The organism is Bradyrhizobium sp. (assembly GCF_050014615.1).
Classification (GTDB): Bacteria; Pseudomonadota; Alphaproteobacteria; order Rhizobiales; family Xanthobacteraceae; genus Bradyrhizobium.
This window is the reverse complement of record NZ_JBEKCZ010000006.1, coordinates 1-55,570: the sequence shown is the minus strand read 5'-3', so window position 1 is coordinate 55,570 and position 55,570 is coordinate 1. Positions and strand designations below refer to the sequence as shown.

Here is a 55,570-nt window from a genome sequence, read left to right as displayed (position 1 = left end):
ATGGCGGCATGGTCTGAGGGTTATGACGCACCGTTCAGCCAATTGAGGATCACCGGGTTGATCTCGCGCGGATAGCAATGGCTGAGATCGTCGAGCTCCCGGTAGGTCACGTCGGCGCCGGCCGCCGACAACGCCGCCTGGGTCTGCCGCGCCACCTCTACCGGAAACATCCAGTCGAGCTGGCCGTGCACGAGATAGACCGGCAAGTCCCGTAACCTCTGCGCGTCGGCCATCTCGGCCATCAGCGGATGGAAGGTGGCGGAAACGGGCGCGAGGTGGGTGAACCGGGAGGCGCTTTCGAGCCCGGTGACATAGCAGAAGGTGCCGCCGTCGCTCATCCCGGTCAGCAATAGCCTGTTGGGATTGACGTTGCAGCGGCTTCGCACGGAATCGAGAATGCGGGCGAGGTTCGGGCTGTCGGTGTCCTCGCCCATCAAGGCCCAGGTGCTCCCGGTCGCGGTGGGCGCGACCAGGATGGCGCCGTGGCTGCGCGCATCGCGCAGCCAGCTCCACAGAAAGCCGCGGCCATTGCCGCTGCCGCCATGCAGCGCCATCACCAGCGGCCAGGCGCGGTCGGGCGTGTAATATTCCGGTACGTAGAGCGAGAAACCGCCGCGGCTGCCGGGTTCGTTGTGATCGTGAAAGATTCCGGTGTTGGGTTGGCCCGGCTCCGCGAGGCGTGCCAGCAGACCGGCGTCCTCGCGCAAAGCGGGATCGGTGAAGAAGCTGCTGACCGGGGGCAGTTTCGCGGCGAGGGGGTACAGCGCCTCCTGCGCGCGCGGGGCGTAACGCAGCGCGCGAAATACGGCCACGAGGTCACCCTGGCCCGACTGTACCGCGCGCAATCCCGCGAAAGCCGCCAGCGCCGCATCACCAGCGGTCTGTAACGGCAGGCGCAAATGCGCGAATTGCTCCGGCCAGCCGGCCAGCCGGGGAAGCTCGGCCCGTAATGCCTGATCCGGCGTTCCGGCGGCGTGCATGACCCGCCCGAAATCCGGCGGGTTGAGATGGCGCGCGATAAAGCCGAGTGCTTCCAGCGATTGCAGCAGCGGCGGCAGCATGGCCACGATGTCGTCGACCACGGCCTCACTCATCGCGCGGTTTCCTGTTGCTGATCGCGCTTTTGCGCTCGAAAACGCTCTATCAGTGCAGCTGCGGCGCCTTGAGTAGTTTGGCACGGTCGATCGAGGTCAACACCACGTCGAAGGTGACGCCCTCATGATAGACGGTGAGCGGCACGTCGACGCCGGCAGGGCCGAGCGACCACAGCTTTCGATAAAAGCCGGTTTGACTCGATATCTTCTCGCCATTCACGGCGAGGATGACATCGCCGGCCTTGAGTTCGGCGCGCGCCGCGGGACCCTTGGCGGAGATGCCGACCACGACGACCTTGTTGTCGATCTCGGTCGAATACATCCCGAGCCACGGCCGCGCCGGCTTGTTGACGCGGCCGAATTTCCGCAAGTCGTCGAGCACCGGCTTGAGCAGATCGATCGGCACCACCATGTTGACGCGCTCGGCCTTGCCGTCGCGCTCGCGCTCGAGCTGCAGCGAGCCGATGCCGATCAATTCGCCGCGGGTCGAGATCAGTCCGGTGCCGCCCCAGTTGGGATGCGCCGGATAGGTGAAGATCGCCTCGTCCAGCAGATACTCCCAGTAACCTGCGAACTCCTGCTTGGCGGTGATTTGGCTGGCGACCGATCGCGTGCGTCCCCCGGCGCCGCCTAGCACCACGCGGTCGCCGATCTCGGCGGCGGCGGAAGACCCCAGCGGCAGCGGATCCAGATCGATATGGCCAAGCGCCTGCACCAGGCCGAAGCCGGTCACCGCATCGAAGCCGAGCGCGTGGCCTGGCACCACACGGCCGTCGCCGATATGCAGCCAGACGGTTTCGGCCTCGGTGATCAGATAGCCGATGGTCAATACCAGCCCGTCATCGATCAGTACGCCATTGCCGGCGCGCTCGGTACCCAGGGTGTCGGCGCTAGAGGCATCGCTGGGGACGATCGAATGCAGGCCGACAACCGAGGACAATACCCGGTCGAGATCGAAACTGTAGTCGGCCGCGCGGGGTTGACTCGCCGGCGGCACCTTCCATTCAGTCAACGAGGCCATCAAGTTTCTCCTGGCCAGCCGGCGCGTGCGGGTTGCGCAGATTTCGGCGAACCAGCGCGCGCGAAATCGGGAGCGATCTTATGCCGCAAATGACCGTCTTGAAAGTCCGCCGTAACGGGAGTGGCGACCCCGCCGATCGCGAATTATGGATCGAGTTCGGTGTCCCAGTATAAATAATCCAGCCAGCTGTCGTGCAGATAGTTCGGCGGGAACAGCCGGCCGTTGCGATGCAGCTGGTGCACCGTCGGCGCGAATGGCGGCTGCCGCGGAAACATCCGTGCCTGCTGCGGCGTCAAATTGCCCTTGCGCAGATTGCATGGCGAACACGCGGCGACCACATTCTCCCACGTGGTCTGGCCGCCCTTGCTGCGCGGGATGATGTGATCGAAGGTGAGATCGTCGTCGGCCGAGCAGTATTGGCAGACGAAGCGGTCGCGCAGGAATACGTTGAACCGGGTAAAGGCAGGATGCGTGGTCGGCTTGACGAAGGATTTGAGCGACACCACGCTCGGCAGCTGAATCTCGAACGAGGGACTGCGCACCGCGCGGTCGTAGTGCTCGACGATATTGACGCGGTCGAGGAACACCGCCTTGATCGCGTCCTGCCACGACCAAAGAGACAGCGGATAATAACTGAGCGGCCGGAAGTCCGCGTTCAGTACCAGTACCGGCCAACCACCTTGCGAGACATGTGCGTTCAAGTAACGCTCCTGGCCCCCTATAAGCTGCGAAGCAGCATGAGTTGACATACTACAGGCAGCGTGACGGGATTGTGAAGAGCGTTGGCGGCCTTATCCGCCATGGCCAGGGGGCGCTACCGATTGCAGGAGCGGCATTAACACCGCTAAACGAGGCGGCCGGCCCCATTTCGGCCGCACACGGACACGGCAAAATGATCACCAAACCCCGCTATCTGGAGGCGCCACGCCGGCTGCGGGCATTCGTTCGCGCCCATGAAACCAGCCTGGTGGTTCTGGCGGCCCTGGTCGGGACGACAGCGGGACTGGTGGTCGCGGCCATGGGGGCCGCGGTCGAACTGCTCCATGTGGCGCTGTTCAACCTTGCAATGGGGGATCGTCTTTCCAGCCAGGTCAGGATCGATCCGCTGCGCGCCCTCCTGGTTCCAAGTCTCGGCGGGCTGCTGCTGGGGGTGGCTTTCCTGCTGCTGCTGCGCTGGCGGCCGGCGCGTGAAATCGATCCGATCGAGGCCAATGCCCTGCATGGCGGGCGAATGTCGTTTCGCGGCAGTGTGATCGTGGCGTTGCAGACGATCTGGTCCAGCGGCGTCGGCGCCTCGGTCGGACTTGAAGCGGGATATACCCAGCTGGCCAGCGGCCTTGCCGCCTCGCTGGGTCGCGGATTTCATCTGCGCCGTGCCGATCAGCGTCTGATGGTCGGCTGCGGCGCCGCCGCCGCGATCGCGGGCGCGTTCGGGGCGCCGCTGGCCGGCGCCTTCTACGCCTTTGAACTGGTGATCGGAGGATACACGCCCTCCAGTCTGACGCCGGTCGGCGTCGCCGCGGTGGCGGGCTATTTCGTCGCCCATGCGTTTACGGTGCTGACACTCGGCGTCGGCGTCGGGCCGGTCGGCGATGTGCTCGGGCGCGACCTGGCCATCGCCGCGGTGCTCGGGATTCTGGCGGCGCTGTTTGGCATCGGAATCATGCGCGGCGTCGCGTTCTGCGAGGCGCTGCTGTCGAAGACCGGGATCTGGTCGCCGCTGCGCCCGGCGCTGGGCGGTCTCGCGGTGGGCCTGCTCGCCTTGCAGACGCCGCAAGTGATGTCGTCGGGGCATGGTGCGCTGCACTTTGCCGGACTTGTTTCAATGCCGCTCGCGGCCATGGCGACAGTGTTCGTCCTGAAAGCGATCGCGTCGGTGATTTCGCTGGGCAGCGGTTTTCGTGGTGGATTGTTTTTCGCCACGCTTTTTCTCGGCGCGCTCGGTGGCCGCCTGTTCGCCGCCGGCTTCGATGTGATCTGGCCGGGCCTCAATCTCGATCCCAACGTCTATGCGGTTGTCGGCATGAGCGCGCTGTCGGCGTCCGTGATCGGCGGCCCGCTGACGATGACGTTCATCGCGCTGGAGTCGACCGGCGATCTCTGGCTGACCACGATCGTGCTGGTCGCGGTCATCATCTCGACCCAGATCACCCGCGAATGGTTCGGTTACTCGTTCGCGACCTGGCGATTGCATTTGCGCGGCGAGACCATCCGTAGCGCCGCCGATATCGGCTGGATCCGCGATCTCACGGTGCGGCGGCTGATGCGGCCGGACGTGGCCACCGTGAATGCCGAGATGCCGATCGAAGAATTCCGAGCCAAGTTTCCGCTGGGATCGAAGAACCGGGTGGTCGCAGTCGACGCCGCCGGCCACTACGTCGGGCTGGTGCTGGTGGCGGATGCGCACGCACACACGTCTGATATCGAGATGACCAAGGGCCTTCATGGTATCCTTCATCACCGGGGCATCGTGTTGCATCCCGCCATGAACATCCAGGAAGCGATCGCCATTTTTGATGCCGCGGAAGCCGAATCGCTGGCCGTGGTCGAAGCCGGCGGCGAACACCGGCCGATTGGAATTCTGACTGAAGCCCACGCGATGCGACGCTACGCGGAGGAATCCGAACGGCAGCGGCGCGAGGTGATCGGCGATAACTGATCGGTGCTGCATGCGCCGATTTCGGAGGAGGCCCATGGGTAGATTGCCGACGGCAATGGCCGCGATCCTGTTTGGTCTGGGATGGATCGGCGGCGCGATGGCACAGGACTATCCTGCGCGTCCGCTGACCATGATCGTGCCGTTCCCCGCCGGAGGCGCCACCGACACGCTGGCTCGCACCCTGGCCGAGCAGATGCGGGGCATCCTCGGTCAATCCGTCATCATCGAGAATGTCGCGGGCGCCGCCGGCAGCATCGGCGTCGGCCGCGCCGTTCGTTCGCCGGCCGATGGCTACACGCTGAGTATCGGCACTTCGACCACGCATATGCTGACCGGTGGCCTTTACGTCCTTCCGTTCGATCTGTTGAAGGATCTGGAGCCGGTGATCCAGATCGGCAGCGAGCCGTTGTTGATTGCTGGCCGCAAGAGCCTGCCGGCGGACGATCTGAAGGGGCTGATCGCCTATCTCAAGGCCAATCCCGACAAGACGTCGGTGGGCATTGCCGGCGTCGGCGCGGCGGGTCATCTCGCCGGCATCTCGTTTCAAAAGGAGACCGCGACCAGGTTTCAATTCGTGCCCTATCGCGGCAACGCGCCGGCCATGCAGGATCTTCTGGCCGGACAAATCGATCTCATGATCGAGCCGGCGTCGAATTTCAGAGCGCTGATATCCACCGGCAGCATCAGGCCTTATGCCGTCACCGGCCGGACGCGGCTGCCTTCGTCGCCGGAAATTCCGACGGCGGATGAGGCGGGGCTGCCCGGTTTCTTTGCTTCGCTCTGGTATGGGCTTTGGGTGCCGAAGGATACGCCCGGCGATATCATCGCGAAGTTGAATGCCACCATGGTGCGGATCCTTGCCGATCCATCGGTGCAAAAGCGTTTCGAGCAACTCGGCATTCAAATATCGCCGCGCGACCAGCAATCGCCGGAGGCGTTGCGGGCCTTTCAGAAAGCCGAGATGGAACGGTGGTGGCCGATCATCAAGGCGTCCAACGTCAGGGCGGAATGAAGGGTGCGCCAGGGCATTTCCTGCTAGCTAGCCCTCGATTTCCTCCGCTGCGATGATCCGCTGGCGAAGCGCAAGGCGGACAAGCTCGATGTCGGACGCCACGCCGAGTTTGGCGCGAATGAGATAGCGCGTATTGGCCACAGTCTTGACGCTGACATGCAGCGTCTCGGCGATGTCATCGACGGATTTCTCCGCCAGCAACATGCGCAGGATTTCGAATTCCCGTGGGCTCAGCGCGTCAACGGCCGAAGGTTCGTCGGCGAGGCGGTTGATGGCGAGCTCATGGTCGATGTCAGAGCTGAGCGCGATGCGCCCGGCCATGACGTCGGCGATCGCGCGCAGCAACGTCTCCGGCGGGTTGCTTTTCGTTACAAAGCCGCGTGCGCCCGCCTTGATCGCCTGGACCGCATAAGCGGCGCTCTGGTGCATGGTGAATACCAGGATACGCGCGGAGTTATCCCACTGCCGGATGCGGCGGATCGCCTCGACCCCGCCAATCCCCGGCATCGACAGGTCCATGATGACGAGGTCGGGCTTGACCTCCTTGTAGACACGATAGGCCTCGGCCCCGTCGCCGGCTTCGGCGACGACCCGAAGGCGATCCTGCTTCTGCAGCAGCGAGCGATAACCCTCGCGCACGATGGCATGGTCGTCCGCCAGCATCACCCGCGTGAAGCTCCTGGCATCGGGCGTGCTCAAGGTTCCGACCCCATATCGGGAATGGTCGCGACAAGCCGGGCGCCGCCCGCCGCGCGCCGCTCGAAACGCAGCGTTCCGCCGAGGGAAACGACCCGCTCCTGCATGCCGAGAAGTCCCATGCCGGGTTTTGCCGGCAGACCGCCGCCCGTCGCCTCGCCATCGTCCTCGACGCTCAAGACGATATCGGCATGTCCTGCCTCGAGACGTAATTGCACGTGCCGGGCCTGGGCGTGCTTCGCTGCATTGGTGATCGCCTCCTGCGCGATGCGATAAAGACTGGCGCAGACGCTTGGCGGCAAATCGTCGACCCTGCCAATGATGGCAATTTCGAATCGGGTGCGCCCCTTCTCGACGCCGTTCCAGCTCGCAACCAGGCTTTCGAGGCTGAGGGTCAGGCCGAGTTCCTCGATGTCGGGCGGGCGCAGGCGCACCAGCGCGCCGCGCAGCGTTTCCATCATGCCCGCGGTCGTGCGCGAGATGCCCCGGCATTCCTCGACCAGCGGTGGACATTCGCGCTCCGCCGTATGGGCAGCGGCGGCGGCCTGCGCCGCGATGGCGGTGAGCGACTGGCCGAATTCGTCATGCAATTCGCGAGCAAGGTGGCGCCGCTCCTCGTCCTGCACGGCGATGAGCTTTCTCGTCAAATTGTTGCGTTCGGCAAGGGTGGCTTCCAGTTTTTGCGCGAGCGTGTTGAAGACGTCGGAAATCGCCGAGAGCTCCGCAAGGTCGAAACTGGGCAGCCGCGTGGAGAGATTGTTCGCCGCGAGCTGCCTTAGCCCGGCGTGAATGACGTGCGTCGGCCGCAGGGCCCGCGCGAGCGCGGCATAGACCGCGAGGCAAAGCCCGGCCAAGGCGAAAGCCATGATGGAGAGAAGGCGGCTCGCCTCGCGCCAGCTCTGGCCTATCTGTGTGGCGGGGTCGACGGTCGCGATCGCCACACCCTGGGTCCTGCCCTCAACAAGCAGCGGCATCGAGATCGGTTCGCCGGGATGGAAGAAGGCGCGATAGAGTGCCGCGAAACTTTCGGGCGCGGCAATTTCGTCGGCGAGCGCTCCGCTACAGATACCCTGTCGAAAATCTCCCGCCTTGTCCCGATAGGCGATGCAGAGGCCCGGCTCCATCAAAGGCGCCGCGACCCGTTGCAAATCCGGAGTTAGGCTGGGGGACAAGGAATACCATTGCGCCTGCGCTTGCTGCAGTGAGATATCCTTGGCGACGATCGCGGCGATGCGGCCCGCCCTGTCTCTGGTGGCGCGGTCGCTGTCAACCAAGGCATAGGCCGCGACAGCGAGGAAGCAAATCGCCGCGAGCGCCGCGACGCGTAGCGCCAGCCGCAGCTTCAGATCGATGGCGCGCGCGTGGCCCGCCACGGAATGAGGGGCCTGTTGCAAGCTCTCTCCCTTTCCCCCGCATTTAGAAGCAAATTTCGCCGGGAAGAAAGAGGGGCGAGGCAAGATCGGGCATTTCACCCGGTCAATTCAGGGAAAGTCTCCATTTCGCCAAGGCAGCGGATCGGGCGATATGGCCGCGATGTGGCAACTCGAAAGGTTCATCGATGCGCCGGATGGCTTTCATCCTCACTCCGGTCATGATTGCTGCGGGGTTCGCCGTCGCCACGGCGGCCGAACCCGCCGCACCGCGTCCAATCAAACTCGCGGTGTTTCCGTTTGAATTGGAGGATTTCAGCGCCGCTGCGGCGTACACTCCCCCCGACGATGTCGACCGCGAGCAATTGCGGCTTTCGACGGAAGAGGCGCGGCGGCTGATCGCGGAATCGGGACGCTATCAATTGGTCGACGTCGGCGCGGCGCGCGACGAAGCCGCCAAAACAGGTAAACTGCATAATTGCGAGGGTTGCGAAGCCAGGATCGCCGCTGCTCTTGACGCGGACCAGTCCATGCTCGGGATCGTCACGCGCATCAGCCGAACAGACTACGCGGTGACCTATAAAATTCGCGACGCTCAATCCGGGGCGCTCGTCGATGTCGAGCAGACCGACCTGCGCGCGGGCGCCAACTCGGCCTGGAGTCGTGGGGCGCGCTGGCTGATTCAGCGCCGTCTTCTGGAACCGCCCAACTAGGGCCGAGGCAGATCACCAACAGGAAAGCCATCCCATGGATAAGTCGACAAAACGACGATCAGCCGGCCTCGCTTTGATTGCCGCCGCGCTTTTTTCCGCCAGCACCGTTCGGCAAAGCCAGGCGCAAGGCGAGGCACCCGCCCTCGCGATCGCGGAGATCCAGTATATCGACACCTCGGGTGAGGTCATCGATCAGAGCGCCGACCATTTCCGGCGCTTGCGCGAATTCGAAGTCTCAATGCGCGCCGATTTGGCGGCGAGCGGAAAGGTGCGAAACGTCGCCCTCGATTGTCCGCCAAACGCCTGTTCGGTTGGCGACATCGATGCCGATCAGTTGCTCGGCAAGGCGCAAGCGGCCGACGCTGCCTATCTGCTGATCGGCAGTCTTCACAAGCTCAGCACGCTCGTGCAATGGGCAAAATTCGACATTGTCGATGTGAAAACGCGAAACGTCGTTTTCAATCGTCTCGTTACCTTCCGAGGCGACAATGATCAGGCCTGGCGCCACGCCGAATCCTTCATCGTCCGGGAGATCCTGGATCATGAGGAACGTTGAAGGGGATCGCGCACGCTCCGGGGCAGCAGGCCTTCCTCCACCGCCTTGATCTGCAACGCCAGATATTTCGAATTGATGCGGCATTGCGCGAGACTCCCGGCGATGAACCAGAGGCCGGGCTGGCCGGTGCGGGTATACATGTTGCGCAGTTCCTGTCCCTCGCCGAATCCCCAGATCGGGCCGACCCGTGCCGTGACCGCCTCGCCGAACAGCCTGCGCACCAGATGCTCCTGCGGCTTGTAGCCGGTCGCCAGCACGATCAGATCAGTCGCCAGCGTCGCGCCGCTTTTCATCCGCACGCCCTCCACAGCAAACGATTCAATATCCGCAAATTGCGCCAATTTGATTTCGCCGCGCACCACCAGATCGGAGCAGCCGACGTTGAAATAATAACCGCCGCCGCGGGTCAGGTATTTGAATTGCCAGCCGGTGTTGCCTTCGCCGTAATCGAGTTTGAAGCCGACGCGCGCGAGGCCGTCGAGCAATTCCTGATCGAATTTTTTCGACTGCTCGGTCAGCATCACATGGCTTCTTTTCGCCAGCTCGAGCGGCATCGAGGTCGCGATCAGGTCGTTGTCATCAAGGGTTCCCTCATTATACGCCGCATAGGCCAGTTGCGCCGAGGGTTCGATATTGGTGATCAAGGTCGGGCTGCGCTGCACCAGCGTCACCCTAGCGCCGCTTGAATGGAGGTCCTGCGCGATGTCGTGGCCGCTGTTGCCGGTGCCGATCACGACGGCGGCTTTATCTTTCCATTCTTCACCGTCGCTGTATTGGCTGGAATGCAGCACCGTGCCGGCGAAATCCTTCAGTGTCGGGATATCCGGCACATTGGGAATGCCGCTGACGCCGGTTGCCATCACGACATGGCGGGGATGCATCGTGCGCGTGCTGCCGTCGGCGCGGCGCAGCACCACCGACCAGCGTCCTTCGGCTTCGTCGTAAGCGCCGCGCTCGAACTCGGTGCCGGTCCAGTAGTTCAGCTCCATGGCGTCGACATAGGCCTCGAACCAGTTGGCGAGCTTGTCCTTGGGGATATAGACCGGCCAGTTCGGGGGGAACGGCATATAGGGCAGGTGATTGACCTGCACTTGATTATGCAGTGTCAGCGCATGATAGCGTTGGCGCCAATTGTCGCCGATCCGCGCCTCGCGATCGACAATCAGCGTATCGACCTGCAATTGCCTGCACCGTGCCGCGATCGAAAGCCCGGCCTGTCCGCCGCCGACCACCAGCACGACCGGATCGCGGTCGGCATAGGCGGTTGAGGCTTGGCGCAGATCGAGCCAGTTGGGACCGCGAAAATCGCGCGAATAAGACTGGCCGCGGGGCCGCGCCGAGCCGAGTTGTTCCTCAAAACCCCTGAGTTCGTCGAGCGCGGTCAGCAGCGTCCAGGCTTTGAGTTTGCCGCCGTCGCCGGCGTCCGCGATCAGTCGCAGAATTCCGCTGCCGCGGCCTTGCCGGGTCTGGAACTTGAAGATCGCCTCAATCGCCTCGGTGCCGGCGCGGGTCACGCGTCGCGGTGCGGCGCGTTCGGGGTCGATCCTGAAATCACTGGGGGCCGTGCCGACGGCGCGGGCTTTCAAAGCATTCAGGATTGGTTCCGCGCCGTTGAGGGTCTGGATGTTCCAGCTCAGCGCCAGCACATCGCGCCAATGACTGTCGGGATGAAACAGCGTCTTCAGCAGGCCGGGGTCGGGCCCTGCGAGCGCGCTTTCGAATTGCGCCAGCCAGATTTCGGCTGACATCGCAACATCATCGGTTTTATCGAGCATGCGCGTTTCTCTGCACCGGCCGTCTTTGCGGCGTTTCCCTGATCCGAAAACCTATACGTTTTGGGATCGGACAGAAAGGGCCGCTGGCGTAGATGGCTGCGCGACTATCTTCGCCGTCCCCGTCCGCCTTGTTCCGTCCGTCCGTGCCGGGTCGTCTGCGAACGCTTGTGGGCCTGCTCTTTTTCAAGGTGTTTGAGCGGCAACGGCGCCCCCGCCTTGAGTGTCTGAATTGCGATGTTGCTGCGTACCTCGCGCACAATTGGCATATTGAGGAGTTTGTCGACCAGAAAGCGCTGATAGTCGGCAAGATCCGGTACGACGACTTCGAGAAAATAATCTGCCTCACCGGAGACGAGGTGGCATGCAACAATCTCGGGCATCGCGACCACGGATTTCTCGAACTGCAGCGCACGTTCATTGGTATGCCCGTCGATCTTAACGCCGAGAAAGACCGAGAAGCCGAGCCCGATGCGGTCGCGCCGCAAGGCTGCCCGATAGCCTTCAATGTACCCATCCCGTTCGAGACGCCTGACGCGACGCAGACACGGCGAAGGGGACAATCCGATCTTGTCCGCAAGTTCGACGTTGCTCAAACGCCCATCGGCCTGCAACTCGGCAATAATCCGGCGGTCCACCCCATCGAGATCGAGTTTTGGCATACTGAGTAATTTCTTGCATCACAAAAGGCATAAGATTGCGTATTGCTGACAAATATTGGTGTCTTTAGCAAGGACATGCTTGCGGGTCGCATGCAACGATAATGGCTCAGTCCTCGAAGCCAAGCGAGTTCGTGATGTGCCACCACGCAGCCTACCATTCGTTGCTTGACGCTGTTGGACGTTACTTCGACCTCATGTTTGACAATGACGTGTCACGCTTTGGCCGCGTATTTGCGCCGAGCGCCCAGTTGCATGGGTTGCGAGACGGGAGCTTACGGCTATTGTCCGCGCAGGAATTCAAGAGCGCGCTCGCTGCCGGTCAGTCGCCGAAATCCAAAAACGCTCCACGGCAACAGGAGCTGTTGCTGGTAGATTTTGCGTCGCCCGGCCAGGCCATCGTCAAGGTCCGTGTCAGGATCGATACGCTTCTCTATATCGACTACCTCTCGTACCATTGCATCGATAGTGCATGGCTGATCACAGCGAAGTCGTTCCATATCGAGCAACGATACGATACGCCAAAGAGTTGATGCGAGACTTGTAATTGGCGAGCGGAATCGATTGCTGCATGCGAAGCGCGCGCCGTGCTGTCTTCTCAGTCCGCCAGCGACAGGATATGGCCCTGATGAGGCGGCACGCGGCCGTTGAGCGTATCGAGATAGCTTTGCTTCACCGCCGCGCCTCCGCGGCCCTCGATGACCTCGAGACACCGATCCAGCATCGGCGCGAAGCCCGACCATGCCGCGCCAAACCGCATGTCGATACCGCCGGGGCCCCATTCTTTGGCACGCTTGCGGATCTGGTCTGGGGCAAAAAACCAGACCGGTTTTGCGCCCGGCAATTCCGGCTCGTCCGGCGATGAACTGCGATGGGTCAGCCCGATGCGTCCGGAATATTTCATCTGGTCGCCGAAATGCCGGTGCAGCGTCGCGCGCAAATCGCTGTTGCCGGCCATGTCCACGTAGGCGACGGGTGAATCCGATGGCAGCGATGTCACGCGGTCATAGGTCACCACCTCGTCGTAGCAGCCGAGCGACTGGACGAAATCGGTATTGCCCGCCGACGTCAGTCCGGTCACGTGGATATTCTTGCGTAGATGCAAAAGATGCGCGAGGCCGAACGCGGTCTTGCTGGACGCGCTGGAGAGCATGACGCTGCGCGCGCCGTAAAATTCGTTCTCGCTCAAGAAGTCATCGACCAGAAACGACAGCATGAACAGCGGCCGCAGCAGCGCCTGATAATCGCCCTGGCGGCCGGCGAAGGCAGCATCGCCACTGACGCGCGCATAGGCGTTGTAGACCGGCGCCACGCCTTGGCGATGCGCCGCGGCGTCGCGCAGGCCGCGCTTGCTGACGTCGGCGGCCTCGATCACCAGATGCGTTGCCATCGGAAAATAGCCGAACAGCCGTTCCCCTACGGTGATGCCGGGATGACGCGACGCGATCACGTCGCCAAATCCCCACACCGGAATGTTGCCGAAATGGTCGGGTGCCGGAAACAGCTGCCAGTATTTCAACTGATCGCCGAGAACGGCATAGGTGATATTGTTGGCGGTGAACGCGAAGCGATCGACTTTGACCAGCAGCGCCTCGTCGGGCAGCGCGGCGGCATCGGGCAATTGAGTCTCGACAATTTTGCATTGCTGCAGGTCGTCGCGGGCAACGATGAAGTCGGTGGATTTCATTTTTTCGATCCCGGCCTTTTCGCTGCCGTGATCTTTGCTTTTGCCGATGACCGTTTTGCAACAGATATCTTGTTTAAAACAGCGTTCGCTTTTTGCGGCGGGTTTTCTGTTTCGCCAATTACGCCCTCGCGCTTTTTCAGCACCCGGTAATAGGTCCACCACAAATGCGCCGCGGCACCGCGCAGCGGGCGCCAGGGCTCCGCCAGTGGCGCCATCTCCTTCGCGGTCGGTCGCGTCCGAAGTCCGAGCCCGATCTTGACCGCTTCCTGCACGGCGAGATCGCCCGCGGGCCAGGCGTCGCCATGGCCCAGACAGAACAGCAGATAGACATCGGCGGTCCATGGGCCGATGCCATGCAATGCCGTCAGCGCGTCGTGCGCGGTGTCGGCGTCTTCGTTCGCCAGGGCCTCAAGATCAAGGCGCTCCGCGGCAATTTCGCGCGCCAGACTCTTCAGGGTCTTGATCTTCGCCGCCGACAGTCCGAGCCGGCCGAGACGCTCAGCGCGGGCGCGGCGCAGCGTCTCGTGATGAAACGGATCGAACGCGGCGATGAGGCGAGCCCAGATCGCCGCGGCGCTGGCGGTGGACAATTGCTGGCCGCAGACGATCGCGGCCAAACCCGCATAGCCGGGGTCGCGCCGCCGCAGCGCCGGCATGCCCGCCAGCTGCAAAATCGGCAGCAGCCGCGGGTCCTGCTGCACCAGCGCGTGGACGGCGCCTTCGAGGTCGGCCTGGGTGTTGAGGTGGACGGTCATTGCAGCAATATCATCTCAAAGTTCGTCATGCGCGGGCTTGACCCGCGCATCCATCTCCTATCGTAACAGACTCTCACGAAGGATGGATTGCCGGATCAAGTCCGGCAATGACAGTCTTGGGAATTCTTGAGAGATCAATGCCGCCGCCTGTGTTCCGTTTTGCGCCGAGCCCGAACGGCTATCTGCATCTCGGCCACGCTTATTCGGCGTTGCTGAATTTCGACCTGGCGGGTCAGGCCGGCGGACGTTTCCTGCTGCGCATCGAGGATATCGACGCTGCGCGCTGCAAGCCGGAATTCGAGACCGCGATGTACGAGGATTTGGCCTGGCTCGGCATCGGCTGGGAGCATCCCGTGCGGCGGCAATCCGAACACCTCGCCGATTATCGTGCCGCGCTCGAAGACCTATCGGCCCAAGGGCTGGTCTATCCGAGCTTCGAGAGCCGTGCGGAGATCGCGGGATTGGTGGCGCAGCGAGAGGCGCACGGCCGCTGGCCGCGCGACCCCGACGGGGCGCCGCATTATCCCGGCTCGGCGCGGTTGCTTTCACCCGATGAGCGCGCGGGGCTGCTGGAATCGGATGTCCCTTACGCCCTGCGGCTCGATATGGCGGCCGCGTGCGCGCGCGCGGGCAACCTCGGCTGGACCGAGCGCGGCGAAGGTCCTGATGGCGAGACCGGCACGGTTGCGGCCCGGCCGCAGGCGTGGGGCGACGTCATCCTGGCGCGCAAGGAGACGCCGACCAGCTATCACCTCTCGGTGGCCATCGACGACGCCTTGCAGGGCGTCACCGAGGTGGTGCGGGGCCAGGATCTGTTCTGGTCGACCAGCCTGCATCGCCTGCTGCAGCAGCTGCTTGGCCTGCCACAGCCGGCCTACCGGCATCACGGTCTCATCCTAGACGGTGCGGGACAGAAGCTGTCGAAATCGACCGCGGCCACCGGTCTGCGCGAATTGCGCGCCGGGGGGACAACGCCGGCTGAAATCCGCCGTTTGGTCGGTTTACCGTAGTTTTTCGGGGTTTGCCGCACACCAACGGCAAGTGGAAAACGCGCTTCGGCGTGACTCCCGCCAGCCCGCCATGGCATGCTGGCGGCGGCCGGGTCGGGGGAATCATGGCGTCGAAATCGCGCTCACGGCGCCCCAAGCGGACGCCGAAAAAACGCGCTGCAAATCTTGCCGTCGGCAAGGCGCGCAAACGCGCCGTCAGGACGCCCGCCCCCGGCATCGTCGAGACGGCGCTGGCCGCATTCGCGCACGAGGTCCGCACGCCGCTGACCGGCATTCTGGCGATCAGCGATCTCCTGGCGACGTCCGGCCTCGACGAACGCGAGCGGCGCTGGGTCGACACCATCAAGGCCGGCGCCGAACACCTCGCCAGCCTGGCGACCTTGTTTGTCGATGCCGCCAGCAGCGGCCATTCCGGATTTGGCGCGCGGCAGGATTTCTTCGATTTGCGCACGCTGGCCCGTAACGCGGGGGATTCGCTGGCCGGCCGGGCGACGGCCAAGGGCTTGCAGTCCGACGTCGAGATTTCCGAAAAACTTCCAGCGTTCGTGATCGGCGACCCGGTTCGCCTGCGCGCGGCACTGGAAAACCTGATCGACAATGCGATCAAATTCACCGAGCGCGGTGGCGTCGCGCTGTCGGTCAAATCGATGCGCGACACCAGGGGCAAGATCGGCGTCGCCTTTGCGATTTCGGACAGCGGGATCGGGCTCACGCTGCACGAGGTCAAACGCCTGTTCCGGCCGTTTTCGCAGGCCAATGTCGGCATCGCCTCGCGCTTCGGTGGTGCCGGCCTCGGATTGTCGTCGGTGAAGGCGCTGGCGCGGGCGATGGGGGGCGACATCCTGGTGGCGCAGCGGCGCGGAGGCGGCACCACCTTCACATTGACGGTGTCGTTGACCCGCGCCAAGGCATCGAAAGCCCCGCACTCAGGCTTGAATACCGATGCTTCACCCGACCCCGTACAGGCGTTGCGCATCCTCAGCGTCGAGGACAATCCGTTCGGCCGTGTCGTGCTCAATGCGGTTCTGACCGAGCTTGGTCATCAGGCGGAATTTATCGGGCGCGGCGAGGCCGCCACCGAACGGATCGCGCAAGGCGGCTTCGATGCGGTGCTGATGGACATGGTGTTGCCGGGTATCAACGGCATCGAGGCGATCCGGCGCATTCGCGAACTGGGCCCGCCGCTCGGCCGCATCGCCATCATCGGGGTGTCGGGCCGCGGCGACGACGAGGCGGCCTCGCGCGCGGCCGGCGCGGATGCGTTTCTGGTCAAGCCCGTGTCTCCGAGGGCTTTAGCGACTGCGCTGCTTGAAGCGACACGCCGTGCGGCAGCTGCGACTTGATGATCGCCGCGTTCAGTTCGCCGCCATACACGAAGATCGCGGCGATGAAATACAGGAACACCAGCGCGATGATGACCGACGCCAGGCCGGCATACATGGTCACGTAATTGTTGGCGAAGCGCGCGAGATATTGTCCGAACACGATGCCCGATACCAGCGACGCCACCAGGGTGAAGATGATGCCCGGCAGGATCTGCAGGAAGCCGCGGCGGCCGGCCGGAAGCCATGCGTGCAGAATAAACAGGGCGACGATCAGGGCCGCAATGGTGATGCCGTAGCGCGAAACATTGAGAAATTGCTCGTTGGATTCCACGACAAGTGGAATGTGCCGCCGTACCGCCTCGATGATCAGGGGGCCGAGCACGATCAGGAACGCCATCACCAGCGAGGTGACGGCGGCGATCAGCGTGTAGCCGATCGATTCCAGCCGCAGCCAGTACCAGCGCCGCGGCTCGATCACCGAATAGGCGCGGTTGAGCGCGACGCGCAGGGCTTCGACGCCATTGGAGGCGAAATACACCGCGAGCACCGCGCCGATGGTCAGGATGTCGCCGCGGGTGGTCGTCATGACGTCGTGGATCTGGCCGGACAGCGCATCGGCGACCTGCTTCGGCCAGACCTGCAGCAACAATCCCGCGGCCTGATCGGCGAGCTCCTTTGAGCCGAAAAATCCGGCCAGCGACGTCAGCACGATCAGAAACGGAAACAGCGCCATCAATGTCGACAGCGCGATATGGCTGGCGATCGCCCAGCCGTCATCGGCCAGGAACGTGTAGAACGCATCGAGGCTGACATGAAAGATGTAGCGTAATCGCCTCACGATTCGTCCTGACCTGCGGCAGAGGGGTTTTATCGGATTAACAAATCCCGAAAACAGGGCGCTAGCCTACCTTCTGATATTATTGAGTTAAAAGCCAGATCGTTGCATGGGGGCCGGTTCGATGCGGCGATGGCGGAGCGCCCGGGGCGGTGTTATGTAGCGCCAATGGCTTCATTCCTGAGTATGATCCTTCTTCCCGTCGCAGTCGGTGCCGTAGCATTGGTGCTGCTGCTTGGCCTTATCAATATGATGCGGGGCGGATCGCCGAATCGCTCGCAGAAACTGATGCGGTTGCGGGTATTGCTGCAATTCGTCGCGATCGTCATCACCATGCTCGCGGTCTGGGCGATGGGCCGCTGAAGCCGAAGGAGCCGGATATGGTCGTCCTCAATCGTATCTACACGCGGACCGGCGATGACGGCACCACGGCGCTCGGCAGCGGCGAACGCCGCCCGAAATACGACCTGCGCATCGGCGCCTATGGAACCGTCGATGAGACCAACGCCGCCATCGGCATCGTGCGGCTGCATCTGACGGAGGCGCGCGCGCTCGATGCGATGCTGGGCCTGATCCAGAACGATCTGTTCGATCTCGGCGCCGATCTTGCGGTACCCCAGCGCGAGGGCAAGGCGGAACGGTTGCGGATGCTGTCGAGCCAGGTCGAACGTCTCGAACGCGACATCGACAGCCTGAATGGGCCGCTGGCGCCCTTGACCTCGTTTATACTGCCCGGCGGCACGCCGGCCGCGGCGTATCTGCATCTGGCCCGCACCATATGCCGCAGGGCGGAACGGATGATGGTGGAACTCGCGGCCCAGCCCAACGAGCCGGTCAGCGATGCGGCGATCCAGTATATCAACCGGTTGTCGGATTTCCTGTTCGTCGCCAGCCGCGCCGTCAACAATAACGGCGCCGGGGACGTCTTGTGGGTCCCCGGCCAGAACCGCTGACCGCGCCCTGTCGGGGCGATTTTTGGCCTTCGCGCGTTGACCGGGGTTGGCGGGGGCTTTAGGTTCCGCGCCCAAGCTGAACAAACCTGAAATTCAAGCGAAAGAGGGTCGATGAAGGTTCTGGTGCCGGTAAAGCGGGTGGTCGATTACAACGTCAAGGTCCGCGTCAAGAGCGACGGATCGGGCGTCGAACTGTCCAACGTCAAGATGTCGATGAATCCGTTCGACGAAATCGCCGTCGAGGAGGCCCTGCGCCTGAAAGAGGCCGGCAAGGCAACCGAGGTCGTGGTGGTCTCGATCGGTCCGGCGCAGGCGGCTGAAACCATCCGCACGGGATTGGCCATGGGCGCCGACCGCGGCATCCTGGTCAAGGCGGACGGCAATGTCGAACCGCTGGCGGTGGCGAAGATTCTCAAGGCCATTGCCGATGAGGAAAAGCCCGGCCTGGTGATTCTCGGCAAGCAGGCGATTGACGACGATTCAAATCAGACCGGCCAGATGCTGGCCGCTCTGCTCGGATGGTCGCAGGCGACCTTTGCCTCCAAGCTCGAGGTCGATGGTTCCGATTTCAAGGTGACGCGCGAAGTCGACGGCGGCCTGCAAACCGTGAAACTGAAGGGGCCGGCGATCGTCACCACCGACCTGCGGCTGAACGAGCCGCGTTACGCCAGCCTGCCCAACATCATGAAGGCGAAGAAGAAGCCGATCGCCGACAAGAGCGCGTCCGATTACGGCGTCGATCTCACCGCCCATCTCGAAATCCTCAAGACCACCGAACCGCCGGGCCGCAAGGGCGGCGTCAAGGTCAAGGACGTCGCCGAGTTGGTGTCGAAGCTCAAGAATGAAGCTGGGGTTCTCTAGATGACGACGCTGTTGATTGCCGAACACGACAATGCCTCGGTCAAGGACTCGACCAACAAGGCGCTGACCGCCGCCGCCGCGCTCGGCGGCGAAGTGCATGTGCTGGTGGCCGGCGAAAATGCCAAGGCCGCCGCGGACGCCGCCGCCAAGCTCGCGGGTGTCAAGAAGGTGCTGCTCGCGGACAACGCCGCCTATGCCCACGACCTCGCCGAGCCGCTGGCGGCGCTGATCGTGGCGCTGGCCCCTGGCTACGACGCCTTCGTCGCGCCCGCGACCTCGCGCTTCAAGAATGTGATGCCGCGCGTCGCCGCTTTGCTCGACGTGATGCAGGTGTCGGAAATCATCAAGGTGATTTCGCCCGATACGTTCGAGCGGCCGATCTATGCCGGCAACGCGATCCAGACGGTGAAATCGAAAGACGCCAAGAAGGTGATCACCGTGCGCACCTCGACCTTCGCCGCGGCCGGCGACGGCGGCAGCGCGAGCGTGGAAAATGCCGCGACTGCGGCCGATCCCGGTTTGTCGAGTTTTGTCGGCGAGGAAGTCGCCAAGAGCGATCGTCCCGAACTGACGTCGGCCAAGATCATCGTTTCCGGCGGCCGCGCCATGCAGAGCCGCGAGAATTTCGCCAAATATATCGAGCCGCTTGCCGACAAGCTCGGCGCCGGCGTCGGCGCCTCGCGCGCCGCGGTTGACGCCGGCTATGCGCCGAACGACTGGCAGGTCGGCCAGACCGGCAAGGTGGTGGCGCCGGAACTCTATATCGCGATCGGCATTTCCGGCGCGATCCAGCATCTCGCCGGCATGAAGGATTCCAAGGTCATCGTCGCCATCAACAAGGATGAGGACGCCCCAATCTTCCAGGTTGCCGATTACGGCCTGGTCGCGGATCTGTATCAGGCGGTTCCCGAACTGACCGAAGCGATCGGCAAGCTCGGAAAGTAACTAAGATCGAAACCAGGATCGGAACGACGGGTATATTTCGCAAAATGGCGACCGATTTGCGATAAGAATACGGGCAAGGGAATGAGCGGCGCTGTAGGCGTCGCTCCGGTGAGATGGCAAAATGGCGGTTATGATCAAGAAGGTCGGCGTGATTGGTTCGGGCCAGATGGGCAACGGCATCGCGCATGTGGCGGCGCTGGCCGGGTTCGACGTGGTGCTCAACGATGTGTCCACCGACCGGCTGAAGTCCGCCATGGCGACCATCAACGGCAATTTGTCGCGTCAGGTCTCCAAGAAGATCGTTACCGAGGACGCGCGCAAGCAGGCGCTGGAACGGATCGTTTCCGCCGACACCATGGACGGATTGTCGGATTGCGATCTGGTGATCGAGAGCGCGGTGGAAAAGGAAGAGATCAAGCGCAAGATCTTTCACGATGTCTGCGCGGTGCTGAAACCGAGCGCCATCATCGCCTCCAACACCTCGTCGATCTCGATCACGCGGCTGGCCGCGTCGACCGATCGGCCCGAACGTTTCATCGGCATTCACTTCATGAACCCGGTTCCGCTGATGGAACTGGTCGAACTGATCCGCGGCATCGCCACCGACGACACCACCTTCGACGCCGCCAAGGATTTCGTCACCCGGCTCGGCAAGCATATCGCGGTTTCCGAAGATTTTCCGGCCTTCATCGTCAACCGCATCCTGCTGCCGATGATCAATGAGGCGATCTACACGCTGTATGAGGGCGTCGGCAACGTCGAGGCGATCGATGCTGCGATGAAGCTCGGTGCGCACCACCCGATGGGGCCGCTTGAACTCGCCGATTTCATCGGCCTCGACACCTGTCTGTCGATCATGCAGGTGCTGCATGAAGGTCTGGCGGACTCCAAATACCGGCCGTGTCCGCTATTGGTAAAATATGTCGAGGCCGGCTGGCTCGGCCGCAAGACCCAGCGCGGCTTCTACGACTATCGCGGCGACAAGCCGGTTCCGACGCGGTAGCTCCCCCGCTCTCTTTACTCAGATCAAGGCCCGTACCAACGCCAGGGCGGCGGGGGCGAGGCCGATAATCATCGTCGCGCCCGCCCCGAGCCCGAGCAGATGGGCGGCAAGAGCCACGCGCGTATCGTTCTGACGGCAGCGCATCACTGCAACTCCGCTCATGCGCGGCGACAGCGCGGGCATCGCGGTCACTTGACGTACTGCGCCTGGCCGTGGCCGAAAGACCAGTTTTCCGGAAGCACCTCGACCAGATTGATGAAAATGTCCTCAGGCCGCAGGCCGGGATTTTCGGTCAATCGTTCGACGATGCGCCGATAGAGCTTTTGCTTTTGTGCCGTCGGGCGCGTGTTGCTGACGGTGATCTGAATGATGACCAGATCGTCGCTGCGCTGGATGCCGAGATAATCCGCGCCATAAACGAAATCGTCTTGGTCATGCTCGGTCACGGTCATGAAGCGGTCGCCCTCGGGGACATCGAAGGTCTCGCGCATGGCCTGATAGAGGCCTTCAAGAATGGCCTTGCGGTAAGGGGCGGGCTTGCCGCGCCTCAGTGAAACGCGTGTCAGCGGCATGGTGATTCTCCTGTGTTGGTCGTTGGGCACAGACCAAAGATAGGAGCTTCTTGACCATTTAAAAACGATATGAAATACTATTTCAATGATTTCATATATAAATGAATGACCATGAAAGCGCTCGATGTCGAGGCGGTCCAGGCCTTTGTCCTGGTGGCTGACCTGAACAGCTTCACCCGTGCCGCGGAGGCGATGGACACCACGCAGTCCGCAGTCAGCCTGAAGATCAAGCGCCTGGAACAGGGGCTCGGCCGGCGGCTGCTGGAGCGAACCCCGCGGCTGGTTCGGCTGTCCGCGGAGGGCAGCGCCTTTCTCGGCGCGGCGCGCAATCTCGTCGCCGCGCATCAGTCGGCGATCGGGGCTTTTGCCGTCGAACATCGCCGCCTGGTCGTCGGCATCAGCCATCACATCGTCGGCGCCGAACTGGCCGCTTTATTAAAGCGCATGAGCGCCACCGATCCCGGGCTGGTGTTGGAATTGCATATCGACACCTCGCGCGTCGTGCTGGAGGCGTTCGACGGCGGTACGCTGGACGCTGCGATCGTGCTCGGGCACGACGCCCATCGCCGCGACGGCGATGTGTTGTTCGAAGAGCCATTCGGCTGGATGGCCGCGCCCGATTTTCATCGCGAGCGCGGCGAGCCGCTGCGGCTTGCGACCCAGGCCGAGCCTTGCAGCGTGCGCGCCATGGCGATCGGTGCTCTCGATGCTGCGGGCGTGTCCTGGACCGAGGTGTTTGTCGGCGGCGGGCTGGCAACCATTGGTGCTGCGATTTCCGCGGGTCTGGCGGTGGCGGCGCTGGCGCGCCGGGTGGCACCATCCGGCACCGTCGATCTCGGACCACGGCTGGGTCTGCCCCCGCTGCCGTCCCGCGAGGTCATCCTTCATTCCAAACTGTCTGATCCACGGACGCGCCGGGCGCTGCGCACCCTCGGCGCCGCTTTCGCGGCAAACGCGGCCTGATCCCAAGAGAGGAAATGGATCGTTAAGGCCTGCCCGGTATTCTGGCGGCTTGGGGATGTTTGTATGGATATGAGTCTAGTATTCGCGGCTATGGCCCTTCAAGCGGGCAAGTTCCAGACGCAGGTCGCCACCGACATCTTGAAGTCGAACGCCGACGCGGAGAAATCCGCGGTCCAGACGCTGCTGGGGACGGGCGCGCAAGATGCTTCGTCGTTGGCCAATGTGGCGGACGGTGTCGGCGGCAATGTCGACGTCTCGGCCTAGAGATTCTGCCGCGTCACGGGTCCGCGGACTTATCGTTCGCGCTCAGGCTGGCTTGCTTTCGGTGGCACGACGATGACGCCAGCGTTGGGGTGATGATCGCCGGCGAGCGCTCCCTGCCGGACGCCATCACCTGGCATTCGTCCATCAAATAGGAACGGCCGTGTTCCATTCGCGCTGGCAGCGGCCGGCGTTTGCGATTGTCCAGACTTGGTATCTTGCGCATTGGCCGCGGTCGCAGCCAGTGCCGACACAAACGCGATGGCTAGTCTCGACATGACGGGGTTTTCCTCTTGCGCGCGGGACCAAGGCGCGGCGGCACGATTCAGTTTCGGTTACCATCGTGGAGGAACTGAGCGCCGGGATGGCGGCCATCCAGACCGCCCGCCGAGCCTTGGCTGGCTCTGTGCCGCCGTATGCGAGTTCGCTTCGGTGCCCGCCAAGCCAGATCGGGAGAGTTTTATCCGACGCGCGCCGACACAATACCGGCGCCCTAGCCGAGCTGTTGCTCCCTGCGCAGTTCCGGGAAAATCGCCTCGTCCTGCAGGATCACGTCGGCGGTTTTCTGGTAATGCGCCGTGAGCAGTTTCACCGCCTCGTCGGCGTCGCCGCTCATCACGGCGTTGGTGATGGCGAGATGCTCGTCGCCGACATGGCGCGACGGGAACGCTTTGCGGATCGAAAGCCGCCGGTAGCGGTAGAGCTGATCGGCGAGCTGTCCGCAGAAGGCGACCAGCGACGCCGATCCGCAATGTCCGATCAGCGTCCGGTGGTAAATACGATGCAGCCGCTCCCATTCGGGATTGTCCTCGAATTCGGTCTGGTTCAGCGAGCGCGGCGTTCGACCCAAGCGATGCTGCGCCAGCAATAGCTGCTCCTCCCAAGGCGGCGTCGAGGCCGCCATCGATTCGCGCAACGCCAGGCTCTCCACCCAGCAGCGCGTCTTGGTGAGCTCGGCCAGCTCGGCGCGGCTGATGTCCCTGACATAGAAACCGCGCTGCTCGCGCACTTCGACCAGCCCGTCGGCGGTCAGCCGGTTGAGCGCTTCGCGCAGCGGCGTCTGTCCGGTCTGATACATCTCGATCAGGACGCGCATCTGCAGCTTGCGTGAGGGCGCGAGCCTTCCGGACAGCAGGTCTTCGCGCAACCGGTCATAGACATTGCTCGCCTGCGTCGACGGCGCGGGGGCCAACTGAAGTGCCGCTGTGGTGTCCACGCGCTCGCCTCCTTCGGCCGCCGCTCGAATCTTATCCTATATATTCTAACATCAGATCTGATAATTTATAGATTTATTTTTGAAAGTAGGTTTTATATAAGATAAGTCGCTGGGCCGTTTTTGGCAATCTCGGCGGCGGCGATCTTGCAAGGATGAGCGCGGTGACCCGGTTTCCCATCACGGCTTTGCGCAGTGTCGATCTCGGGACGCCGGATCTCGATCGCTCCGAGCAGTTTTACGTCGCGGTGTGGGGACTGGGGGTGGTCGCGCGTCACAACGGCGTGGTGTATCTGCGCGCCGATGGCGGTGATCATCATGTCGTGGCGTTGCACGCAAGTACGCGGCCGGAACTGCGCGCGGTGACGTTTCGCGTTGCCTCGATGGACGACTTTGCCGCGGTCGCGGACAATGTCGTCGTGCAGGGCGGTCATATTATCTCCCCGGTGGTGCCGAACGAAGCGCCGGATGGCGGCAGCGTCATGACCGTGCGCGGACCGGAAGGCGGCCTGCTGCGCTTTGTGCATGGCGATGCCGTGCACGCCGCCAAAAATCCTAGGGCCGATCGGCCCCAGCGACTGGCCCACGTCAATCTCAACAGCATCGATGTCGATGCGTCGGCGGGGTTCTATGAGAAGGCGCTCGGCTTCCGCCTCACCGACCGCTCGAAGATGATGGCCTTCGTCCGCTGCAACAGTGATCACCACGCCGTGGTGATCACCGAGGCCAACGTCAACGGGCTCAACCACGTGGCTTTCCAGATGCCCGATCTCGAAGCCGTGATGCGGGGCTCCGGACGCATGATCGATAATGGTTTTCCGATCGCCTGGGGCGTCGGACGCCACGGCCCCGGCGATAATGTGTTTGCGTACTTCATCGACCCGGTCGGCTTCGTCATCGAATACACCGCCGAAGTGCTGCAGGTCGACGACAGCTATGTTTTTCGCGGTCCGAGCGAATGGGTCTGGCCGCCGGGCCGCACCGATCAGTGGGGCATCGCGCCGCCCAAGGCGGATCACGTCAAGGCGGCGCAGGTCGCGATCCCCTATGCAAGCTGAAATCCACCGAACAGCGTCGATGTCGACCGCGATCAAACCGAACGAGTTTCAGGTCGTGATCGTGGGCTTCGGTCCCTCGGGCGTGGTGGCGACCAGCCTGCTCGGCGACCGCGGCATCCGCACGCTGGCGATCGACCGGCAGCGCGCGGTCTACGACAAGCCGCGCGCGATCGCGATCGATCACGAGATCCTGCGGCTGTTGGACAATCTCGGCGTGGCCGAGCGCGTGCGCCCCTATATCGCGCCGTTTCCGGCCTCGCAGCATTTCGGCGCCAGGGGACAATTGATCCGGCGCATCGACATGGTGCCGGAGCCTTACCCGCTGGGGTACACGCCGAGCATGGTGTTCACGCAGCCGCCGGTGGAGGCGGCGTTGCGGCACCACGCGCAGTCCTATCGCAGCGTGACGGTCGAACTCGGCATTGAACTCGTCAGTTTCGCGCAATCGACCGACGGCGTCACGCTGCATCTGCGCAGCGATAGCGGCGAGACGCGCACGGTCACATCAGATTATGTCATCGCCTGCGATGGCGCCTCCAGCACCGTGCGACAGCAGCTCGGCATACCCTTTGAAGACCTGGTGTTCGACGAGCCGTGGCTGGTGGTGGACCTGCAGGTCGGTGACGCCGCGCTTGCAAAATTGCCGCAGACCGCGGCGCAGTTCTGCGATCCGGCGCGGCCGACCAGCTTCATCATCGGCCCCGGCCAGCATCGCCGCTTTGAAATCATGTTGCTGCCGGGCGAAGACCCGCGCGCCATGGAAGAGCCAGACCAGGTCTGGCGACTGCTCGAAAAATGGCTGACGCCTGCCGGCGCCACGCTGTGGCGCGCGGCGAGTTACCGCTTCCACGCGCTGGTGGCGGAGGAATGGCGGCGCGGGCGCGTGTTGCTGGCGGGTGACGCCGCTCACCAGCAGCCGCCCTTCATCGGTCAGGGCATGTGCCAGGGCATCCGCGACGTCGCCAATCTGGTCTGGAAACTCGATCGGGTATTGCGCGGCCAGTCGAGCGCGGCTCTGCTCGATAGCTATGGCGAGGAGCGCAGCGCCCATGTGCGCGAACTCACCACCCGGATCAAGGCGATCGGCCACGTCATCTGTGAGCGCGATCCGGTTGCAGCCGAAGCGCGCGACGCCCGTATCCTCGCCGAAGGCAACGGCGAACCCCGCACCATCACCCGGCAGGACATCGTCCCGCCGCTGCAGCGCGGATTGCTCGCCAATGCCTCGCACGCGGCCAACGGCACGCTGTTTCCGCAACCGTGGATCAAGACCGCCGAAGGGCGACGATTGCTTGATGCCGCCTGTGGCACCGGATGGCGCCTCGTCATCGATGGCGGCAGTGGCCTTGCAACCTCCTCCATCGCCGATGGTCCGGCGCGCGACCTCGGACTGCGGATCATCCGTGTCGGTACGGCCGACGGCAACGCTGGCGAAAAGACGGTGACGGAAGAAAGCGGCGTCGTCGCGCGCTGGTTCGGTCGGTACCAATGCGCCGCGGCGATCGTGCGTCCCGATCATTACGTGTTCGGCGTCAGCGCCGATGCGACATCGCTCGCCGCGATGATGTCCGATCTCTCGTCACGGCTGCAATGAAGCAACGCAATAACAAAATGGACCATACGGGGAAACAGCCATGACACCATCGCAAGCGATAAGTGCGGAGCCGGCCGGGCGAGGCCGGGCTTTCGCCGTTGTCATCATGCTGTTTCTGTTCCAGACGCTGAACTTCTTCGACAAGCTGGTGTTCGGCCTGTCGGCGGTGCCGATGATGAAGGAGCTGGCGCTGTCGCCGAAAGAATTCGGGTTGATCGGCAGCAGTTTCTTTCTGTTGTTCTCGCTGTCGGGCATGGCGGTCGGGCTGTTCGTGATCGGGCGCTTTCCGACCAAATGGATTCTGATCATCCTTGCGGCGGTGTGGTCGGCGACGCAGATCCCGATCTTCTTCTCGAGTTCCGTCGCAGTGCTGATCGCCTGCCGCATCGTTCTCGGCGCCGGCGAAGGTCCGGGGCTGCCGACCGCGCTGCACGCCTGTTACAACTGGTTCGCCGCCGACAGGCGCAGCGTGCCGAGCGCGGTGGTGCTGCAGGGCATCAGCGTCGGGCTCCTCGTCGGCGGCCCGTTTCTCACCGCCATCATCGTCAATTACGGATGGCGCACCGGCTTCTTGGTCTGCGGCCTGCTCGGTCTGGCCTGGATGCTGGCGTGGGTCGTGATCGGTGGCGAAGGGCCGTACGCCGCCACCCATGCCAGCCACGACGCGCTGCCGTCGGCTGCGACGGTGCCGGCGAAGCTGCTGTGGGGCGATCCGACCGTGATCGGCGTCATCATCATGTCGACGATGTCGTACTGGATCGTCGGCATGTCGGCGACCTGGCTGCCGCCCTATCTGCAACTCGGCCTCGGCTACAAGCCGACCGACGTCGGCTGGATCATCTTCGGCATCTATCTGTTCCAGTCGCCGCTGCTGCTCGGCGGCTCCTGGATCACGCAGATCATGCAGCGCAGCGGCTGGAGCCTGCGCGCCTGCCTCGGCAACACGTCAGGACTGGCGTTGCTCGCCGCCGGTTGTGCGCTGCTGCTCACCCTCGTCACCACCGGACCGTTGCAGCTGGTCTGTATTGCGATCGCCTTTGCGGCGCCGAGCCTGACCACGATCTTCGGACCGGTCGCGCTTGGCGCGGTGGCGCCGGCCGTCCAGCGTGGACGGCTGATCGTCGTGATCTATTCCGGCAACGCGGCGTCGGCGCTGCTCTCGAATGCGCTGACCGGCTGGATCGTCGGCGAGGCCGGAGCCAACGTCGCGCTCGGCTATGCCTACGCCATGACATTCACCGCCGGCATCCTGATCGTCGGCGCTATCGCGGCGTTCGCGCTGATATTCCCGGAACGCACCATTGCACGCTTCGCCAGCATGGCCCCAATGGCCGCGCGTGCCGTCTAATTCCCTCCAACACCGTCGCACTCAAACATCAGGACACATCCAATGAAGTTCGCAAGTTTCAAAATCAACGGCGTCACCAGCTGGGGCCTCATCGACGGCGCCGAAGCGGTCGACGTCGGCGCGCTGCTGCGCAATCAGTTTCCCGATCTGAAATCCGCCATCGCCGCCGGCGCGCTGGCGCAGGCCGCCGCCGCGGCGCCGAAGGCCGCGCGGCATCCGATCACCGGCATCAGCTGGCTGCCGGTGATTCCCAATCCCGACAAGATCCTCTGCATCGGCCTCAATTACGAGACGCACCGCAAGGAAACCGGCCGCACCGAGGTCGAGAACCCCACCGTGTTCGGCCGCTTCGCCAACAGCCAGACCGGGCATCTCGCCAACATCATCCGCCCGCGCGTATCGAAGGATCTCGATTTCGAAGGCGAACTCGCCGTCATCATCGGCACGCCGGGCCGGTATATTTCGCGTGCGAAGGCGTGGGACCACATCGCGGGATACGCCTGCTATAATGAAGGCAGTGTCCGCGATTATCAGCGTCACACCCATCAGTTCACGCCGGGCAAGAATTTTCCGGGAACCGGCGCGTTCGGACCCTGGATGGTGACGCCGGACGAGGCCGGCGATCTGGCGCCGCTGCGGCTGCAAACCCGCCTCAATGGCGAGGTGGTTCAGGACGCGACCATCAGTCAGATGATTTTCGATATTCCGCGCCAGATCGAATACTGCTCGTCGTTCACGCGGCTGGAACCCGGCGACGTGATCGCCACCGGCACGCCCGGCGGCGTCGGCTCACGGCGAACCCCGCCATTGTGGATGAAGCCCGGCGACGTCGTGGAGGTCGAGATCGACCGGATCGGCCTGCTGCGCAACGGCATCGCCGACGAAGCGTAACAAGGCAGGTTAGCCCGGAGGCGTTACCGCCGCCGTGATTAGCTTGACGGCATCGTCGCTGGCCCATTCCGCGGGGCCGGCGATGGTGGCGATCTCGCAGCCCTGGCCATCGACCAGCACCGAAGTGGGCATGCCCAGCGCCCGGCCGATCGATTTAAGATCCTGAAAAACCTTGGCTTTCTGATCGCTGAAATTGCCGATTCGGGTCAGATGGGCGTCTTTGAGGAAATTCTTCGGTTTTTCCGGATCGCGGGTATCGATATTGATCGCGACCACCTCGAATTTCGGCCCGCCGAGCTTGATTTGCAGGTTTTCGAGCGCGGGCATCTCCTTGCGGCAGGGCACGCACCAGGTCGCCCACAGGTTCACCAGCACCGTGCGGCCGCGCCATTCCGAGAGCTTTCTGGGCTTGCCGTCGCCGTCTTCGAAGGCGAGGTCCGGCAGCTTCAGCGGCGCCGTCGCCATGGTCAGCGCGGCCACCTCGCCATGCGCCAAAGGTGCCAGCCTTTGCGAAAGCTCGACCGCCCCGGCGCAAGCGGAATCGCCGGCCGCCGCACGGCGTTTCAGCCCGCCAAAGCCGTATACCCCGGCAAATCCGATCACGGCCCCGATCAGGACGGCCCCGACGACATAGGGAATCCGCCGCGTCGCAGCCGCAGGGGGATTGGGTTGTTCAGGCATATCGTTTGTCATCCTGTATCAGATACGGCTATGCAGGGCTTCGGTTACATCACCGGCGGCACGACGCATTCCCTCGGCAGGCGCAATGATGCAGGTGCAATGATGAATGGCAGGCACAAGTAACAAGTCATGAGTAACAGGTCATGAGCAACAAGATGTGGGGCGGCCGGTTCAGCGAGCGTCCCGATGCGATCATGGAGGAAATCAACGTCTCCATCGACGTCGATCGCCACCTTTACGCCCAGGACATCGCCGCGTCCAAGGCCCATGCCGCGATGCTGTCCGCGCAAGGCATTATCACGGCAAACGATGCGAAAAATATCGCCAGGGGTCTAGACACGATTTTGTCAGAAATCGGCAAGGGATCGTTCGATTTCAAGCGCGCGCTCGAGGACATTCACATGAATGTCGAGAGCCGGCTTGGCGAGCTGATCGGGCCTGCCGCGGGAAGGCTGCACACCGCGCGTTCGCGCAATGACCAGGTCGCCACCGATTTCCGGCTCTACGTCCGCGACACCATCGACGAGACCGATGCGGCGCTGGCCGCGTTCCAGCAGGTGCTGGCGCAGCGCGCGCTGGAACATGCCGGCACGGTGATGCCCGGTTTCACGCATCTGCAGACCGCGCAACCCGTGACGTTCGGGCATCATCTGCTCGCCTATGTCGAGATGGCGGCGCGCGACCGCGGCCGCTTCGCCGATGCGCGCAAGCGCCTGAACGAATCGCCGCTCGGGGCCGCGGCGCTGGCCGGCACCTCGTTTCCGATCGATCGCAGCGCGACCGCGAAGGCGCTCGGCTTCGACCGGCCGATGGCCAATTCGCTCGACGCGGTTTCGGATCGCGATTTCGTGCTCGAAACCCTGTCGGCGGCGGCAATCGCGTCGGTCCATTTGTCGCGCTTCGCCGAGGAAATCGTGATCTGGACCTCGCCGCTGGTCGGGCTGGTGCGCCTCAGCGACAAATTCACGTCCGGCTCCTCGATCATGCCGCAGAAGCGCAACCCCGACGCCGCCGAACTGGTGCGGGCCAAGACCGGCCGGGTGATCGGCGCGCTGACCGGCTTGCTGATCGTGATGAAGGGCCTGCCGCTGGCCTATCAAAAGGACATGCAGGAGGACAAGCAGGGCGCGATGGAGGCGTTCGCGGCGCTCTCGCTGGCGATCCGGGCCATGACCGGGATGGTCGCCGATATCGTGCCGGACCAGGCGCGGATGAAGGCCGCGGCCGGCGAAGGCTACGCCACCGCCACCGATCTGGCGGACTGGCTGGTGCGGACGCTGAAAATGCCGTTCCGCGACGCCCATCACGTCACCGGACGCATCGTCGCCAGGGCCGCCGCGGATGGCGTCGCGCTGCATCTTCTGCCGTTGCAGGCGATGCAGGCGATCGAGCCGAAGATTACCGCCGCGGCATTGGCGGTGCTGTCGGTCGAGGCCTCCGTGAAGAGCCGCACCAGCTACGGCGGAACCGCGCCGAGGAACGTCCTGGCGCAGGCCAAGGCCTGGCTCAAGCGACTGGAAAAAGAGCGAAAATTGGGCTGAGCCGCGATTCTCGCGGGAAATTCACTTGCCCGCAGGTCTCGCCAGACCAAGGCAATCTTTGTATGGTGCCGCCGCATTGGGGATTTTGTCGTGAATCGCAACTACCGCCCGATATCTCGGGGATGGGCCATCATCCTTTTGAGCGCCGCCGTGCTTGTGCTCGGAGGCTGCGGCCGCAAGGGGCCGCTGGATCTGCCGCCGACCGCGTCGTCGCAGCAGCAGCAGCCGGCTGCCGCCGCGCATGCCGATACCGACCCGGCGAGCCAACCGAGCGTGTACAATCCGAGCTTTGGCGCCGATGCGCCGCCGACCGCGGCCAAGGGCACCAAGAAACCGTTCGCTCTCGACCCGCTCCTGAATAGCAACTGAGCTGGTGCGGTGGATTTGACATTCGCTACAGTTTTTCCGCGAGTCCTCGTTGCGAATGTCAAATCCAGGGCCGCACCAGGACCATAATTTTGCTAGTGTTCCTTTGGGTTCTAACATTCGCAAAGGTACTCGCTGCGAAGGGATGCGAATGTTAGAACTGGAACACTAGCCATGAATCACTTCGACTATCGCAACGGCGTGCTGCACGCCGAGGCGGTGAATCTCTCTGATCTGGCGACGGCGGTCGGCACGCCGTTCTATTGTTATTCGACCGCGACCCTGGAGCGCCATTACCGGGTTTTCAGCGACGCCTTTGCCGACGAGAAGGCGCTGGTCTGTTACGCCATGAAGGCCAATTCCAACCAGTCGGTGCTGCGTACGCTGGCGAAGCTCGGCGCCGGCGCCGACGTGGTTTCCGGCGGCGAGCTGAAGCGTGCGCTGGCGGCCGGCATTCCGCCGCGCAAGATCGTGTTCTCCGGGGTCGGCAAGACCGAAAGCGAACTGCGCGCGGCGCTGGCGCAAGACATTCTGTGCATCAACGTCGAATCCGAGCCTGAGCTCGAATTGCTGTCGCGGCTGGCCGTCGAGTCCGGCAAGACGGCGCGGATCTCGATCCGCATCAATCCCGACGTCGATGCCGGCACCCATGCCAAGATCGCCACCGGCAAATCCGAGAACAAGTTCGGCGTCCCGCTCGCCCGCGCCCGCGCGGTCTATGCCCGCGCCGCAAAGCTGCCGGGGATCGAGGTGACCGGTACCGACATGCATATCGGCAGCCAGATCACCGACCTCAGCCGGATGGAAGCCGCGTTCCGCATTCTGGCGGAATTCGTGCAGACGCTGCGCGCCGACGGCCACACCATCTCGCATATCGATTTCGGCGGCGGCCTCGGCATTCCCTACTACATGGATCGCGAACCGCCTCCGGCGCCGGATGCCTATGCCGCGATGGTCAAGCGCGTGACGCATAACCTCGGCTGCACGCTGATGTTCGAGCCGGGACGGATGATCGTCGGCAATGCCGGCATCCTCGTCACCCGCGTGATCTATGTGAAACCCGGCGACGCCAAGAACTTTGTCGTCATCGATGCGGCGATGAACGACCTGATCCGGCCGACGCTGTATGAGGCGCATCACGACATCCTGCCGGTCCGCGAGGCCGGCAAGGGCGCGCGCACCATTGTCGCCGATGTGGTCGGGCCGGTCTGCGAGACCGGCGATTATCTGGCGCTTGACCGCACCCTTCCCGAGCCCAGGGCCGGCGACCTCTTGGCGATCATGACCGCCGGCGCCTACGGCGCGGTGCAGTCCGGCACCTACAACACCCGCGCGCTGGTGCCGGAAGTGCTGGTCAAGGACGATCAATATGCGGTGGTGCGGCCGCGCATCGAGGTCGACGAACTGATCGCGATGGACAGGCCGGCGCCGTGGCTGTGAGCCGTCGTCCCTGCCCATGCAGGGACGACGAAATTAGTTTTACTTTCCGCCCACCACCACGCCGGCCGCTTTCTCGATCGGCTTGATCGCCGAGGTGAAATCGGACTCCGGGCCCATTTCGCGGATCACGACTTCCCACAGCCGCCCGACCGCTTCGGCGACTTCCAGCGACATCCCGAGCGCCTTGGCCTCTTCCAGGCAAAGCCGGACATCCTTGACCATCAGTCCGGTTGCAAAACCGAAATCGAAGCTGCGCGGCAGGATCGAGCGCGGAAACTTGTCGCGGCTCGCGGTGTTCATGCCCGAGCCCGCATTGATCACGTCGATCATCACGGCCGGATCGAGCCCCGATTTGACGCCCATCACCACCGCCTCCGATGTCGCGACCACGGCGGTAGCCGACAGCAGGTTGTTGGCGAGCTTCATGGTCTGCGCCGAGCCGGGCTTTTCGCCGATGAAGAACACTTTGCCGATCACGTCGAGCGCGGGTTTTATCGATTCGAAATCGGCCTTGGGTCCCGACACCATGACCGCGAGCGTTCCCTTTTCGGCGCCGCCGACACCGCCGCTGACGGGGCTGTCGAGCTGCACGATGTTGTTTTTCGCCAACAGATCATGAATCCGTACCGCCATGTGCGATCCGACGGTGGAGAGATCGACGAAGCGTTTTACCCTTTTGCCTTCGATCACGCCGCCGCTGCCGGTTGCGACCTCCAGCGAGGCCTGCAGCGAAGGCAGGCTCGCCAGCACGGTCTCGGCACGGTCGGCGACGTCTTTCGGCGAGGAAGCCGCCTGCGCGCCGAGCGCAACCAGCTGGTCGACGGCTTCCTTGCGCTGGTCGAATACGACGAGCTGATGCCTGGCCTCGACCAGGCGGCGGGCCATGGGAAAGCCCATTTTCCCAAGGCCGATGAATCCGATGTCCATGGTGATGTGTCCCTAAGGTTTCTTCTCAACGTCATTGCGAGGAGCGAAGCGACGAAGCAATCCATTCTTCATCTGCGGCTCGATGGATTGCGTCGCTTCGCTCGCAATGACGGATTTAAACGGCTCGTGGTCTGGCGGAATTCCGGAGTGGAACCCTCAACCCTTGTCCAGCTCAGCGAACACTTCGCGCGCAATGCGGAAGCTGTCGACGCCCGCCGGCACGCCAGCATAGATCGCCACCTGCATGAAGATTTCGCGAATCTCGTCCCGGCTGACGCCGTTGGTCAGGGCGCCCTTGATATGCGCCCGCAATTCGTGCGGCCGGTTGAGGATCGAGATCATGGAGAGATTGAGCATGCTGCGGGTCTTGCGCGGCAGTTCCTCGCGGCCCCACACCGCGCCCCAGCAATATTCGGTGACCAGTTCCTGGAACGGCTTGTTGAATTCGTCTGAATTTTTCAGGGCGTTGGCGACATAGGCTTCGCCCAGCACCGCTTTGCGAATTTCCAGTCCCTTATCGTGGGTCTTCTTGTCCATGGTGTTTCCTTAAGGCTTGCCTTGATGGCTCGGGAACCGACGTTACGGGGTCGGCGTCCCCCCGTCACGCCTTCGTGCTATGCGTATTTTCGGGTGTGGGTTCCCCGTCCTGGACAGGTGCCTCACTGCCGCCGTTGTGTTAGGGTTGCTGCTTCGGCAACCTGGAGAGTTTGTTGAGCGGCACCACCCCCGACCCGTCGGAGCCAGCACGCGACCCTGATGCCGTCGCACGGCTGCAGCTAACACAGGCCCTGCAGCGGGCTCAATATGCCATCGCGTGGGAGCGGTTCTGGCCGCATCTGGCCCGGCTTTTGACGGTCGTTGGACTGTTCCTGGTGGTATCCTGGGTTGGATTGTGGCTGGCGCTGCCGTTCCTCGCCCGCGCCATCGGGCTCATCCTGTTCGTGATTCTGGCGCTGGGCGCCCTGTTTCCGCTGTTGCGGTTTCGCTGGCCGAGCCGCCAGGAGGGCCTGAGCCGGCTCGACCGCGGCACCGGCATTCGCCATCGCCCGGCGACCGCGCTGACCGATACGCTGGGCACGCAGGATCCGGTCGCCCTGGCGCTGTGGCAGGCGCAGCGCGAACGCACCTTGGCATCGATCAAGCGCATCCGTGCCGGCCTGCCGTCGCCGCGGCTGGCGATCCACGATCCCTGGGCGCTGCGCGCGCTGATCGCGGTGATGATGGTCGCGGCCTATGTGGCTGCCGGAGACGAGCGGGTGATGCGGGTCGCGGCGGCGTTCGACTGGAACGGCGTTTTGGCGCCGGCCAATGTCAGGGTCGATGCCTGGGTGACACCGCCACTTTATACCGGCAAGCCACCGATCATTCTGTCGGCGGCGAACAAGGAAGCCGCTTTGCCCGCGGCGGGACCGTTGCCGGTTCCGGCGGGCAGTACGCTGATCGTGCGCTCCAGCGGCGGCACGCTCGACGTGGTCGCCGGCGGTGGCGTGACCGAGGCGGTGGTGGCCGAGCAGGCGCCCAAGGGCACCAATGAGCGGCATTTCACCATCGCCGGCGACGGCACGGTGCATGTCCGCGCGCCCTCGGGTCAGCCGCAATGGAAATTCAGCGCCATTCCCGACCGCACCCCGACCATTGCGCTGGCGAAGGATCCGGAGCGGCAGGCCCGCGGCTCGCTGCAGATGTCCTACAAGATCGAGGACGATTACGGCGTCACCGAAGCGCGGGCGCTGTTCGTCCGCCGCGCGGGTGCTGCGAAGGATGGCGCCGAAGCGCGGCCGCTGTTTGAGCCGCCGCAATTTCCGCTGGTGCTTCCCAATGCGCGGACGCGCAATGGCGTCGGCCAGACCGTCAAGGATCTCAGCGAGGATCCCTACGCCGGCGCCGATGTGACGCTGACCCTGACGGCCAAGGACGAGGCCGGCAATGAGGGCCGCAGCGAGCCGTTCAACCTGCGACTGCCGGAGCGGCTGTTCACCAAGCCGCTGGCGCGGGCGCTGATCGAGCAGCGCCGTATTCTGGCGCTCGACGCCAATCAGAACGGGCAGGTCTATGACGCGCTCGATGCGCTGATGATCGCGCCTGACCTGTTCATGCCCGAGACCGGCCAGTATCTCGGCCTCTACAGCGTCGCGCGTCAGCTCGAGGCCGCGCGTACCGACGATGCCATGCGCGAGGTCGTTGCCAGCCTGTGGGCGCTCGCCGTCACCATCGAGGATGGCGACATCACCGATGTCGACAAGGCCCTGCGGGCCGCGCAGGAGGCGCTCAAGCAGGCGCTGGAAAACGGCGCCAGCGACGAAGAGATCAAGAAGCTCACCCAGGACCTACGCGCCGCGCTGGACAATTTCATGCGCCAGCTCGCCGAGCAGCTGCGCAACAATCCGCAGCAATTGGCGCGGCCGCTCGATCCCAATACCAGGGTGATGCGCCAGCAGGATCTCAACAACATGATCGAGCGCATGGAGCGGCTGTCGCGCTCCGGCGACAAGGAGTCCGCCAAGCAGTTGCTCGAACAGCTGCAGCAGATGCTGGAAAACCTGCAAATGGCGCAGCCCGGCCAATCCGGCGAAGGCGACATGGAGCAGGCGCTGAACGAACTCGGCGACATGATCCGCAAGCAGCAGCAGTTGCGCGACAAGACCTTCAAGCAGGGCCAGGATTCGCGGCGCGACCGGCTGCACGGCAAGGGCGATCAAAATCTGGGCGACCTGCAGCAGGACCAGCAGGGCCTGCGTGACCGGCTCAAGAAATTGCAGGAACAGCTTGCCAAACGCGGCATGGGGCAGGGCCAGCGCGGCGAGAAGGGGCAGCAGGGCCAACAAGGCCAGCAGGGCCAGCAAGGTCAGGACGGCGATCCGCAAGCCGGTGACGGCGAGGACGGCCTCGGCGAGGCCGATAGCGCGATGGGCGACGCCGGCGGCAAGCTCGGCGAGGGCAATGCCGATGGCGCCGTGGATTCCCAAGGCAAGGCGCTGGATGCGCTGCGCAAGGGCGCCCAGAATCTCGCCGAAGCGATGCAGCAGGGCGATGGCGACGGCCAGGGCGATGGCCCCGGCAATCGCGCCGGACGGCAGCAGAGCGGCGGCAACCAGAGCGATCCCCTGGGTCGGCCGCTGCACGGGCGCGAATTCGGCGACGACCTGACGGTGAAGATTCCCGGTGAAATCGATGTGCAGCGGGTGCGCCGGATTCTGGAAGAACTGCGCCGCCGCCTCGCCGATCCGCAGCGTCCGCAGATCGAGCTCGATTACATCGAGCGGCTGCTCAAGGATTATTAGGCGTCAATCCTCTTCGGTCGTCATCGCCCGCGAAAGCGGGCGATCCAGTATTCCAGAGACAGTAGTATTCAAATCGATAAGCCGCGGCGTACTGGATACCCCGCTTTCGCGGGGTATGACGAGGCGAGGATGCAGCCTCGTTTAAGCTCTCTCCTAACCGTTCTTCCTTGCCGCCAGCGCATCCGCCACCGCGGTGCGGATATCGGCCACCGAAAACGGCTTGGTGATGACGTCATGCACGATGGCGTTGAGGCCGGAGGCGCGCTCGCGCTGGGCGGCGAATCCCGTCATCAATAAAATCGTCAGATCGGGAAAATCGCGCGCGGCCGCCAGCGCCAGCGCGATCCCGTCCATCACGGGCATCTGGATGTCGGTGAGCAGGAGATCGAACGCGCCGTGTTCGCGGTTGAGGATCTCCAGCGCTTCGGCGCCATCTTCGGCGGTGACGGTGTCGTGGCCATCCATGGCGATGGCGCGCGCCACCAGCGTGCGCATGGACTCTTCATCGTCGGCAATCAGCACGCGCGGCATCGAAGCACCTGTTTCACAAGCGGCACCGGACGGCCCTGTCTATATATTGCCGCCGGCCAGATCACGCTTGCTGAAGAAGCGTACATCGATATTGCGCCCTTCGGGGGGCGGCGATGCCAGCCGCGACTTGAACCAGGCTTTTTCGCCCGGCCGCAGAATCGGCTGCTCCAGCACCGCGTTCCAGGCGTAGATTTCGGCGCCCTGGGCGTCGCGCACGCTGAAACGCAGCCGCGGCAATTCGACCGGCTTGCTGGTCTCGCCGACGATGACGCCCTCGATCACCAGCACCGGTTTGCCTTCCACCGTCTCGGAGGTGATCTTGACGTCCTTGAACATCAACCCGCGCAGATTCACGTCGAGGCCGACCATCTTGTAGAAACCGGCGGTCTGCGGCAGCAGCCGCACCACGTCGACGCGCCAGATGACCAGCGCCAGCACCAGCGCGCCCATCGCGGCGCAGGCCGTGGGCAGGCCGATGGGGGATTTTCCCGATGTCCCCAAGCGCGCTACCGGTCCCAAGAGCTTCTGCAGCCGCGACAGCCGTCGCGGGCGGGCGGCCCCGGCGGCCTCGTCGTCTCCGTCGTCTTGGGCCATCGACGCCCAGTCGGCCTTGCCAGAATCGGGCGAGCCTTCTTCGTCGGGCCAGTCGCCCGATATCGACGGGCTGTCGACCTCAGGGGTTTCCTGTTCCTGACTGCCGTCTTCGCGCGCCAGGGCGTCCCATTCGGCGGCGGCATCCTGATTTTCGGCTTGCGCCATGGCGGGGACCTGGGCGGCGATTTCGATCGCGTCTTCCGGCCGCGCCAGCCAGACTTCCTTGCAGCGGGAGCAGCGCACGGTGCGGCCAGCCGCGCCCAGGGTAGCCAGATTAATGGCATAGGACGTCGTACAATGGGGGCAGACGATGTGCATGGAGCCAATCTCCACCAGGATGCGGCAGGGTTTGCGAACTTCGGAAACGGGGCCATAGAATGCTACAAGACGACCGTTAACGAATCGGAAACCATAACCAAAGCACAACCGCTTTGTTGGGTTCGTGGCCGCGGCCCGGCCAGGATGCTGAGGGGGCGGCGGTTTTCCGGTTTCCGGTCGCGCCCCACATCGAACGGAGCTGAGCTTGGTTCGGTTCGAAAATGTCGGATTGCGATACGGGCTTGGCCCGGAGATTCTGCGCGACCTTAATTTCCTGATCCCCGCCCATTCCTTCCAGTTCCTCACCGGCCCCTCCGGCGCCGGCAAGACCTCGCTGCTGCGGCTGTTGTTTTTGTCGCTGCGGCCGACCCGCGGCCTGGTCAATCTGTTCGGCCAGGACGTCTCGCTGCTCGGCAAGGATGAAATCGCCGATCTGCGCAAGCGGATCGGGATCGTGCTGCAGGATTTCCGGCTGCTCGATCACATGACCACCTATGAAAACGTGGCGCTGCCGTTCCGGGTGATGGGCCGGGAAGAATCGAGCTATCGCAAGGAGGTGATCGATCTCCTGAAATGGGTCGGCCTCGGCGAGCGCATGGACGCGTTGCCGCCGATCCTGTCCGGCGGCGAGAAGCAGCGGGCCGCGATCGCGCGCGCCGTGATCTCGCGGCCGCATCTGCTGCTGGCGGACGAGCCGACCGGCAATGTCGATCCGACCCTGGGGCGGCGTCTGTTGCGGCTGTTCATCGAGCTCAACAAGTCCGGCACCGCGGTCATTATCGCGACCCACGACATCACGCTGATGGATCAGTATGAGGCGCGCCGGCTGGTGCTGCATCAGGGACGGCTGCACATCTATGAGTAGGACCGACGACCAGCACGGACCGTTGGTGGATCTCGGGCGGGAGCGCCCGCAGGTGCCGGCGCGGGCGCGCAATCTGTCGCCGATCGTGCCCCGCGCCTCGATCGCCGGCCGCGCACTGGTGGCCGTGGTCGCCATCATGACGTTCCTGGCGTCGATTACCACCGGTACGGTGCTTTTGATCAGCGCGTCGGCGTCGGAGTGGCAGTCGGAAGTCGCCAGCGAAATCACCATTCAGGTGCGTCCCGCGCCCGGGCGCGATATCGACCGCGACACCGCCGCGGTCACCGAAGCGATGCGGGCGCAGTCCGGCATCATCGAGATCAGGCCATTCACCAAGGATGAATCCGCCAAACTGCTGGAGCCCTGGCTCGGCAGCGGATTGTCGCTCGACGATCTGCCGGTGCCGCGCGTGATTGTCGCGCGGGTCCAGCCGGGAACCGCGCTCGACCTGGCCGCGCTGCGCCGCCGGGTCAGCGCGGCGTCGCCATCGGCCAGCGTCGACGATCACCGTGCCTGGATCGAGCGGATGCGGTCGATGACCGGCGCCACCGTCATCGCCGGCATCGGGATCCTGGCCCTGGTGATTGTCGCGACCATCATCTCGGTATCGTTCGCGACACGCGGCGCGATGGCGGCCAATCGCCCGATCGTCGAAGTCCTGCACTTCGTGGGGGCCGGCGATCGCTACATCGCGAACCGGTTCCTGCGGCATTTTCTGCGGCTGGGCCTGCAGGGCGGCGTGATCGGCGGCGGCATCGCGATGCTGATGTTCGGGTTCTCCGAATCGATTGCCGGCTGGTTCTCGGGCACCCCGGTCGGGGACCAGTTCGTGGCGTTGCTTGGGACGTTTTCGTTACGCCCGTCTGGCTATCTGGTGCTGGCGGCGCAGGCGGTGCTGATCGCCGCGATCACCGCCTGGGCGTCGCGGCGAACGCTGTTCGCCACGCTCGATGACATTGAGTAAGACGGGTTGGACTAAGATGGGTTGGACTGGCGCGGTTTGCCGGCATATCGCGCCAGCCGGACTCCACTTCGTCGCAAAAGCCTCTAGACTTGAACGCGGAAGGATCGCCAGACCAGCATGAACCTGCCACCGGACGATACATCGCCAAAGCCGCCGATCGCCGTTGCGCGCAGCTGGCTGCGCGCGACGATCGTGGCGGCGCTGGCGATCGTGTTCGTGGCCGCCGCGATCGGCTTCGTCGGGTTTCTCTCGCAATTGCGCGGCGCCGAGATCAAGCCGGCCCGCCACGCCGACGGCATCGTGGTGCTGACCGGCGGATCGTCGCGGGTCTCCGATGCGATGGAATTGCTGGCCGACGGCTATGGCAAGCGGCTTTTGATCTCCGGGGTCCATCCGACCAATGCCGCCAGCGACATTTCCCGGTCGCTGTCGGACAACCAGTCGCTGTTGGGGTGCTGCGTCGATCTTGACTACTCCGCCGTCAATACCCGCAGCAATGCGGCGGAGACGCGGCGCTGGGTGCACGAGCGCGGCTTCAAGTCGCTGATCGTGGTGACATCGAATTATCATATGCCCCGCGCCATCGTCGAATTGTCACACGCGATGCCTGATATCGCGCTGATTCCATTCGCGGTGGTCGGCGACAAATGGCGCGACGAGCCGTGGTGGACCAGTGGCGCGACGGTGCGGCTGCTGCTATCGGAATATGTCAAATATGTCGCCGCCGAGGTGCGGGTGCGTCTGGCGGACGCCGGTCTCGAACTGACGCCCGAACTCGCGGAGCAGCCGACCGGATCCCTCGCGCCGCGCCGCCCGGCCACGGCTCAAGCCAACTGACAAGCCAACTGATCGGGTTTTCGATGGTTTCGATCTTCTTGCGTTCGCTGGTCTACAACGTGCTGTTCTATCTGGTGCTGGCATTCTGGGTGATCCTGGGGATTCCGACCTACCTGATGCCGCGCTGGGCGATCATGAACATTGCGCGAAACTGGGCGCGCAGCAGCATCTGGCTGATGCGCGTGATCTGCAACACCAAAGTGGAATATCGCGGGCTCGAAAAGATTCCGAAGGGGCCATTGATCGTCGCCTCGAAACATCAGTCGATGTGGGAAACCTTCGCGCTGCTGCAGTTCTTCGATCAGCCGCTGTTTATCCTCAAGCGCGAGTTGAAATGGATTCCGCTGTTCGGCTGGTATCTGATCAAGTCTGATATGATCGGGGTCGATCGAAGCGCCGGTGGGCGCGCGCTGTTGAATATGGCGCGCCGCGCCGGCGAGGAAGTGCGGCGCGGCCGTCAGTTGATTATTTTCCCGGAAGGCACCCGAACCCCCGTCGATGCGCCGCCGCATTACAAGACCGGCGTCGCGCAGATCTATGTTGATAGCGGCGTGCCCTGCGTGCCGGTGGCGCTCAATTCGGGACTGTTCTGGCCGCGCCGGACGTTCATGCGATATCCGGGAACGCTGGTGGTCGAATTTCTCGATCCCTTGCCATCAGGCCTGTCGCGCCGCGAATTCATCGCGCGGGTCTCCACCGTGATCGAAGACGCCACCAACCGGCTGGTCGAGGTCGCGCGCGGCGAGCAGGCGCAATTGTTCGGCCGGGTGCCCGATCGCGTGTCGGCGAAGGCGTAAGGCTGTTCGCGCCTGTCGTTCAGGGTGTCATCACCGATGCAGCGGCGTGTCGTCGTGCAGCATCAGTGCCAGTTGATGCAATTGCGGATCACGAAAGCCCTGCGCCTCGATCGACTTCACGGTCGACAGCACATAGTCGCGGTTGTTTCCGGAACGGCCGTGCCCCTGCTGGACGTAGCGCAGCTGTTCGCCCAGCGACAGCCTGCCGGCATATTGGATGTGACCGCGATCGACCACATAGGCGAGTGCGCTGACGCGCTGCCGGGCTTCGTTCTCCAGCCAGACCGAGCGCATCACTTCGCGATAGACATGGGTGGTCTGCTCGCGGCTGCGCAGATAGTCGACGGTGTCGCGGCGTCGCGCTGCCGCGACCCGAAAGGCGATGCCGCGGCAGGCGCCGCCGCGGTCGAGGCCGAGCACGAGGCCGGGTTTTTCCGGCGTCCCGCGGTGGTCGAACGAATAGACGCACAGCGCGCGGTGCTCGCCGATCAGCCGCGCCGGAACCTGCTCGACGAATTCGAAACCCGGCCGCCACATCAGTGACCCGTAGCCGAACACCCACAGATCGGCTTTAGGGTCGGCTTCGGAAAGTTCCGTTTCGGAGGGGATTTCGACTGACATCGCGTGCACGCCTGGAGCATGATCCGGAAAAGTGGGAACCGGTTTTCCGAAAAGATCATGCTCAAACAAGAAGATGGACGACGAGCATGATTCAACGCAGTTGAATCATGCTCTAGCAGAAATTCATGCTTTGTGAAAATGCGTTAACCTGTTGGTGGCCCGGCGCATCGCTTTATTGACAAAATCATTGGCCAAAGCACTCCGATGTCCGATATCACCCTCGCGCCGCGCCGGCGCCCGCTTTGGCGCCTTTTCATCATGCCCGTCCTGCTCCTGATCGCCGCTGTGGGGTGGAGCGCGTTCTGGTTCTATGCCGCCTCACAGGTCGATGTGAAAGCCGACGCCTGGCGCGCGCAGGAGGCGAAATCCGGCCGGGTCTATGATTGCGCCAGACGTTCGGTGGCCGGCTTTCCGTTCCGCCTCGAAGTCCGCTGCGACGGCGCCAGCGTCTCATTGCAGTCGCAGACCGCGGGGCAGGCCGCGACGCAGGCGCCGGTCACGGCCAATCTGGGCGAAATCCTGGTGGTCGCGCAGGTCTATGATCCGAAACTGCTGATCGCGGAATTCACCGCACCGGCGACGATCTCCGATCGCGGCGGAACACCTTGGATGCGGGTGAACTGGCGCACGGCCCGCTCGAGCGTGGTGGGATTGCCGGCCATTCCGCAGCGCGCCTCGATCGTGTTCGATGACCCGTCGGTCGATCGCATCAATGGACCGGCGCTCACACCGCTGGCGCGCGCGACCCATATCGAACTGCATGGCCGTGTTGCCGAGGGCGCGCCGCTCGATCGCCCCGTGATCGAGACCGTGCTGAAGATCGAAGGCGGCAGCGTGCAGGAGGTGCATCCGCTGCTGGCGCAGCCGTTCGACGCCGACATCCGCACGATGCTGAGCGGCCTGAAGGATCTGGCGCCAAAACCCTGGCCCGAACGGTTTCGCGAAATTCAGGCCGCCGGCGGGCATGTCGAGATCGTGCAGTCGCGGATCGTGCAGGGCGATCTGGTCGCGGTCGCCGCCGGCACGCTCGGGCTGACCGCGCAGGGGCGTCTCGACGGCGAGTTGCAGATGACGGTGGCCGGCATCGAGAAGGTGATTCCGGCGCTCGGCCTTGAAAAAATGCTCGATGACGGCGTGCCGCAGGCGACGCTCGATCGCGTAGCACCCGGCGTCAAGACGAAGGATGTCCACAATCTGCTCGGCGCGCTGGACCGGGCGATTCCCGGCCTCGGCCAGGTGGTCAAGCAAAACGTCAATGTCGGCGTCGCCGCCGGCATCAACGCGCTCGGCAAGGAAGCGGTGCTGGAGGGCAAGAAGGCGCGATCCTTCCCGCTGCGTTTTGTCGACGGCACGGTGTATCTGGGCCCGATCAAGGTCGGGGAAGTGCCGCCGCTGTTTTGAAACGGCGCCTTGTGCGACGTTGAAGATTCGCTCGACGTTACCGATTGTTTAATGTCCGCAGGCGCCCTATGCGCGCTATCATCGCTGCGCCGTTCGACCATTGCGGAGCAGGGTTCCATCAGTCCAATTCAACGATTACGCACCTGCGTTTGGGCCTTGTTTGGCAGCCGGGTATGGTGGAAGCGGGTTGGGCCTGATGATTCAGGGCCGTTTCGTGCTGATCCGCCCGCCGCGGCGGCCGCGCCAGGCGGGGCGCTTCGACGTATCGTCGTTAGCGTTAAACGGTGCGACCTTCAAATTCAGGGCTCTGCCTCATGAGTGCTATTGTTCGGTTAGCTCTTGCGCGTCCTTACACCTTCGTCGTCATGGCGATCCTGATCGCAATTTTTGGCGTGCGCTCGATGTTTGGCACGCCGACCGATATTTTTCCGAATATCAACATCCCGGTCATCTCCGTCATATGGAGCTATACCGGCTTGCCGCCGGACGATATGGCGAACCGCATCGTCGCGATCTACGAACGCTCGCTATCGACGACCGTCAATGACATCGAGCATATCGAGTCGCAGTCGCTTCCCGGCTACGGCGTCGTTAAAGTCTTCTTCCAGCCGACTGTGAACATCAGCGCCGCCCAGGCACAGGTCACATCGATATCTCAAACCGTCTTGAAGCAACTTCCTTCCGGCATCACCCCGCCGTTCCTGCTGGTTTACGACGCTTCAAGCGTTCCGATCATCCAACTGGCGTTGTCGAGCGACACCCTCTCCCAGACGGCGCTCAACGATCTCGCCACGAATTTCATCAGGCCCGCGCTTGCGACGATCGCAGGCGTCCAGTTGCCAAACGCCTATGGCGGCGCCCCCCGGCAGGTGCAGATCGACCTCGACCAAAATGCCCTGCGCGCCCACAGCCTCTCGGCGACCGACGTCGGCAACGCCCTCGCCCGGCAGAACCTGATCACTCCGGTCGGCACCGAAAAGATCGGTTCCTACGAATACATCATCGACCTCAACGATTCTCCGAAAGCCATTGAAGATTTCGATAATCTGCCGATTAAAGTGGTCAACGGCGTGGTGGTCTTCATCCGCGACGTCGCTCATGTCCACAATGGTTCGCCGCCGCAGACCAATGTCGTGCGGTCGGATGGCCGCAAGGGCGTGCTGATGTCGGTGCTGAAGATCGGTTCCGCCTCGACCCTCGACATCATTGCCAGCGTAAAAGCGCGCTTGCCGGCCATTCAGGCTACCCTTCCGGACGGGGTCGATCTCAAATATGTCGCCGATCAGTCGGGCTTCGTCAGATCCTCCGTCGCGGCGGTCGTTCGCGAAGGAGTTATTGCGGCCGCGCTGACCGGCTTCATGATCCTGGTCTTTCTCGGCAGTTGGCGCTCGACCTTCATCATTACCGTTTCGATACCGCTGGCGGTGCTTAGCTCGCTGATCGCGCTTTCGGTGCTTGGCCAGACGATCAATGTAATGACGCTCGGTGGTCTAGCGCTCGCGGTCGGTATTCTGGTCGACGATGCGACGGTCACCATCGAAAACATCAATCGGCACATGGAGGAGCAGGGCGAAGACATCCTGACGGCCATCACTCACGGCGCGCAGGAAATCATGGCTCCGGCGACGATAGCGCTGTTTTGCATCTGCATCGCTTTCGTACCGTTGCTTTCGCTTGGCGGGGTCGCCGGTTACCTGTTCCGACCGTTGGCGATGGCGGTCGTCTTCGCGATGATCGCCTCTTACATTTTGACCTATACGCTGGTGCCGACAATGGCGCATTTTCTGCTGCGCAACCAGCACCATGGTTCGACGCGTTCGGAAGATGCCGGACCGCCGCCGAAAGGCTTTTTCGCCCGCTTCCAACACGGGTTCGAACATTATTTCGAACGATTGCGGCAAGGCTATCTGGGGTTGCTGGAATTGGCGCTGCAGTATCGTTTCTGGTTCGCCGGCGGCTTCCTCTGCGTGGCCTTGGCATCCCTCGGCCTCGCTCCGTTCCTTGGACAGGATTTCTTCCCCTCGATCGATGCCGGCGCGATCAGAATTCACATGCGCGCACCAACCGGAACGAGAATCGAGGAAACGACGCGCTTGACCGATCAGGTCGAACAGAAAATCCGCGCGCTGATACCGCCCGATCGGATAGCGAGCATCGTCGACAATATTGGTCTGCCGAACAGCGGCATCAATATTTCATATGGAAGTTCCGGCACGATCGGCGTCTTCGATGCCGACATATCGGTCAGCTTGAACGAAGGGGAGACCGCCACAGATTCCTATGTGAAGACCCTGCGCGAGAAGCTGCCGGCGGCTTTTCCCGGCACAACGTTCTCATTCCTCCCGGCGGATATCGTCACCCAGATCCTCAATTTCGGCTCGCCGGCGCCCCTCGATGTTCAGATCGCCGGCGCCAACCTCAATGCCAGCCGCGCCTTCGCGAACAAGCTGCTTGCGAAGATCCGCTTCGTCCCGGGCGTGGCGGATTCCCGCATTCAGGAGCAATTCCAGAGCCCCGCGCTGAAAGTCGACTTCAACCGCGAACTCGCCGGCGTCGTCGGGTTGACGGAAGGCGATGCCGCTACAAGCATTCAGGCGACGCTGTCGGGCAGTACGCAGACGGCGCCGACCTACTGGCTCAATCCGGCAAATGGCGTGTCCTATCCGGTTTCCGTCCAAACGCCGCAATATAAAATCGATACGCTTGGAGAACTCAAAAACCTGCCATTGTCCGCCGCCCAGTCCACCCAATTGCTGGGAGGCCTCGCAACGTTCTCGCCCGAGCCGGTCGACGCGGTCGTTTCACGCTACGATATCAGGCCTGTCGTCAACATCTATGCGACAACGCAGGGCCAGGATCTTGGCAGCGTCGCCGCCGATGTGCAGAAAATCGTCGAGGATTCCCGCGCGGACCTGCCGAAAGGTTCGACCGTTGCGATTCGGGGTCAGGCAAGCACCATGACGGATGCATACAGGCAGTTGTTTATCGGTTTGGCGATGTCGATCACCCTGATCTATCTGCTGATCTGGCCGGCATCGTCTGGATGCTGTTCCTCACCTTTACGACCCTGTCCGTGCCCGCTCTCACCGGCGCGATCATGTGCATGGGCGTCGCCACGGCCAACAGCATTCTGGTCGTCAGTTTCGCACGCGAGCGGCTCTCGGAAGGCAAAGACGCGCTGACCGCCGCGATGGAGGCGGGCGGCACGCGATTCAGGCCCGTGATCATGACGGCGTTGGCCATGATCATCGGCATGGCGCCGATGGCGATCGAACCCGGACAGAACGCGCCTCTCGGCCGCGCCGTCATCGGTGGCCTGCTTTTTGCTACTTTCGCGACGCTGGTGTTCGTGCCGGTGTTGTTCAGTATCGCCCATGCACGCCAACCACGTCCCGCCGAGGCGGCCAATCCGCCTTCCCACGCCTAACCTGGAGCTCTCATGTCTTCCGAACCGTCCGCCCGCCCCGGCAAGCCACGCCGGATCCTGTTTTTGCTGGGCTTCGTTGCGGTTTGCGCGATCGCCCTGGCCGCGTTCGGTATCCTCGATCGCGCCAGGAGCAAGCAGGAGGTCAAAGCCTGGACTGACGAGCAAGCGATTCCGACCGTGCGTCTCGTTCAGGCTGAACCCGGTCCTTCAGAACATCCGTTGCTGCTGCCGGGAAACGTCGCCGCCTTCAATATCAGTTCGCTGTTCGCCCGCGCCAGCGGCTACGTGACTGCCTGGCATAGCGATATTGGCGCGCATGTGAAGAAGGGCGACGTGCTTCTCACGATATCCGCGCCCGATCTCGACCAGCAGCTTCAACAGGCAAAGGCGCAGTTCGTTCAATTGCAGGCCGCTGTCGAACAGGCGCAGGCGACCGCCGATCTCGGCCAGGTGACCAACGGGCGGACGGCGCGGCTCGTCGCTCTGGGGTGGTCGACCCTGGAACAGGGCGACACTGATCGCTTGACGGCGGCCTCGCGAACCGCGGCGTTGGCGGTCGCCAAGGCCAATGTGACGGCCCAGGAGGCTGAGGTGAACAGGCTCCAGGAGCTGACCGGCTTCGAACAGATCAAGGCGCCCTTCGACGGCGTCGTCACAGTGCGCAACGTCAACATCGGCGATCTGCTCAACGCCGGCGGTACGTCGGGCAGGGCCCTTTACCAGCTCGCCGACATCCATCGCATGCGCATTTTTGTGAATGTCCCGCAAGCGTTCCTTGGCGACCTCAAGCCTGGCGTCAAGGCGACGCTTCACCTGCCCGGCCAGCAGGAGACTTTCGAGGCGGAGCTGTCGTCGACCTCAAATGCGCTGGAGGAAAATTCCCGCACCGCGCTGATCGAGCTGCAGGCAGACAATCCGGACGGGAAGCTGTGGCCCGGCGCCTTCACGGAAGTACAGTTCCACATTCCCTCCGACCCCAACACGTTGCGCATTCCGTCCACCGCGCTGATTTTCGGCACAAATGGAATGCGCGTGGCCGCGATCGACGCCAACAACAAGGTCGTCCTGAAACCCGTGCGACTGGGCCGCGATCTCGGCAACTACGTCGAGATTCAATCCGGCCTGTCCTTGACCGATAGACTGATCGACAACCCGCAAGAATCCATAGAGGCGGGCGCTGTTGTCCGTCTCGCCGGCACGGACGCGAAAAAACCAACGGTCGCCGCCGCCGAATGAGCCGCCCGTCGGATCAACGCAGGCCATCGCGGGTGAATGTGAAATTTCGACCTAGGCGTCTTTTGAAACCGCGTCCGCCAGATGGTCCAGGATATTTCCCCAGCCCTTGGTATGACCTTCATGAATGGCCTGGGTCGGCAGACGCTCGTGGGTTACCACGAGGTCGGTTTCATCGCCGCGCGGATTGAGTTCGACGGTGACCAGCGTATTCACATTGTTGGTCAGCGGGCCCATCCACGTGAACACAAGCTTGCGCGGCCGGTCGATTTGCACATAGGTGCCGGATACTTCGCGGCTTGCCTGCTCCGATGACATCACAAGGCTGAAGGCTCCGCCAGGACGCAGGTCACAGCTCGCCTTGCAATCGACCGTGCCCGGAAAGGGGCTCATCCACCGAACCATCAAATCGGGTTTGGTCCACAGGTCGAAGATCTGCTCCGCCCCGGCCTTCACGCGCCGGCGTACCTGCACGATCGGGCCCGTGGTGTCACCGCGATCCATGCTTGCGATCCTTTGGCCCCGATTTGTGGTCCTTCTTGAGCTCGCGCAGCAGGATCTCCATGGCGTCCAGCCGCTTCTCCCAATAGTGGCGCGTCCGCTCGATCCAGCCGTCGACCTCGTCCAGCGAATGGGCATTGATGGAGAGAATGTGGTCGCGCCCTTGCCTGCGTCGCTCGACCACGCCGCTCGCTTCCAGCACGCGGATATGTTTCGACACCGCGTTCAAAGACATAGGGAAGGGTTCGGCGAGCTCGGTCACGCGCGCTTCGCTGCGTGAGAGCCGTTCGATGATCGCCCGCCGCGTCGGATCGGCTAACGCGGCGAATACCGCGTCGAGGCGCGCGGTGCGCGCAGCGGCTTGCTTGCGGGCTTCGATCTCAACCATTCAAAATATTCTACCCAACGGTTGACAATTTTTCAAGTCGACGCTTTATTCAACCTACAGGTTGAATAACTATGACAATGGTATGACAATGAAGGAGAGCGCGATGCCAAATAAATCCATTGCCGCCGCGGCCGCGGCGGTCGCACTTCTGTCGGCTGCCGTCGCCCCGGCGCGGGCCGAGCCGGTCAAGAACGTCGTCCTCGTGCACGGCGCCTTCGCCGATGGTTCCGGCTGGCAGCGCGTCGCCGACATTCTTGGCAAGGACGGCTATACGGTCAGCGTGGTGCAGGAGCCGCTGACCTCGCTTGCCGACGACGTCGCGGCGACCAAACGCGTGCTGGATCTGCAACAGGGTCCGACCGTTCTGGTCGGCCACAGCTATGGCGGGGTGGTCATCACCGAAGCGGGCAATGCGCCGAATGTCGTCGGCCTCGTCTACATCGCCGCTTTCATCCCCGACCAGGGCGAGAGTGCGGTCAGCCTGCTCTCGTCGGCCCCCGCCGCCAACAACGACATGCGCGCCACCAAGGACGATTTCCTGTACCTCGAGCCATCAGCCTTCCCCGCCGACTTCGCCGCCGACGTCGCGAAACCCGAGGCGAACTTCATGGCCCATTCCCAGATGATGCTGGCCAAGGCCGCCGGCGGCGCGCCGGTGACGGCCGCCGCCTGGCACCAGAAGAAGAGCTGGGCGCTGGTCGCGACCCGCGACCACAACATCAATCCCGATCTCGAGCGCAGCATGGCCAAGCGGGCCGGCAGCGAAACCATCGAAGTTCCGGGCAGCCACGCGGTGTATATCTCCAAACCGGATGACGTGGCTCGCTTGATCGAACGGGCGGCAAAGGCGTCGGCCCAGTAGCCCTTCCCTCCCACCACGATTGATACGCCCCAGTCGGCATCGGATCGAGGGAGGGGGCTTCGGCTTGACCTCAAGCCGCGGTCGCCCCCCGGCACTGGACATCATGAGCAAAGGACAATCCCATGAAAACGCTGCAAGCTGCCAACCCTATCCATAACGTCGTGCTGGTCCACGGGGCCTTCGTGGATGGTTCAGGTTGGAAGGCCGTTTACGACATTCTGAAAAAGGGCGGTTATGACGTTACGATCGTCCAAAACAGCACGGCTACGCTCGACGGAGACGTCTCCGCAGCCAAGCGGGCAATCGCGGATGCAAAGGGCGACGTCATTCTGGTGGGGCACTCCTATGGAGGAGTTGTCATCACCGAAGCTGGCAATGATCCCAAGGTCGCCGGTCTGGTCTATGTCGCGGCCTATGCACCGGCGGCAGGCGAATCCCTCGGTTCGTTGGTCGCCGCCGCACCCCCCGGCGTTGCAGCGCCGCCTATCCTGCCGCCTGAAAATGACTCGGTGCTTCTCGACAAGGCGAAATTTCCGGCCGCCTTTGCCGCCGACCTCCCGGCTGAAGCCGCGGAGTTCATGGCCGCCTCTCAAACTCCGTTGGGACTTGCGGCGCTCGACGGCAAAATCTCGCATCCGGCTTGGCAGGACAAGCCGACCTGGTATCTTCTCACCACCCAGGACAAGATGATCCCGCCACCGCAGCAACGTCAGATGGCCGAGCGCACGCATGCGGAGATCTCTGAGATCGCGTCCAGCCACGCTGTGTTCCTTTCGCATCCCAAGATCGTCGCGGCTCTGATCGAAAAGGCCGCGCAGAACGCGTCTACCAAAGCGGCTGCCCACTAACCCGAGCAACGTGAGCGTTGCTGCTCCCAGGTCTCGCAGACTTGGGAGCAGCCGCCGGCTGCCAGGGAAACTGGCTCTCATGTATCGGGTGTAAAGGTCTTCAACGGACGCATAGCGACTGTTGTTTCGGCGGCCCACTGCTGTGATAGAGTAGCAAGCCAGGCCGCGTGCCCGATCGAAAACAGGGAGGAGTTTCCATGAAGGCGCTATTGACCGCGGGCCTGATGCTGATGGCTGCGCCGTGTCTTGTCCAGCCGGGTCTTGCCCAGCAAAATCTTGCCCAGCAAAGCGTTCCGCAGATCCCCTTCGATTCCGTGGCGGATTTCCCGAAGCTGCCGGACGGCATGAATTTTGGCGAGGTGCCCGGCGTGGCCGTGAACTCCAAGGGCCACGTCTTCGTGTTCACGCGCTCGAACAGCGCCAGTGGTCCGGCCTATGCGCCGACCGCCGCGCAGCTTCTCGAATTCACCGCCGAGGGCGATTTCGTCCGCGAGATCGGCAAGGGCCTCTACGCCTGGGCCTTCGCCCACAGCGTGCGCATCGACAAGGACGACAACATCTGGGCCATCGACAAGGGCTCGGACATGATCGTCAAGTTCAATCCGGCCGGCCGCGTACAATGGGTGTTCGGCCGTCGCAAGGAATCCGCCGACGACGCCAAGCCGTGGGAACACGTCAATCCACCGCTGCCGCCGGTCGACGGCCTGTTCCGCGAGCCGACCGACGTCGCCTGGGACTCCAGGGGCAACACCTACATCAGCGACGGCTACATCAATTCGCGGGTCGCCAAGTTCGACATGCATGGCAAATGGGTGAAGTCATGGGGCGAGCCGGGCACCGAGCCGGGCCAGTTCCATTTGCCTCACGCCATCGCCATCGACAACAACGACAACGTCTATGTCGGCGACCGCAGCAACCACCGCATCCAGGTGTTTGATACCGACGGCAAGTTCCTGCGGATGTTCGCTATCACGGTGCCGCCAGATACGACCACGCGCGCCGTCTACGGTGCCACGCCGACCGGCGACCGCCTCACCCAGGTGATCGGTGCGCCCAATTCGATCTGCATCACGCCGGGACCGAACCAGGTGATGTTCGTCGGCGAAACAACCTTCCCGGGACGCATCTTCAAGGTCGCGCTCGACGGCAAGGTGCTGGGTGTGATCGGCAAATCCGGACGCGCGCTGAAGGAATTCTCCGGTGCCCATGCGCTCGCATGCCCGTCGGAAAATTTGATCTATGCCGCCGAAACGGCCAATTGGCGGGTACAGAAGCTGATCCTTCACGCCGTCACCGAATAAGGCGCAGGCTCGCTCAAACGGTCGCTCGAGACGAATACGGCTCGTCGACCGAGACCGTCGGGCGATGGGCTGGCGAGAACCTTGAGCGGCAGTTGATTGAAGGCCTTGACCAGCTCCGCGCCCGGAACACGCTCCGCGTAAAAACTGTCGCCACGACATCGACAGCAACTGAACAACGATTTCGATCAGGTCGAGCCTGGCGGGATTCGCGTCCCGTCAGCATTGCGGAAAGAATGCGCCGAGGCCAAGCGACGCGAAATGTCGTGCATGTCCAGTTGAATGTGAACCAGAACAGCAAATACCGATACTTATCTCAGGATACCAAAGTTCGACGGAGATTGCATGAGCCCCTCGGATTGGAGGTCTTGGAGCGCGCTTTTTGCCGCCATGATATTCCTGAGTTATTCAGCCGCCGCTGCTGACCAGTGTGATAGTCCGCAAGACCCAGAGGCTGCGATCATTGACTGTACTCGGAGCATCAATTCGGGGAAATGGAAAGGACGCTATCTGGCGGCTTTCTACAGCAATCGAGCTGCCGCTTATCACGAACAGGGCGACAACGACCGCGCCATTGCCGACTTGAATGAGGCGATCCGGCTCGATCCCAAATTGGCCATGCCCTTCAACAATCGCGGTGCCGCTTATAACGAACGGGGCGACAACGACCACGCCATCGCCGACTACAATGAGGCGATCCGGCTCGACCCCGAATTCGCCATGGCATTCAGCAATCGAGGTAACGCCTACAGCGACAAGGGCGACAACGACCGCGCCATAGCCGATTTCAATGAGGCGATCCGGATCGATCCTACCTTCGCCACGGCCTTCCAAAATCGAGGTAGCGCCTACCACGACAAGGGCGACAACGACCGCGCCATCGCCGACTACAATGAGGCGATCCGGCTCGATCCAACACACGCTAAGGCCTTCCTCGGTCGAGGTATCGCCTTTAGCGACAAGGGCGACAACGACCGCGCCGTCGCCGATTTCACTGAGGCGATCCGGCTCGATCCCACATCCGCCATGGCCTTCGACGATCGAGGCAGCGCCTACCACGACAAGGGCGATAACGACCGCGCCATCGCCGACTACAACGAGGCGATCCGGCTCGATCCCGAACGCGCCAGGGCCTTCAACCATCGGGGTTACGCCTACAGCGACAAGGGCGATAACGACCGCGCTATCGCCGACTACAATGAGGCGATCCGGCTCAATCCCAAATCCGGCATGGCCTTCCACAATCGAGCTGTCGCCTTTCTCGAAAAGGGCGATACTGACCGCGCCATCGCCGATTACAGTGAGGCGATCCGGATCGATCCCGAAGATGCCAGCGCCTTCAACGGTCGAGGTGTCGCTTATCGCGCCAAGGGCGACAACGACCGCGCTATCGCCGACTACGATGAGGCGATCCGGCTTAATCCAAAATCCGGCAGGGCCTTCGTCGGTCGAGGTGACGTCTTCAGCATCAAGGGTGACTTCGCGCGCGCTATCGCCGACGACAATGAGGCGATCCGGCTCAATCCGAAATCCTCCCTGGCCTACTTTGCTCGCGGGCGTTCATATCTCTTTGCCGGCTCAGTCGAAAAGGCGCTGGCCGATTTTAACCAGGCCAATGCGCAGGCGCCGGAAAATGCCTACGTCGCTCTGTGGGTCGATATCGTCGGCCGGCGGAACAATCTCCCGAGCCGTCTGGCACAAACCAGTTCCCGGATCGACATGACCGTCTGGCCGGCCCCCGTCATCAGGTTGTTCATGGACCAGATGACGCCTGCTGCTGTGCTTGCTGCCGCGGACGATGCGGACGCCACCAGGAAGAAGGGCCAGGTCTGCGAGGCGAATTTTTACAGTGCGGAGCTTTCGTTGACCAAGGGGTTGAAAGATGAAGCCACTCGCCTTTTCCGTCTGGCGGCAAGCGATTGCCCGCACAGTTTCAACGAGTGGGATGCCGCCAATGCCGAACTGAAGGCGCTTGGCGTAATCCCATGAGCAAGTTTCGCTCGTGCCGCCAAAGCTGCCTCTAAAGCGCCCGCGATCGTTGCTTCATCGCGGCATTTTCCAGGATCGTCGTGCCGTCCTGCCCGTGGAGAAATTCACCGACAAAGGCCCGGCCGATATCGTCCTGATCAATCGTCCCAAACGAACCTGGAACGAAACGCCCCAGCCAAGCAAGAAACTCCGGGGTGTGCGCATTACCCGCAATGATGCCGGGGCGGAAAATGGCCAGACGTTTAAATCCGAGGCTCCGCACCGCATCTTCTTTTTCGCCCATGATGCGGGCATAACGAATCCGGCTCTTGGCGCTGCTCCCGGCTGCCGAAAGCAGTCCGAATCGTTCGATTCCCGCCGCCAGGCAGCCACGCGCAAACGCGCCGACCACGCCGATTTCCAGCTTCCTGATGTCCTCCTCGCTCCATTGCTGGCTCCCTTTACCGATGCCGATACATGATGTGGCATATAACGGTTCACCCTGCGCGCTGCAGGTCCTGGCAAGTTCGGCGATCTCACTGGAAAAATTTGCCGCACCGGTATCCATGATCACCTGGCGCAGACGCGCATCGGCAGCAAGAGGAACAGTCCGGCGATTGACCATCACCACTTCCGTGCACGCGCCAGCAGCGAGCAGGGCCCGCACCAGTCCCGACCCAACCTGCCCGGTGCCACCGGCGACCAAAACGCGAAAATTCATGCTCTGCCTTTCCCCGGGTAATATCGCTGGCGGTATTTTCAAACGCGATTCGGTTGCCGCTACTATCCCGATCGATCCTACGCCCCGTTGCCCGACGGGCAAATCATCTGGGCCATTGACCGCCCGCCGTGTCCAGCCCTCGTTGCAAAAATATTCTGATTTTCCGAAGACCCCAAATCACTTTATTTTCCTCGCCGTCCTGTCCCACAGAGGGGGCGGTTCGCGATCGTCACGGACGCGGGTCAGGATGCGGTGGACGTGGAAGCGCCGATAACGAACGGCGCGTGAGACGGACGGAGAAGTCGTGTGGTTCTGACGCCCCGATGCTGGCGTC

The 55,570-nt window shown here is 63.2% G+C and carries 55 protein-coding genes and 1 pseudogene (1 of these 56 cut by a window edge); 34 read left to right on the top strand and 22 right to left on the bottom strand.

Features of this window, described 5'->3' with window-relative positions; translation table 11 throughout:
• Positions 1 to 17: the 3' end of an SDR family oxidoreductase gene (locus ABR948_RS02015; RefSeq protein ID WP_428113692.1), read on the top strand. It extends 724 nt beyond the left edge of the window; only the last 17 of its 741 coding nucleotides appear in the window; its start codon lies off the left edge, out of view; its stop codon occupies positions 15 to 17.
• 3 nt (positions 18 to 20) lie between these two features.
• On the opposite strand, the gene ABR948_RS02010 is transcribed toward ABR948_RS02015, so the two are convergent.
• The 3 genes from ABR948_RS02010 to ABR948_RS02000 all read right to left on the bottom strand — a co-directional run bounded on the left by ABR948_RS02010 (position 21) and on the right by ABR948_RS02000 (position 2,816).
• The gene (locus ABR948_RS02010) at positions 21 to 1,094 is read right to left on the bottom strand and encodes a carboxylesterase family protein (protein ID WP_428113690.1); all 1,074 of its coding nucleotides are present in this window, start codon (positions 1,092 to 1,094) and stop codon (positions 21 to 23) included.
• Positions 1,095 to 1,143: 49 nt separating this feature from the next.
• A complete protein-coding gene (locus ABR948_RS02005) occupies positions 1,144 to 2,115 on the bottom strand; it encodes a S1C family serine protease (RefSeq protein WP_428113688.1) in 972 nt (323 codons plus the stop codon).
• 143 nt (positions 2,116 to 2,258) lie between these two features.
• Entirely contained in the window at positions 2,259 to 2,816 is a 558-nt protein-coding gene (locus tag ABR948_RS02000) for an HNH endonuclease (protein WP_428113686.1), read from the bottom strand.
• Between the two features lie 191 nt (positions 2,817 to 3,007).
• Here ABR948_RS02000 and ABR948_RS01995 point away from each other — a divergent pair, with 191 nt between their 5' ends.
• Positions 3,008 to 4,774 carry a chloride channel protein gene (locus ABR948_RS01995; protein ID WP_428113684.1) on the top strand — a complete coding sequence of 589 codons (1,767 nt, stop codon included), beginning with the start codon at positions 3,008 to 3,010 and terminating at the stop codon, positions 4,772 to 4,774.
• Positions 4,775 to 4,808: 34 nt separating this feature from the next.
• Positions 4,809 to 5,786, top strand: a complete 978-nt coding sequence (locus ABR948_RS01990; protein WP_428113682.1) for a Bug family tripartite tricarboxylate transporter substrate binding protein — start codon at positions 4,809 to 4,811, stop codon at positions 5,784 to 5,786.
• Between the two features lie 27 nt (positions 5,787 to 5,813).
• On the opposite strand, the gene ABR948_RS01985 is transcribed toward ABR948_RS01990, so the two are convergent.
• Positions 5,814 to 6,485, bottom strand: a complete 672-nt coding sequence (locus ABR948_RS01985; RefSeq protein ID WP_428113680.1) for a response regulator — start codon at positions 6,483 to 6,485, stop codon at positions 5,814 to 5,816.
• A complete protein-coding gene (locus ABR948_RS01980) occupies positions 6,482 to 7,876 on the bottom strand; it encodes a sensor histidine kinase (RefSeq protein WP_428113678.1) in 1,395 nt (464 codons plus the stop codon). The genes ABR948_RS01985 and ABR948_RS01980 overlap by 4 nt, the downstream gene beginning before the upstream one ends.
• Positions 7,877 to 8,049: 173 nt before the next feature.
• Between ABR948_RS01980 and ABR948_RS01975 the strand changes: the two genes are divergently transcribed.
• Positions 8,050 to 8,565, top strand: a complete 516-nt coding sequence (locus tag ABR948_RS01975; RefSeq protein ID WP_428113676.1) for a DUF3280 domain-containing protein — start codon at positions 8,050 to 8,052, stop codon at positions 8,563 to 8,565.
• 73 nt (positions 8,566 to 8,638) lie between these two features.
• Positions 8,639 to 9,121, top strand: a complete 483-nt coding sequence (locus ABR948_RS01970; protein ID WP_428113674.1) for a DUF2380 domain-containing protein — start codon at positions 8,639 to 8,641, stop codon at positions 9,119 to 9,121.
• Here the strand turns inward: ABR948_RS01970 and ABR948_RS01965 are convergent.
• Together ABR948_RS01965 and ABR948_RS01960 are read right to left on the bottom strand one after the other, a co-directional pair.
• Complete coding sequence (locus ABR948_RS01965) at positions 9,106 to 10,896, bottom strand: flavin-containing monooxygenase (protein ID WP_428113672.1); 1,791 nt, start codon at positions 10,894 to 10,896, stop codon at positions 9,106 to 9,108. The genes ABR948_RS01970 and ABR948_RS01965 overlap by 16 nt on opposite strands.
• A 104-nt stretch (positions 10,897 to 11,000) precedes the next feature.
• Complete coding sequence (locus ABR948_RS01960) at positions 11,001 to 11,555, bottom strand: Lrp/AsnC family transcriptional regulator (RefSeq protein ID WP_428113670.1); 555 nt, start codon at positions 11,553 to 11,555, stop codon at positions 11,001 to 11,003.
• Between the two features lie 101 nt (positions 11,556 to 11,656).
• Here ABR948_RS01960 and ABR948_RS01955 point away from each other — a divergent pair, with 101 nt between their 5' ends.
• The gene (locus ABR948_RS01955; protein WP_428113668.1) at positions 11,657 to 12,085 is read left to right on the top strand and encodes a nuclear transport factor 2 family protein; all 429 of its coding nucleotides are present in this window, start codon (positions 11,657 to 11,659) and stop codon (positions 12,083 to 12,085) included.
• A 65-nt stretch (positions 12,086 to 12,150) separates the two neighbouring features.
• On the opposite strand, the gene ABR948_RS01950 is transcribed toward ABR948_RS01955, so the two are convergent.
• Together ABR948_RS01950 and ABR948_RS01945 are read right to left on the bottom strand one after the other, a co-directional pair.
• A complete protein-coding gene (locus tag ABR948_RS01950; RefSeq protein ID WP_428113666.1) occupies positions 12,151 to 13,239 on the bottom strand; it encodes a DUF2855 family protein in 1,089 nt (362 codons plus the stop codon).
• Complete coding sequence (locus tag ABR948_RS01945) at positions 13,236 to 13,994, bottom strand: DNA-3-methyladenine glycosylase family protein (protein WP_428113664.1); 759 nt, start codon at positions 13,992 to 13,994, stop codon at positions 13,236 to 13,238. The genes ABR948_RS01950 and ABR948_RS01945 overlap by 4 nt, the downstream gene beginning before the upstream one ends.
• Before the next feature lie 137 nt (positions 13,995 to 14,131).
• Between ABR948_RS01945 and gluQRS the strand changes: the two genes are divergently transcribed.
• Both gluQRS and ABR948_RS01935 read left to right on the top strand, forming a co-directional pair.
• Entirely contained in the window at positions 14,132 to 15,004 is an 873-nt protein-coding gene (gene gluQRS / locus ABR948_RS01940; protein ID WP_428113662.1) for a tRNA glutamyl-Q(34) synthetase GluQRS, read from the top strand.
• Between the two features lie 104 nt (positions 15,005 to 15,108).
• Positions 15,109 to 16,347 carry an ATP-binding protein gene (locus ABR948_RS01935; RefSeq protein WP_428113660.1) on the top strand — a complete coding sequence of 413 codons (1,239 nt, stop codon included), beginning with the start codon at positions 15,109 to 15,111 and terminating at the stop codon, positions 16,345 to 16,347.
• Here ABR948_RS01935 and ABR948_RS01930 read toward each other — a convergent pair.
• Positions 16,274 to 17,167, bottom strand: a complete 894-nt coding sequence (locus tag ABR948_RS01930) for a YihY/virulence factor BrkB family protein (protein WP_428113658.1) — start codon at positions 17,165 to 17,167, stop codon at positions 16,274 to 16,276. The genes ABR948_RS01935 and ABR948_RS01930 overlap by 74 nt on opposite strands.
• A gap of 165 nt (positions 17,168 to 17,332) precedes the next feature.
• On the opposite strand from ABR948_RS01930, the gene ABR948_RS01925 reads away from it, so the two are divergent.
• The 5 genes from ABR948_RS01925 to ABR948_RS01905 all read left to right on the top strand — a co-directional run bounded on the left by ABR948_RS01925 (position 17,333) and on the right by ABR948_RS01905 (position 20,926).
• On the top strand, positions 17,333 to 17,527 hold the full coding sequence (locus ABR948_RS01925) for a twin transmembrane helix small protein (protein WP_428113657.1): 195 nt from the start codon (positions 17,333 to 17,335) through the stop codon (positions 17,525 to 17,527).
• Between the two features lie 17 nt (positions 17,528 to 17,544).
• Entirely contained in the window at positions 17,545 to 18,117 is a 573-nt protein-coding gene (locus ABR948_RS01920) for a cob(I)yrinic acid a,c-diamide adenosyltransferase (protein ID WP_428113656.1), read from the top strand.
• Between the two features lie 111 nt (positions 18,118 to 18,228).
• Positions 18,229 to 18,978 (top strand): electron transfer flavoprotein subunit beta/FixA family protein, encoded by a 750-nt coding sequence (locus ABR948_RS01915; RefSeq protein WP_428113655.1) that lies wholly within the window; start codon positions 18,229 to 18,231, stop codon positions 18,976 to 18,978.
• Positions 18,979 to 19,923 carry an electron transfer flavoprotein subunit alpha/FixB family protein gene (locus tag ABR948_RS01910; RefSeq protein WP_428113654.1) on the top strand — a complete coding sequence of 315 codons (945 nt, stop codon included), beginning with the start codon at positions 18,979 to 18,981 and terminating at the stop codon, positions 19,921 to 19,923.
• 121 nt (positions 19,924 to 20,044) lie between these two features.
• Positions 20,045 to 20,926, top strand: a complete 882-nt coding sequence (locus tag ABR948_RS01905; protein ID WP_428113652.1) for a 3-hydroxybutyryl-CoA dehydrogenase — start codon at positions 20,045 to 20,047, stop codon at positions 20,924 to 20,926.
• An 18-nt stretch (positions 20,927 to 20,944) separates the two neighbouring features.
• Here the strand turns inward: ABR948_RS01905 and ABR948_RS01900 are convergent, their stop codons facing one another.
• Together ABR948_RS01900 and ABR948_RS01895 are read right to left on the bottom strand one after the other, a co-directional pair.
• The gene (locus ABR948_RS01900; RefSeq protein WP_428113651.1) at positions 20,945 to 21,109 is read right to left on the bottom strand and encodes a hypothetical protein; all 165 of its coding nucleotides are present in this window, start codon (positions 21,107 to 21,109) and stop codon (positions 20,945 to 20,947) included.
• Between the two features lie 5 nt (positions 21,110 to 21,114).
• On the bottom strand, positions 21,115 to 21,498 hold the full coding sequence (locus ABR948_RS01895; RefSeq protein WP_428113650.1) for a tautomerase family protein: 384 nt from the start codon (positions 21,496 to 21,498) through the stop codon (positions 21,115 to 21,117).
• 105 nt (positions 21,499 to 21,603) lie between these two features.
• On the opposite strand from ABR948_RS01895, the gene ABR948_RS01890 reads away from it, so the two are divergent.
• Entirely contained in the window at positions 21,604 to 22,461 is an 858-nt protein-coding gene (locus ABR948_RS01890; RefSeq protein WP_428113648.1) for a LysR family transcriptional regulator, read from the top strand.
• Between the two features lie 63 nt (positions 22,462 to 22,524).
• On the top strand, positions 22,525 to 22,725 hold the full coding sequence (locus tag ABR948_RS01885; RefSeq protein WP_428113646.1) for a putative motility protein: 201 nt from the start codon (positions 22,525 to 22,527) through the stop codon (positions 22,723 to 22,725).
• Between the two features lie 490 nt (positions 22,726 to 23,215).
• On the opposite strand, the gene ABR948_RS01880 is transcribed toward ABR948_RS01885, so the two are convergent.
• Positions 23,216 to 23,938, bottom strand: coding sequence for a GntR family transcriptional regulator (locus ABR948_RS01880; protein WP_428113644.1), 723 nt, complete (start codon positions 23,936 to 23,938; stop codon positions 23,216 to 23,218).
• Between the two features lie 161 nt (positions 23,939 to 24,099).
• Here ABR948_RS01880 and ABR948_RS01875 point away from each other — a divergent pair, with 161 nt between their 5' ends.
• From ABR948_RS01875 to ABR948_RS01860, 4 genes are read left to right on the top strand one after another with little or no spacing between them, the layout of a single operon-like run.
• Positions 24,100 to 24,993: a VOC family protein gene (locus ABR948_RS01875; protein ID WP_428113643.1), complete on the top strand. Its 894-nt coding sequence runs from the start codon at positions 24,100 to 24,102 to the stop codon at positions 24,991 to 24,993.
• 19 nt (positions 24,994 to 25,012) lie between these two features.
• The gene (gene mhpA, locus ABR948_RS01870; protein WP_428113641.1) at positions 25,013 to 26,587 is read left to right on the top strand and encodes a bifunctional 3-(3-hydroxy-phenyl)propionate/3-hydroxycinnamic acid hydroxylase MhpA; all 1,575 of its coding nucleotides are present in this window, start codon (positions 25,013 to 25,015) and stop codon (positions 26,585 to 26,587) included.
• Positions 26,588 to 26,627: 40 nt separating this feature from the next.
• Positions 26,628 to 27,935: an MFS transporter gene (locus ABR948_RS01865; protein ID WP_428113639.1), complete on the top strand. Its 1,308-nt coding sequence runs from the start codon at positions 26,628 to 26,630 to the stop codon at positions 27,933 to 27,935.
• A gap of 42 nt (positions 27,936 to 27,977) precedes the next feature.
• A complete protein-coding gene (locus ABR948_RS01860) occupies positions 27,978 to 28,826 on the top strand; it encodes a fumarylacetoacetate hydrolase family protein (RefSeq protein WP_428113638.1) in 849 nt (282 codons plus the stop codon).
• Between the two features lie 9 nt (positions 28,827 to 28,835).
• Here ABR948_RS01860 and tlpA read toward each other — a convergent pair whose 3' ends face one another.
• Positions 28,836 to 29,507: a thiol:disulfide interchange protein TlpA gene (gene tlpA / locus ABR948_RS01855; RefSeq protein WP_428113636.1), complete on the bottom strand. Its 672-nt coding sequence runs from the start codon at positions 29,505 to 29,507 to the stop codon at positions 28,836 to 28,838.
• A gap of 143 nt (positions 29,508 to 29,650) precedes the next feature.
• Between tlpA and argH the strand changes: the two genes are divergently transcribed.
• The 3 genes from argH to lysA all read left to right on the top strand — a co-directional run bounded on the left by argH (position 29,651) and on the right by lysA (position 32,854).
• Positions 29,651 to 31,048, top strand: coding sequence for an argininosuccinate lyase (argH, locus tag ABR948_RS01850; protein ID WP_428113635.1), 1,398 nt, complete (start codon positions 29,651 to 29,653; stop codon positions 31,046 to 31,048).
• Positions 31,049 to 31,138: 90 nt separating this feature from the next.
• Complete coding sequence (lptM, locus tag ABR948_RS01845) at positions 31,139 to 31,417, top strand: LPS translocon maturation chaperone LptM (RefSeq protein WP_428113633.1); 279 nt, start codon at positions 31,139 to 31,141, stop codon at positions 31,415 to 31,417.
• A gap of 171 nt (positions 31,418 to 31,588) precedes the next feature.
• A complete protein-coding gene (gene lysA / locus ABR948_RS01840; protein ID WP_428113632.1) occupies positions 31,589 to 32,854 on the top strand; it encodes a diaminopimelate decarboxylase in 1,266 nt (421 codons plus the stop codon).
• Between the two features lie 39 nt (positions 32,855 to 32,893).
• Here lysA and ABR948_RS01835 read toward each other — a convergent pair whose 3' ends face one another.
• The gene (locus tag ABR948_RS01835; RefSeq protein ID WP_428113630.1) at positions 32,894 to 33,781 is read right to left on the bottom strand and encodes an NAD(P)-dependent oxidoreductase; all 888 of its coding nucleotides are present in this window, start codon (positions 33,779 to 33,781) and stop codon (positions 32,894 to 32,896) included.
• Between the two features lie 156 nt (positions 33,782 to 33,937).
• The gene (locus ABR948_RS01830; protein ID WP_428113628.1) at positions 33,938 to 34,318 is read right to left on the bottom strand and encodes a carboxymuconolactone decarboxylase family protein; all 381 of its coding nucleotides are present in this window, start codon (positions 34,316 to 34,318) and stop codon (positions 33,938 to 33,940) included.
• A gap of 173 nt (positions 34,319 to 34,491) precedes the next feature.
• Here ABR948_RS01830 and ABR948_RS01825 point away from each other — a divergent pair, with 173 nt between their 5' ends.
• A complete protein-coding gene (locus tag ABR948_RS01825) occupies positions 34,492 to 37,062 on the top strand; it encodes a TIGR02302 family protein (protein WP_428113626.1) in 2,571 nt (856 codons plus the stop codon).
• A gap of 153 nt (positions 37,063 to 37,215) precedes the next feature.
• On the opposite strand, the gene ABR948_RS01820 is transcribed toward ABR948_RS01825, so the two are convergent.
• Positions 37,216 to 37,593: a response regulator gene (locus ABR948_RS01820; RefSeq protein ID WP_428113624.1), complete on the bottom strand. Its 378-nt coding sequence runs from the start codon at positions 37,591 to 37,593 to the stop codon at positions 37,216 to 37,218.
• Positions 37,594 to 37,632: 39 nt separating this feature from the next.
• Positions 37,633 to 38,505, bottom strand: coding sequence for an MJ0042-type zinc finger domain-containing protein (locus tag ABR948_RS01815; protein ID WP_428113623.1), 873 nt, complete (start codon positions 38,503 to 38,505; stop codon positions 37,633 to 37,635).
• A gap of 205 nt (positions 38,506 to 38,710) precedes the next feature.
• Between ABR948_RS01815 and ftsE the strand changes: the two genes are divergently transcribed.
• The 4 genes from ftsE to ABR948_RS01795 all read left to right on the top strand — a co-directional run bounded on the left by ftsE (position 38,711) and on the right by ABR948_RS01795 (position 41,968).
• The gene (ftsE, locus tag ABR948_RS01810; RefSeq protein ID WP_428113621.1) at positions 38,711 to 39,370 is read left to right on the top strand and encodes a cell division ATP-binding protein FtsE; all 660 of its coding nucleotides are present in this window, start codon (positions 38,711 to 38,713) and stop codon (positions 39,368 to 39,370) included.
• Positions 39,363 to 40,334, top strand: a complete 972-nt coding sequence (locus ABR948_RS01805) for a cell division protein FtsX (RefSeq protein ID WP_428113619.1) — start codon at positions 39,363 to 39,365, stop codon at positions 40,332 to 40,334. The genes ftsE and ABR948_RS01805 overlap by 8 nt, the downstream gene beginning before the upstream one ends.
• Before the next feature lie 117 nt (positions 40,335 to 40,451).
• A complete protein-coding gene (locus ABR948_RS01800) occupies positions 40,452 to 41,171 on the top strand; it encodes a YdcF family protein (protein ID WP_428113617.1) in 720 nt (239 codons plus the stop codon).
• 23 nt (positions 41,172 to 41,194) lie between these two features.
• Positions 41,195 to 41,968 carry a lysophospholipid acyltransferase family protein gene (locus tag ABR948_RS01795; protein WP_428113616.1) on the top strand — a complete coding sequence of 258 codons (774 nt, stop codon included), beginning with the start codon at positions 41,195 to 41,197 and terminating at the stop codon, positions 41,966 to 41,968.
• A gap of 30 nt (positions 41,969 to 41,998) precedes the next feature.
• Here the strand turns inward: ABR948_RS01795 and ABR948_RS01790 are convergent, their stop codons facing one another.
• Entirely contained in the window at positions 41,999 to 42,589 is a 591-nt protein-coding gene (locus ABR948_RS01790) for a gamma-glutamylcyclotransferase (protein WP_428113615.1), read from the bottom strand.
• Positions 42,590 to 42,793: 204 nt separating this feature from the next.
• On the opposite strand from ABR948_RS01790, the gene ABR948_RS01785 reads away from it, so the two are divergent.
• The 3 genes and pseudogenes from ABR948_RS01785 to ABR948_RS01775 all read left to right on the top strand — a co-directional run bounded on the left by ABR948_RS01785 (position 42,794) and on the right by ABR948_RS01775 (position 48,653).
• Complete coding sequence (locus ABR948_RS01785; RefSeq protein WP_428113613.1) at positions 42,794 to 43,990, top strand: DUF2125 domain-containing protein; 1,197 nt, start codon at positions 42,794 to 42,796, stop codon at positions 43,988 to 43,990.
• 314 nt (positions 43,991 to 44,304) lie between these two features.
• Positions 44,305 to 47,417, top strand: a pseudogene (locus tag ABR948_RS01780) (efflux RND transporter permease subunit).
• Positions 47,418 to 47,429: 12 nt separating this feature from the next.
• The gene (locus ABR948_RS01775; RefSeq protein WP_428113611.1) at positions 47,430 to 48,653 is read left to right on the top strand and encodes an efflux RND transporter periplasmic adaptor subunit; all 1,224 of its coding nucleotides are present in this window, start codon (positions 47,430 to 47,432) and stop codon (positions 48,651 to 48,653) included.
• Between the two features lie 51 nt (positions 48,654 to 48,704).
• Here ABR948_RS01775 and ABR948_RS01770 read toward each other — a convergent pair whose 3' ends face one another.
• Together ABR948_RS01770 and ABR948_RS01765 are read right to left on the bottom strand one after the other, a co-directional pair.
• Complete coding sequence (locus ABR948_RS01770) at positions 48,705 to 49,154, bottom strand: SRPBCC family protein (protein WP_428113609.1); 450 nt, start codon at positions 49,152 to 49,154, stop codon at positions 48,705 to 48,707.
• Positions 49,141 to 49,539, bottom strand: a complete 399-nt coding sequence (locus ABR948_RS01765; protein ID WP_428113607.1) for an ArsR/SmtB family transcription factor — start codon at positions 49,537 to 49,539, stop codon at positions 49,141 to 49,143. The genes ABR948_RS01770 and ABR948_RS01765 overlap by 14 nt, the downstream gene beginning before the upstream one ends.
• Positions 49,540 to 49,642: 103 nt before the next feature.
• On the opposite strand from ABR948_RS01765, the gene ABR948_RS01760 reads away from it, so the two are divergent.
• From ABR948_RS01760 to ABR948_RS01745, 4 genes are all read left to right on the top strand, one after another.
• Positions 49,643 to 50,401 carry an alpha/beta fold hydrolase gene (locus ABR948_RS01760; protein ID WP_428113605.1) on the top strand — a complete coding sequence of 253 codons (759 nt, stop codon included), beginning with the start codon at positions 49,643 to 49,645 and terminating at the stop codon, positions 50,399 to 50,401.
• 122 nt (positions 50,402 to 50,523) lie between these two features.
• Positions 50,524 to 51,249: an alpha/beta hydrolase gene (locus tag ABR948_RS01755; protein WP_428113603.1), complete on the top strand. Its 726-nt coding sequence runs from the start codon at positions 50,524 to 50,526 to the stop codon at positions 51,247 to 51,249.
• A gap of 197 nt (positions 51,250 to 51,446) precedes the next feature.
• Positions 51,447 to 52,550: a peptidyl-alpha-hydroxyglycine alpha-amidating lyase family protein gene (locus ABR948_RS01750; RefSeq protein ID WP_428113601.1), complete on the top strand. Its 1,104-nt coding sequence runs from the start codon at positions 51,447 to 51,449 to the stop codon at positions 52,548 to 52,550.
• A 342-nt stretch (positions 52,551 to 52,892) separates the two neighbouring features.
• The gene (locus tag ABR948_RS01745) at positions 52,893 to 54,536 is read left to right on the top strand and encodes a tetratricopeptide repeat protein (protein WP_428113599.1); all 1,644 of its coding nucleotides are present in this window, start codon (positions 52,893 to 52,895) and stop codon (positions 54,534 to 54,536) included.
• Between the two features lie 31 nt (positions 54,537 to 54,567).
• On the opposite strand, the gene ABR948_RS01740 is transcribed toward ABR948_RS01745, so the two are convergent.
• Complete coding sequence (locus ABR948_RS01740; protein ID WP_428113597.1) at positions 54,568 to 55,236, bottom strand: NAD-dependent epimerase/dehydratase family protein; 669 nt, start codon at positions 55,234 to 55,236, stop codon at positions 54,568 to 54,570.
• Positions 55,237 to 55,570 lie beyond the last annotated feature (334 nt).

Bases quoted from the DNA above. Each gene is read 5' to 3' on its own strand.
- ABR948_RS01900 (WP_428113651.1), bottom strand. From the start codon at position 21,109: ATGCCCGCGCTGTCGCCGCGCATGAGCGGAGTTGCAGTGATGCGCTGC.
- ABR948_RS01905 (WP_428113652.1), top strand. From the start codon at position 20,045: ATGGCGGTTATGATCAAGAAGGTCGGCGTGATTGGTTCGGGCCAGATG.
- ABR948_RS01955 (WP_428113668.1), top strand. From the start codon at position 11,657: ATGGCTCAGTCCTCGAAGCCAAGCGAGTTCGTGATGTGCCACCACGCA.
- ABR948_RS01915 (WP_428113655.1), top strand. From the start codon at position 18,229: ATGAAGGTTCTGGTGCCGGTAAAGCGGGTGGTCGATTACAACGTCAAG.
- ABR948_RS02005 (WP_428113688.1), bottom strand. From the start codon at position 2,115: ATGGCCTCGTTGACTGAATGGAAGGTGCCGCCGGCGAGTCAACCCCGC.
- lysA (WP_428113632.1), top strand. From the start codon at position 31,589: ATGAATCACTTCGACTATCGCAACGGCGTGCTGCACGCCGAGGCGGTG.
- ABR948_RS01860 (WP_428113638.1), top strand. From the start codon at position 27,978: ATGAAGTTCGCAAGTTTCAAAATCAACGGCGTCACCAGCTGGGGCCTC.
- ABR948_RS01800 (WP_428113617.1), top strand. From the start codon at position 40,452: ATGAACCTGCCACCGGACGATACATCGCCAAAGCCGCCGATCGCCGTT.
- ABR948_RS01760 (WP_428113605.1), top strand. From the start codon at position 49,643: ATGCCAAATAAATCCATTGCCGCCGCGGCCGCGGCGGTCGCACTTCTG.
- ABR948_RS01775 (WP_428113611.1), top strand. From the start codon at position 47,430: ATGTCTTCCGAACCGTCCGCCCGCCCCGGCAAGCCACGCCGGATCCTG.
- ABR948_RS01820 (WP_428113624.1), bottom strand. From the start codon at position 37,593: ATGCCGCGCGTGCTGATTGCCGACGATGAAGAGTCCATGCGCACGCTG.
- ABR948_RS01890 (WP_428113648.1), top strand. From the start codon at position 21,604: ATGACCATGAAAGCGCTCGATGTCGAGGCGGTCCAGGCCTTTGTCCTG.
- ABR948_RS01765 (WP_428113607.1), bottom strand. From the start codon at position 49,539: ATGGTTGAGATCGAAGCCCGCAAGCAAGCCGCTGCGCGCACCGCGCGC.
- ABR948_RS01925 (WP_428113657.1), top strand. From the start codon at position 17,333: ATGGCTTCATTCCTGAGTATGATCCTTCTTCCCGTCGCAGTCGGTGCC.
- ABR948_RS01990 (WP_428113682.1), top strand. From the start codon at position 4,809: ATGGGTAGATTGCCGACGGCAATGGCCGCGATCCTGTTTGGTCTGGGA.
- ABR948_RS01895 (WP_428113650.1), bottom strand. From the start codon at position 21,498: ATGCCGCTGACACGCGTTTCACTGAGGCGCGGCAAGCCCGCCCCTTAC.
- ABR948_RS01790 (WP_428113615.1), bottom strand. From the start codon at position 42,589: ATGTCAGTCGAAATCCCCTCCGAAACGGAACTTTCCGAAGCCGACCCT.
- ABR948_RS01935 (WP_428113660.1), top strand. From the start codon at position 15,109: ATGGCGTCGAAATCGCGCTCACGGCGCCCCAAGCGGACGCCGAAAAAA.
- ABR948_RS01835 (WP_428113630.1), bottom strand. From the start codon at position 33,781: ATGGACATCGGATTCATCGGCCTTGGGAAAATGGGCTTTCCCATGGCC.
- ABR948_RS01785 (WP_428113613.1), top strand. From the start codon at position 42,794: ATGTCCGATATCACCCTCGCGCCGCGCCGGCGCCCGCTTTGGCGCCTT.
- tlpA (WP_428113636.1), bottom strand. From the start codon at position 29,507: ATGCCTGAACAACCCAATCCCCCTGCGGCTGCGACGCGGCGGATTCCC.
- ABR948_RS01750 (WP_428113601.1), top strand. From the start codon at position 51,447: ATGAAGGCGCTATTGACCGCGGGCCTGATGCTGATGGCTGCGCCGTGT.
- gluQRS (WP_428113662.1), top strand. From the start codon at position 14,132: ATGCCGCCGCCTGTGTTCCGTTTTGCGCCGAGCCCGAACGGCTATCTG.
- ABR948_RS01945 (WP_428113664.1), bottom strand. From the start codon at position 13,994: ATGACCGTCCACCTCAACACCCAGGCCGACCTCGAAGGCGCCGTCCAC.
- ABR948_RS01885 (WP_428113646.1), top strand. From the start codon at position 22,525: ATGGATATGAGTCTAGTATTCGCGGCTATGGCCCTTCAAGCGGGCAAG.
- ABR948_RS01795 (WP_428113616.1), top strand. From the start codon at position 41,195: ATGGTTTCGATCTTCTTGCGTTCGCTGGTCTACAACGTGCTGTTCTAT.
- ABR948_RS01920 (WP_428113656.1), top strand. From the start codon at position 17,545: ATGGTCGTCCTCAATCGTATCTACACGCGGACCGGCGATGACGGCACC.
- ABR948_RS01815 (WP_428113623.1), bottom strand. From the start codon at position 38,505: ATGCACATCGTCTGCCCCCATTGTACGACGTCCTATGCCATTAATCTG.
- ABR948_RS01965 (WP_428113672.1), bottom strand. From the start codon at position 10,896: ATGCTCGATAAAACCGATGATGTTGCGATGTCAGCCGAAATCTGGCTG.
- ABR948_RS01755 (WP_428113603.1), top strand. From the start codon at position 50,524: ATGAAAACGCTGCAAGCTGCCAACCCTATCCATAACGTCGTGCTGGTC.
- ABR948_RS01740 (WP_428113597.1), bottom strand. From the start codon at position 55,236: ATGAATTTTCGCGTTTTGGTCGCCGGTGGCACCGGGCAGGTTGGGTCG.
- ABR948_RS01805 (WP_428113619.1), top strand. From the start codon at position 39,363: ATGAGTAGGACCGACGACCAGCACGGACCGTTGGTGGATCTCGGGCGG.
- mhpA (WP_428113641.1), top strand. From the start codon at position 25,013: ATGTCGACCGCGATCAAACCGAACGAGTTTCAGGTCGTGATCGTGGGC.
- ABR948_RS02010 (WP_428113690.1), bottom strand. From the start codon at position 1,094: ATGAGTGAGGCCGTGGTCGACGACATCGTGGCCATGCTGCCGCCGCTG.
- ABR948_RS01950 (WP_428113666.1), bottom strand. From the start codon at position 13,239: ATGAAATCCACCGACTTCATCGTTGCCCGCGACGACCTGCAGCAATGC.
- ABR948_RS01975 (WP_428113676.1), top strand. From the start codon at position 8,050: ATGGCTTTCATCCTCACTCCGGTCATGATTGCTGCGGGGTTCGCCGTC.
- ABR948_RS01745 (WP_428113599.1), top strand. From the start codon at position 52,893: ATGAGCCCCTCGGATTGGAGGTCTTGGAGCGCGCTTTTTGCCGCCATG.
- ABR948_RS01770 (WP_428113609.1), bottom strand. From the start codon at position 49,154: ATGGATCGCGGTGACACCACGGGCCCGATCGTGCAGGTACGCCGGCGC.
- ABR948_RS01910 (WP_428113654.1), top strand. From the start codon at position 18,979: ATGACGACGCTGTTGATTGCCGAACACGACAATGCCTCGGTCAAGGAC.
- ABR948_RS01830 (WP_428113628.1), bottom strand. From the start codon at position 34,318: ATGGACAAGAAGACCCACGATAAGGGACTGGAAATTCGCAAAGCGGTG.
- argH (WP_428113635.1), top strand. From the start codon at position 29,651: ATGAGCAACAAGATGTGGGGCGGCCGGTTCAGCGAGCGTCCCGATGCG.
- ABR948_RS01995 (WP_428113684.1), top strand. From the start codon at position 3,008: ATGATCACCAAACCCCGCTATCTGGAGGCGCCACGCCGGCTGCGGGCA.
- ABR948_RS01960 (WP_428113670.1), bottom strand. From the start codon at position 11,555: ATGCCAAAACTCGATCTCGATGGGGTGGACCGCCGGATTATTGCCGAG.
- ABR948_RS01865 (WP_428113639.1), top strand. From the start codon at position 26,628: ATGACACCATCGCAAGCGATAAGTGCGGAGCCGGCCGGGCGAGGCCGG.